Below are 50919 nucleotides of genomic sequence, written 5' to 3'. Positions count from 1 at the left end.
GCCAGGCGTGCAGGGCGTCCACGGCCTCCCGTACGACATCGGCGCACGCGTCGACGGCCAGCGCCTCCAGGTCGGGGTAGTGGACGTAGAACGTGGCCCGGCCGACCCCCGCCCGGCGGACCAACGCGGCGACGCCGATCTCCGCCAGCGGGTGTTCGGCGCACTCCGCGAGGAGAGCCTCGCGGAGTTTCGCCCGGGTGCGAGCGGCCCGCGGGTCCTCGGGCGCGCCGCGCGTCACCGCGCGACGAGGACGGCGGCCAGGGCGATGGCGCCGGGCAGCGCCTGGGCGAACAGGATGCGCCGGTTCGCCGTCGCGGCGCCGTAGACGCCCGCCACGATCACACAGGACAGGAAGAAGACCTGCGCCCGGAACCCGGTCGGATCGGCGGCGATCAGCCCCCAGACCAGGCCCGCCGCGAGGAACCCGTTGTAGAGCCCCTGGTTGGCGGCCATGGCGGCGGTCGCGCGGGACATCTCCGCGTCGAAGCCGTGGAACTTGCGTCCCGGCGGGCGCTGCCACAGGAACATCTCCATCACCAGGATGTACAGGTGCAGCGCGGCCACCAGACCGACCAGCACGTTCGCGACCGTCTCCATGCTCGGCAATCTCCTACGTCAGGCTCCCCGGAGCCACTTCTTGGACAGATGTCCATCATGGACAGGCGGCCAGCATACATGGACAGGTGTCCATCAAGTAAGCGGGGTTGTCAGAGCGTGCCGCTAGCGTGCCGGGCATGACTGATCACACGGCCCCTGACCCGACGATCACTGTCCGCCCCGCTCGCGCCGACGACCTGCCGGGACTCGTCGCCTCCAGCACCGGCCTCTTCGCCGAGGACGCCGGCACCCGTGATCCGGGCGTCGACGCGAACTGGCCGCGCGAGCACGCCGCCGCGTCGTTCGCGGCGGCGCTGGACGACCCGGCACGCCTGGTGCTGACCGCCGAGCACGCCGGCACGGTGGTCGGTCATCTGATGGGCTCGCTCACCGAACCCACGGCCATGCGCCCGGTGAAGGCCGCCACCCTGATGAGCGTGTACGTCCGTCCCGAGCACCGGGGTTCGGGAGCAGGGGCTCGCCTGGTGGAGGCATTCGTCCGCTGGGCGGCCGAGCAGGGCGCCGAGCACGCCGAGGTGAACGCCTACGCGGCCAACACGGCCGCGATACGTTTCTACGAGCGTGGCGGCTTCGCGCCCCAGTCGGTGAAACTGCGCCGGAGGCTGTGAGCGAGCCTCGGGACCGGTACTCAGGCAGCCCCCTCCGCCGCGTACACCCTCTCGCCCCCCACATAGGTGAGCGCCACCTTCGTCTCCGCGATCGCCTCCGGCGGGCCGGCGTACGGGTCGCGGTCGAGGATCGTCAGGTCGGCCAGCGCACCGACGCGCAGGCTGCCCGAGTCGTCCAGATGGTTGGCGTAGGCCGAACCCGCGGTGTACGCCGTGAGCGCGGCCGTCAGACCGATCCGCTCGGCCGGGAGGAACACCCGGGAGGACGGGCAACCCGGTGCCGCGCGATTGACGGCGACATGGATCGCCTGGAGCGGGTCGGGGCTGCTGACCGGCCAGTCGCTGCCCGCCGCCAGGGTCGCCCCGGAGCGCAGCAGCGCGCCGAACGGGTACTGCCAGGCGGCCCGTTCGGGCCCGAGGAAGGGGATCGTCAGGTCGTCCATCTGGGGTTCGTGCATCGCCCACAGGGCCTGGATGTTGGCGACCGCGCCGAGCCGGGCGAAACGCGGCACGTCGTCCGGGTGCACCACCTGGAGGTGGGCCAGATGCGGCCGGGTGTCGCTCGGCCCGTTCGCCGCGCGCGCGGCCTCTACGGCGTCCAGGGCGTCGCGTACCGCCCGGTCGCCCAGCGCGTGGAAGTGGCACTGGAAGCCGAGGGCATCCAACTGCGTGACGTACTTGGGCAGTTCGGCCGCGTCCACGAAGCTCGTGCCCCGGTTGGCCGTGGCGCAGCCGCACTTGTCGAGGTACGGGTCGAGCAGTGCGGCCGTGCCCGTCTCGGCGACCCCGTCCAGCATCAGCTTCACGCTGCCCGCCCGGAACCTGCCCTGGCTCAACGCGGCCCGCCGCTCCACGAGTTCGGGGATCTGCTCGGCCCCGCGCTCCCGGTCCCACCACAGCGCGCCGACCACCCGCGCGGTCAGCGAACCGTCCCGGACGGCGGCGAGGTAGGTCTCGGACGGGTCCTCCATACCGAGGAACGAGCCGACCAGCGCGTCCTGCCAGGCCGTGACGCCCAGCGAGTGCAGCCGGCGCTGCGCGGAGAGCAGGGCCGCCAGCCGCTCCGCCGCCGTGACCGGCGGGGTCAGCCGGCCCACGTACTCCATGGCCCCTTCCTGGAGCATGCCGGTCGGCTCGCCCGAGGCGTCCCGCTCGAAGCGGCCGTCCGCCGGGTCCGGGGTGTCCCGGGTGACCCCCGCGAGTTCGAGGGCACGGCTGTTCACCCACGCCCCGTGATGGTCCCGGTTGGGCAGGTACACCGGCCGGTCCGGGACCACCGCGTCCAGCAACTCCCGGGTGGGCGTGCCCCCTTCGAAGGCCTCCATGGACCAGCCGCCGCCCGTGATCCACTCCCGCCCGGGGTGCGCCACGGCGTACGCGCGGACGGCGGCCAGGGTGTCCTCGGCGGTCTTCAGGTCGGTCAGGTCGCACTGGGTGAGTTCGAGACCGGCCGGCAGCGGATGGACGTGGGCGTCCTGGAACCCGGGCAGGAGGAGCCGCCCGGCGAGATCGACCACCTCGGTCCCCGACCCGATCAGATCGTGCACCTCGTCCCGGCCGACGGCGGTGATCCGCCCGCCGGTGACCGCGACGGCCGTAGGGCTTCCGGGAGCGAAGACGGGGCCGCCGGTGAAGAGGAGGTCAGCGTGCATGTTCCGTTCCTTGCTGGTGTGGGGGAGGAGCGACTGCGCTGGGGCGGCGATTGCTACAGCACCGACTGCTGCTGTACGGCCAGCAGTTGGGGCGCGTCCGCGTCGGTGCCCCGGCCGGTGTCGAAGTACGGGCTCCTGCGTCCCCACTTCGCCCACGCGGCGGCCACGAAACCGGACGCGACCATCAGTGACGGTACGAGGAGCAGGAACCAGCCGTTGTCCGGGCTGAGTTCGAGATGGTCGGCGGAGGTGTAGAAGGACCAGCCGAGATAACCGCCGAGCCCCAGCAGCGTGGCCGCGCTCAGCGAGGGCAGCACCACCGCGCGTATGCCGTCCCGCCAGTTCTCGCGCAGCAGGCCCCGGAAGCGTACGGCGGCGGCGAGTGCGGTGAGCGCGTACGACAGCGCGACGACCATGCCGATCGCGTTGACCGCCGCCAGGATCATGTCGGCGAGACGCGGGATGACCAGGGCGAGCCCGGCGACCGCCGCCGCCAGCGCGCCGATCATCAGCGTGCCGGCCGCCGGGGTGCCGTACCGGGGGCTGACCTTGGCCCAGGCCGGGCCGAGCGTACGGTCGCGGCTCATCGCGAACATCGCGCGGGCCGTCGGGATGACCCCCGCCTGAAGTGAGGCCACCGCCGAGAACATCAGGGCGACGAGCGGCAGCGCGGCCAGCGGCTGGTCGGCGAGCCGGTTGCCGAAGAACGCCAGACCCTCGGCGCCGTGGCCCGCCAACTCGCTCTCCGACAGCACCCGTTGGAAGGCGATCGAACCCAGCAGGAACAGTCCGAGCATGGTCACGAGGGTGGTGATCCCGGCCCGCGACGCCTGTCTCGGGTCCCGCACCTCCTCGTTCACACTGAACGCCGCCTCGAAGCCCCAGTAGCAGAACACCGACAGCAGCATGCCCTGCGCGAGCGCCGACGCCGAGGGGATCTGGAAGGGGTCGAACCAGCTCAGGCTGAAGGGGTGCGGGCCGGCGACGATGCCGTAGCCGCAGAAGCCCAGCAGCACGACGTACTCGAAGATCAGCAGTCCGCCCTGGAGACGGGCGGCCGACCTGATGCCGGAGACCGCGGTGAGGGTGACGGCGAGCAGGACCACGATGCCGACGCCGGTCGTCTGCGCGGTCGACCCCGGGTCCAGGGTCAGCCCGGCCACCCGGTGCGCGCCCGCGTCGCCCGCCAGCTGGAGCACCGCCGAGCCGGTGACCGCCGTGGTGTACGCGAGGAACACCACCGCCGCCACGATGTTCACCCAGCCGACCATGAAGCCGAGCCACGGGCTGAGCGAACGCCCCACCCACACATAGCCGTTGCCCGCGTTGGGCTCCACCTTGTTCAGCCGGGAGAAGGCTCCCGCGATGCCCAGGATCGGCAGGAACGCCAGCAGCATGATGGCCGGCAGATGCAGTCCGACCACCCCGGCGGTCACTCCGAGACCGATGCCGATGGTGGTGGTCGCCGCCGTGCTGGACGCGGCGATGGCCACGCTGTCCAGCATGCCGAGGGACCTGCGCAGGGCGGGCGGCCCGGACGGCGCGGCAGACGCCGGTGGGGCGGCTCCGTAGCGCTGGGGATCGGTCATGGCGGTCTCCGCTCACACCTGGGGGCCTCGGACGACCCCGGTGAACGCACATGAAACTGCCCGAGGCCTTAACAGGTCAACGGTGTTGTCATAAGGTGCCCGCACCGGTCATCCGCAGGACCGTGCGACCGTGTCCGACCGCGCAGGAGGAAGCCCGTGAGCGAACGTGTCGTCCCGCCCGCCGCCCGGCGTCGCAGACGCCCCACCAAGCACGGCGTCGTCCTCTCCGAGGAACTGATCGTCGAGACCGCGATGCGGCTGCTCGGGGAACACGGCGCCGAAGCCCTCTCCGTGCGCCGCCTCGGCCGCGCCCTCGGCGCCGACCCGAGCGCCCTGTACCGCTATTTCCGGGACACCGACGAGCTGATGCTCGCCATCGCCGACGAGCTGATCGGCCGCACGCTGCGCACCTGGCGGCCCAGCGGCGACTGGCTCGCCGACCTGCGCGACCTCGGCCTGCGGATGCACGCCGGAGCGCTCGCGCAGCCGCAGGCGGCCGTGCTCAGCTCCTACCGGGTGACCGGACGGGTGTACGAGATCCAGGCCGTGGAGACCGTCCTCGGGGTGCTGCGCGGCGCCGGGTTCCCGGACGTCGAGGCGGTACGGATCTACCACGCCTTCGTCGACCAGTCGCTCGCCTTCGGAGCCCTCGACTCGGCGAACGCGGCCCTGCCCAAGGCGGCCCGTGAGGCGGAGACGGCCGTGTGGCGGGCGACCTACGCCCGGCTGCCCGCCGACACCCACCCGCACATCAACGCGACCGCCCGCCACCTCGTGATGGACATGCGCCACAGCTCCTACCCGGCGGCACTCGACCTCTTCCTGACGGCCGCGGCGGCCCGCCTCGCGCACCTCACCGCGCCCGACCCCCCACGGACTGTGTGATTTCGGCGTGCGGGGTATCCGAACCCGAAAGGGCAGCGGCGAACAGGGCCGCCCCGGATCCCCGTACGGAGGAAGCATGACCTTGGTGACAGCGGGTGTCGTGGTGCTGGACTGCGCCGAGCCGGAGAAACTCGCCGCCTTCTACAAGGAGCTCCTCGCGGCCGATGAGACGGAGGCGACCGCCAACCGCATCGAGATCCTCGGCGCCGAGGGGACCCGGATGGCGTTCCGCCGTGACGTCAACGCCACCCCGCCGAGCTGGCCGCGCCCCGAGAACTCCCTTCAGGTCCATCTCGACTTCCGGGTCGAGGACCTCGACGAGGTGGAACGCAAAGTGATCGGGCTCGGTGGACGCCCGCTGGAGACGAAGGACGCCGGCGGCCCGTACGAGGAACGCGGGTACTCCGACCCGGCCGGCCACTCCTTCACCCTCTTCAAGGTCGTACCGACGGCCCCAAAGCAGCATTGATGGCTCGCACAGACAGCATGGGCAGCACAGCCGGCAGGGCCGCGGACGGTACGGCGTCCGCGGACCGGCGGACGCGTGTGACCGTGCTGGTGGCGCTGGGTGCCAACCTGCTGATCGCCGTCGCCAAGGCGGTCGGCGGACTCCTCACCGGGTCGCCGGCCCTGCTGTCCGAGGCCGCGCACTCGGTGGCGGACAGTCTCAACGAGGTCTTCCTGCTCGCCGCCCTGCGCCGCAGCCGCCGCCCCGCCGACCGGCGGCACCCCTTCGGCTACGGCAAGGAACGGTTCTTCTGGTCGCTGCTCGCGGCCGTCGGCATCTTCGTCATGGGCGGCTGCTTCTCCTTCTTCCAGGGCGTGGAGGCGTTCACGAGTGACGCGGAGGAGTCCTTCGGCGGCTATGTGGCGGGCCTGGTCGTGCTCGGGGTGGCGCTGATCGCGGAGGGCGCCTCACTGGCGCGGGCGGTGCACCAGGCACGCGGGGAGAGCGCGAAGGGCACAGGCGCCGCGGGCGCGCTGCGGGATCCCGCCCTGCGTACGGTGATCGCCGAGGACGGCACCGCGGTGCTCGGTGTGACGCTCGCCATGGTGGGCATGGCCCTGCACATGGTCACCGGGCAGGTCGTGTGGGAGGCGTCGGCCTCGCTCGCCATCGGGGTGCTGCTCGTCTGCGTCGCGTTCTGGCTGGGGCGGGACGCCCGCGCCCAGCTCATCGGTGAGGCCGCCGACCCGGAGGTGAGCCGCGAGGTCCGCGACCTGCTGGCGGCCCAGCCGGAGATCGACAGCGTGGAGGCGCTGTTCACGATGAAGATGGGGCTCGACTCCACCCTGGTGGCCGCCCGGATCGACCTGGTCCCCGGGCTCGACAGCGAGCGGGTCGAGGAGGTCGCCGTACGTATCAAGCGCGCGGTCGTCCACGCGGTCCCCGAGGTCGGCGAGATCTTTCTCGACGTGACCGACGCGGCCGCGAAGGAGGCAGCGCAGAGCCCCGCCGCGACGGGGGAGCGCGGCGGGGCCTGAGGCTCGGGTGCCCGGAGGCGAGGAGTTCATTCCTCCGGGCACCGGACCGTTTCCGCGTCCGGTGCGGATCAGTTCCCGGCGGCCGGTTCGAGGACGAACACGGGAATCTCGCGGTCGGTCTTCGTCTGGTACTCGGCGTACGGGGGGTACGCGGCGACCGCCCGCTCCCACCAGGTGGACTTCTCCTCGCCGGTCACCTCACGGGCGACCATGTCCTGGCGCACCGGCCCGTCCTGGAGGTCGACATGCGGATCGGCGAGGACGTTGAAGTACCAGACCGGATGCTTGGGGGCGCCGCCCAGCGAGGCGACCACCGCGTACTCGCCGTCGTGTTCCACCCGCATCAGGGGTGTCCGGCGGATCTTGCCGCTGCGGGCGCCCCGCGTGGTGAGCAGGACGACCGGCATGCCGGTGTCGAGGAGAGTCGTCCCCTCGGTGCCGCCGGACTTCTCGTACAACTCCACCTGCTCACGCACCCATTGGGTCGGACTGGCTTCGTACTCGCCCTCAAGAGGCATGGAGTTCGTCCCATCGTCTCGTCGCGTATGACTGTTGCGTACGAAGGTCCAACACCGCGGCGGCCCGGATTCATCCGGCCACGGCGGCCGGACCGGTCCCAGGTGACCCCCCTCACGTCGGTGACACCACCATCCGCACCGCCAGCGCCATGATCACCGCACTGGACACGAGGGCCGTCACCAGCCGTCCGCGCCGACCCGTCAGCGCCCGGCCGAGCAACGCGCCGCCGGAGGCGATCAGCACCTGCCAGCTGGCCGAGGCGAGGAAGGCCGCGAGTACGAACACCCCCTGCTCCCAGGCGGACACGGCGTCCGAGGCCCGGCTGCCGAGCACCAGCGCGGCGAAGTAGATCACGGTCGTGGGGTTGAGCAGCGTGATGCCGACCAGCATGAGAAACGCCCGCGCCGGACTCGGCGGCGTGCTGTCGGCGCGAGTGGAAAGAACTCCGGCGCGGTACTGGCGCAGGGCGCCGAGCCCGCCCCTGACCGCGAGCGCGGCCAGCACCACGGCCGAGGCCCAGCGCAGCGGCACCAGCACCGGCTGCAGGGCACCGGCCAGCGCGGTACCCCCGATCGCGGCGAGCAGCGCGTAGAGGCCGTCGGCGGTGGCGACCCCGAGGGCCGCGCAGACACCGGTCCTGAGGGACGTACGGGCGGTGAGGGAGACGAGATAGGTCGTGACGGCTCCGACCGGGACGGCGATGCCGTACCCCGCGAGGAGCCCCGCGACGAGCGCGGCCGTCATGACCGGGGAAGCACGGGCCTCCAGGGGCGGCCGGGCTGCTGCTGGACCCGCACCGGACGAGCGGTGACGGGGGACAGCGGCCGGGGGGCTTCGATCGTAGACATGGCGTGATCCTGGGGGCCGGACCCTCCCACCGGCAACTCATTTAGTGTTTCCGGATGACCGAGACGCCCGCACAGGCCCAGAAGCCCTTCCTCTACGTCGTCGTCTGTGCCGCCGGGATCGCCTCCGACGTCAGCAAGCTGATCACCGCCGCCGAGGAACGGAACTGGCAGGTCGGGGTCATCGCGACGCCCCTCGCCATGGGTTTCTTCGACACCGACGCCGTCGAGACGCAGACCGGACGCCCGATCCGGTCCGCCTGGCGGAAGCCCGGTGACCCCCGGCCCTTTCCGGCGCCGGACGCCGTACTCGTGGCACCCGCCACCTTCAACACCGTCAACAAGTGGGCGGCCGGCATCGCCGACACCCTCGCCCTGGGCACCCTGTGCGAGGCGTACGGGCTGGGTGTGCCGATCGCCGTCGTGCCGTGCGTGGGCTACGCGCTGGCCGCCCATCCCGCGTACCGGGCGAGCGTGGAACGGCTGCGCGGGATGGGCGTGCGGTTCGCGGATCCGTACGCCGGAGAGGGGCCGGAGGACGGGGGACGGCTGGAGTTCGGCTGGGGGCGGGGGCTGGAGCTGCTCGGCACTCCGTGACGCGTCGCCGGAGGCCCGGCTACACGATCCGGGTCAGCGTGTCCTGCGGACGTAACCGGCGCTGCCGGGTGTCGACACATCGACATCCCTGCGTACGATGCTCAGCCGGTCGCCGAAGGCCCCCCGGGCCTTGCGCAGTCCGCTGTCGGTGTACTCGATCACGAGCACCCGGTCGTCGAACGCCTGCGCGTACTCCCCGCATTCGTCGTACTCGCCGCACTCCTCCGCTACCGCGAAGTCCAGGCCGGTCCGCTTCCTGAGCCCGGCCAGCTCCACGGTGTTCTTCTGGCCGACGGCCAGCCCACGGGTGTGCGCGTGCCGGGAGAGGAGCGTGATGAAGGCGGTGGCGTCACCGGCGGTGAGAAGGCCGTCGGAGCGGGTGTAGCTGTCGTAGTTGTCGGGCTCGACCGCGTCGAAGCCCTTGTCCGCGCAGCCGTCGGTCCACTTGTTCACCCGCGCCGCGATCCGGCTCCGCTTCGCCGCCGTGCCGATGTCGAGCAGCGCCTCGTCCCAGTCCTCGTCGACGACGACCTCACCGTTCGCGTCCCGCAGCAGCAGATCGGCGGGCCACGCCTTCTCCGCGCCGGGCTGCGCCTGGAAGGCGTTGACATAACAGACGTTGTACAGACCGGCCGCGGGAGCCGCCGTACGGTCGCGGCTGACGACGCGCACGCCCGCCGGAGGCGGGTAGGCGCCGCCGATCTGGTAGTCGAAGCCGGCGTTCGGCGGCGGCAGCCGCACCTCGGCCGAAGGGGTGGGAGAGGCCGTCGGGCCGGGCCCCGCCGCCTGGTCCGTCTCCGGCGACGCACCGCAGGCCGTCACACCCCACAGGGCCGCGCAGACGGTCGCCAGCACGACCGCGGCCGTCCCTGGACCTTTGACGCGGGGTGCACCCTCGACGGGCATGTCCGCTCCATCGGTCGCGGGTGCGGCCCCGCCTCGGACGCCGTGGCGTTCCTGGCGACTCGGGCCGGACTCGGACCATGTCCACTACCGGCTGGGCGCACCTCTGGGCGCCGGGCACGCGGCCCGGCACGGTCAGGATCAAAGCGTCCGGCCCGTCCGCAGTCAAACGGACTTCCGTGCCGGTACGCCGGACGCGGTCCCAGTCACTTGACAGAAGCCCACGGTCCCACCACCCGGCCATGCTCAGGACACGACCTCGCCCGCACGATCCCGCCGAGCCAAGGAAGGCACGTCATGCGCATCGGCATCATCGGCGCCGGAGCCCTCGGACAGGCCCTCGCGGCCCGCTTCGTGGCCGCCGGGGAGGAGGTCCTCCTCAGCGACAGCCGAGGCCCCCGGTCCCTGCGGGAGACCGCCGACTCGATCGGGCCGGGACTCACACCGGCGACCGTGGCGGCGGCGGCCGGCGAGGAGATCGTCGTACTCGCGGTGCCCTGGCGGGAGTTGACCGAGGCATTGGTGGCCGCCGAGGTGTCCGACTGGCAGGAACGGATCGTCATCGACGCCACCAACCCGCTGGGCCCGCCCGACTTCCGGGTCGTCGACCTCCAGGGACGCCCGTCCAGCGAGATCGTCGCCGGGCTGGTGCCGGGCGCCCGGCTGGTGAAGGCGTTCAACACCCTGGCGCCTGCGGTCCTCGGCGCCGATCCGCGTACACCCGCCGGACGCCGGGTGATATTTCTCTCCGGCGACCACCCGGGCGCCAACAACCGGGTCGCCCGGCTCGTCGAACACGCCGGCTGGGCGGCCGTCGACCTGGGCCAACTGGCTGACGGGGGACGCCTCCAGCAGTTCCCCGGCGGACCGCTGCCGACGCTCAGCCTGCTCCTTCAGCCCTGAACCGAGGACCGGCCCCGGAACTCTCCGGGGACGGAGGACGGCCAACTCACCGTTTATTGTCATGACATGATCGGAGACCGCAACCCGTCGGACTTACGCCCCTCGTCGGCCCCCGCCGGGACCGCCGCATGAGCCCCTCCCGCTTCGGCGCGGAGTGGATCGTCGGCCGTGACCGCGAACTGGCCCTGCTGACCGACCTGGTGAACGAGACGGCGGCCGAACCCGGCGACCTCCCGGGCACTCCGCCGGGCGTCCTGGTCGTGACCGGCCCACCGGGCGCGGGCAAGAGCGTGCTGCTCGACGCCGTCGGCCGTACAGCTCTGCGGGCCGGACTGCGCGTCCTGCGCTGCCGAGGCTGTGAAGGCGAGTCCGGGCTGCCGTTCGCCGGACTGCACCAACTGCTGCGACCCGTACTGGACCTCGCCGGTGAGCTGCCCGTCCGTCAACGGGCGGCGCTGCTCGGTGTGTTCGGGCTCGACCCCGAGCAGTCCGAGGACGCCGCCCCCGACCCGCTGCTCACCTCGCTCGGCGCCCTCACCCTGCTCTCCGACGCGGCGAGCCGGGGGCCGCTGCTGCTCGTCGTCGACGACGCCCACTGGCTCGACGTGGGCACCCTCGACGTCCTCGCCTTCGTCGCCCGGCGCCTCGAAGGAGAGCCGGTCGCGATGGTGCTCGCCACCCGGGACAACGCCGTACCCCCGCAGTTCGCCCGCGAAAGACGGCAGTTGACCGTCGAGCCGCTGCCCCCGGCCGCCGCCGGACGCCTCCTCGACCTCCAGCCCGAACCGCCCGTCGGACGCGCCCGCTCCCGGATCCTCGACCAGGCGGCCGGTGTCCCCCTCGCCCTCGTCGAACTCGCCCGGGCGGTCAGCCGCGACCCCGCCGCAGGACAGGACGGCGCCACCGACGCGCTGCCCCTCACCGACCGGCTGGAGGCGATCTTCGCCGCGGACCTGCCCGAACTCCCCGAGCCCACCCGCCGGTTGCTGCTCCTCGCGGCAGCCGCCGAGACGGCCGAACTGCCCGTCATCCTCTCCGCCGCAGGGCACACCGCGGACCCCGCCGACTGGCGGCCCGCCGAACGGGCGGGCCTCGTCCGCATCGACGGCGGCCGGCTCCACTTCCGGCACCCGCTGATCCGCTCCGCCGTCTACCAGTCCGCGAGCTACGCGGAACGCCACGCCGCCCACACCGCCCTGGCCGACGTCCTCGCCGGTGACCCGGACCGGCGCGCCTGGCACCGGGCCGCCGCCGTCCTCGGCGTCGACGAGCAGGCCGCCCAGGGCCTGGAGGACAGCGCGGGCCGCGCACAACGCCGAGGCGGATACGCGGCAGCCGCCGCCGCCCTCGAACGGGCGGCCCGGCTCAGCCCCGACCCCGACACCCGCTCCAGGCGTCTGGTCCGGGCCGCGACCATGGCCATGCACGCAGGCCACCCGCGCTGGGTGAGCGAGCTGGCCACCCATGTCCTCACCCTCACCGACGACCCGGCCGTGCTCGCCGAGGCCTCGCTCCGGGCCGGCTGGGCACTCGCCGTGACCACCCGTTTCGAGGACTCGCTCGGCTTCCTGCTGCCGGTCGCCAAGGCCGCCGTCGACACCGATCCGGGCCTCACCCTCGACGCCCTCGCCACGGCCACCACCCCCGCCTACCACTCCGGGGACCCCACGTTCCGCGAGCGCATCCAGCGCATCACCGAACGCGTTCCGCCCCAGGACGACGAGAGCGGCCGGATGTGGGCGCTGGCCGGCTGCGACCCCGCACGCCACCGCGAGCAGGCACTCGCGCTGCTCAGGAGCACCGACTGGACCGAGCCGCTGCCCGGGCACTCCGAGGCGACCGCACCGGACCGCAGACTGTCCCGGCTGATCGTCGTCGGCGCCGCCGCCTGGGTCCTCGACGAGACCGCCGAGGCCGTCCGCCTGCTCGGCGCCGCCCTCGACCATCTGCGGCGTTCACCGACGGCCGGCGCCAACGCGACCGTCGCCAACGCCCTCGCCCTCGCCCTGTACGAGAACGGCTCCTGGACCCGGGCCCGCACGGTCTTCGACGAGTCGTACCGGACGGCCGCCGAGGCCGGCCTGGAGATCGTGGCGGCCGGCTCGCCCGTCGTCGGCGCCACCATCCTCGCCCTGCGCGGCGACACCGAGGCGGCCCGCACGGCCGTGCAGCGTGCCGTCCACGGCGTCGACCTGCCCAACTCCCGCAGCCTGCAGGTACGGAGGCACTACGCCCTCGGCGCCGCCGCCCTCGCCGAAGGTGACCACGCCGGCGCCTACACCCGCTTCCGGGCCGTCTACACCCAGGACGCCGAGCCCGAGCCTGTGCACTACCACGCCTCCCACTACTACCTGGCCGACCTCACGGCAGCGGCCGTACGCACCGGTCGCGCCGACGAGGCACGCCTGATCGTCGACGCGACCCGGCGCCGCCTCGCGGCCGGCGGGATCTCCGCCCGGCTGGCCGCCGTACTGCACCGGGCGGACGCCCTGCTGAGCGAAGGGGACGAGGCGGAGGAGCACTTCACGGCCGCGCTCGCCGACCCGGCCGGTGAACAGTGGCTGTTCGAGCGGGCGTCGGTCCGACTCGACTACGCGGAGTGGCTGCGCCGCAGACGCCGCTCGGTGGAGGCCCGCCCCCAGCTCACCGCCGCACTCGTCGCCTTCGAACGGGTCGGCGCCCGCCCCTGGACCGAGCGCGCCCGCGCCGAACTGCGGGCCGCCGGCGTCACCCCCACCAGCACCACGCCGCGTGACGTCCTCGCCGAACTCACCCCGCAGCAGCTCCAGATCGCCCGGCTGGCCGCAGCAGGCCTCACCAACCGGGAGATCGGTGAACGCATCTTCCTCTCGCCCCGCACGGTCGGTTTCCACCTCTACCGCGTCTTCCCCAAGCTCGGCATCACGGGCCGCGCCCAACTCCGCGACGCGCTGCCGGAGTCGCCGGAGCAACTGGACGGAACGCCGGGGCCGTGATCGGACGACGGCGTCGCCGTCAGTGCGGTGCGGACGCCGGCCCGAACTCCGTACCGCACGGCCCCGCGTGCTCGCTCTCGCGCAGCCGGACCCGGTCGCCGTTCATGGAGACCGTCCGGTAGAAGTGGCCGATGCGCTCCGTCGAGCGGCCCACGTAATGACCGATGAAGGAGCGCCGGAACCGGTCGGCGCTGCGGTTGGGCTGCGAGCCGTGCACCAGGCTGCCGTTGAAGAACAGGACGTCACCCGGGGCCATGTCGACCGGCACCGGGGTGAGTCCGGGCGGCGGCGGCACGTACTCCCGGGCGAAGGACACTCCGGCGTCCGCCTCCTGCGGACAGAACAGGTCCATGCGGTGCGTGCCCGGCACGACCTCCAGGCCGCCGTTCTCCCGGTCGATCGTCTCGCAGGCGATCCAGGCGGCGACACACGTGCCCGGTTCGACCCGCAGAAAGAAGTTGTCCTGGTGCAGCGCCTGGCCGCGCGCACCCGGCGGCTTGTAATAGAACATGCTCTGCGCGGCCAGCACCTCCTCGCCGAGCAGTACTTCGAGGACGGCCCGCAGCCGGGGATCCAGCAGCCAGCCGAGCGACGGCTCGTGGAACTCGTGCGGCTGCATCACCCGCGGATACGCGTCCAGCGGGTCGGCCGGGCGCCCGTCCTGCCCGGGCGGACGGGGCTCGAAGTGCCCCGGCACCGGACCGGCCGCGTGCAGCGCCGCGAACTCGGCGCGGAGTGCGGCGATCTCGTCGTACCCGAACAGGCCCCGCACGACGGTGAATCCGTCCTCCTCGAACCGTCGGCGCTCCGCCTCCGGCAGGATGTGAGCGTCGGCGGCATCGATGCCTGTGACTGTCATCGTCCACTCCTTCGGTCCGCTGTCACCAGCCGTCAGGCTAGGGTTTGCCGCCCCTGGTAAGGATGCCCATGAACGCTGACCGATTGCCCGAGACCGCTGTCTCCGCACCGCCACCCGGTCTGGTGACCGTCGGGCGCTACGACCAGGGGCCCGGTTACGCCGTCAACAGGCCGCAGGGCGCCGACAGTTGGCTGTTCACCTGGACGACGGACGGCCACGGCCTGCTGACCCAGGGCGCGGCCGGGGCGCGGGCCGGCGCCGGGGACCTGGTCGTCCTCGGCCCCGGTGTGCCCCACCGCTACCAGATCCGGCCGGGTGCCCGGCACTGGCGGTTCTGGTGGGCGCACTGCCAGGCCCGCCCCTCCTGGACGTCCTGGCTGAGCCCGTACGCGGTCGGCGACGGCATGTACGTCGTCGCCCCGGTCCCGGGCGCCCTGCACGACCGGATGGCGACGGCGTTCGCCCGCATGCTGTCGGACGCCCGCTGGCCGGGCAGCGCGGAGCGGCCGCCCGGTTCCGCTTCCCCCGCCACGCCGGACGGCCCGACAGCCGTCGCCCACGGCACCGCCGCCCGGGAGCTCGCCTTGTGTTCCCTGGAGGAAATCGTCCTGCTGGCCTCGGCAGCGGCCCGCCCCCTTCCGAACCGGCCGGGAGTCGACGCGCGGGTAACCCGGGCGGAGGCACTCATCACAGCCGACCCCGCCGCCCCGCACACCGTCCGATCGCTCGCCGACGAGGTCGCGCTCTCCCCCTCACGGTTCGCGCACCTGTTCACCGAGCAGCTCGGCCGGTCCCCGATGCGGGCGCTGCGCGAGGCCCGGCTGAGCCATGCGGCCCGGTTGCTGGAGGCCACCGACCTGCCGGTGGAACGCGTCGCCGCCGCTTCCGGTTTCGCCAGCCCCTTCCACTTCAACCGGGTGTTCCGGGAGCGTCACGGGACGCCGCCGGGCGCGTACCGGGCGCTGTGCAGACGGGGTTCGGCCGAAACCGCGCCCGCTATTGGTTCCGGGACGGCTGTGGGCGGGAGATGTGAAGGAACCGGTCAACCGACGTGACGACGCCACCCGTTGCGACGGCCGTCGCACGCCAGGAACCATGAGCTGCGAAAACACGCAAGGGGCGCGGACAGGACACCATGGGTGGGCGGTTTTACGCCATCCGCGGGGGACCGGACTCAATGGTTGCGAAACGTCCCTGAGTGAAGTGAATACCGTTTGCAATGAGGATGTTGATACAGTGGCAATCCCTAAAGGTGCATCCCATTGACACGCCGTCAACCGCTTTAGGTCACAGAGCAATGCGGAAAACGGCGTGATCTCTTGTTACGGCTCGATGAGCTGTGCAAAGGTGTGCACGTCGGCGTGCGGGCGATCTTTTCTGCCTCTGCACGTACGCGACGCCCCCGCTGACTCCCCGCTCCAAAAGAGCTGTCTGCCGCGGGTGTTCGCGATACCGATTCCCTGTTTGGTCGGATCCTGTCGTTTCGTCGGCAGGGTCGCATACCCCTGGGTATGGACTAAAACCCGCGTTGTCCGTGGAGGAATACAGACGTGAAAGACGCAGGCCTGTCGAATTCCCCAACCCCGGCTCCCGCGTCCGACGCCTCGGATGTCGAACTGAGCGCGGAGCTGAAGAAGTGGACGGGGACGACGCCCGCGCTCCATCCCGTGGGTGAACTGCTCGACAGGCACTGGGAAGCGGCCTTCGCCTATGCCCGTCTGTGCACCAGCGGTCCGCGTCCCGCCGGAATGCTCACCACGGCCGCGTTCACCCGCCTCTTCGGGGAATCCCTGCGGCAGAGCGGCCCCACCTCCGCGTGGCGGCCCCACCTCCTGGTCACCGTGCGCCGACTGGCGGCGGAGTGGGAGGGCGACCACCGGCACGAGATGCTCCACCCCGAACTGCGCTCCACGGCCGGTGGCGGAAACCGTGTCGCCGCCCGGCTGCTGCCCGCCCCCGACCGGCGGCTGCTCTCCAGGGCGTTCCAGAACCTCCCACAGTCCGCGCGCTGCCTGCTGTGGCACGCGGAGGTCGAGGCCGAACCGCTGGAGATACCCGCCGGCCTGCTGGGCCTGAGCGTGACGGACGCCGCCGTGGAACTCGGCCGGGCCCGCGGACGTCTGCGCGAGGAGTGCCTGCACGTCCACCGCGAGGTCGTGCAGCAGGAGGAGTGCCGCCGCTACATCCGGCTGATCGACGTCACCTGCCGACGCCGCAGCTTCGACATCGACCCCGACCTCGCCAAGCACCTCGCCGACTGCAAGCCCTGCCGGTACGCGGCCGACCAGCTGAACCAGTTCAACGGCGACCTCGCCCTCGCGCTGGCCGAGGGAGTCCTCGGCTGGGGTGCGCGCGCCTATCTGGAGTCCCGCCCGGGCCGCGCCGCGGAGAGCGCCATCGTGGAGGTCGACCAGGCCCCGGTCATCGAGATGGCCACGGTCGAGAGCGTGCTCCCGGTCCCGCGTGTCCTGGCGCAGGCCCCGCCCATGCCGGCGAACCCGCCTGTCACCACCGAGCTGGCTGTCCGCCCCGGCTCGCACCGCTCCGCGCACAAGGCGGCCCGGCGCGCGGTCCGCCGCCGCAACCGGGTCCTGGCCGCGGCGACCGTGAGCGCGCTGGTCCTCGTGCCGCTGGTCCTGTGGTCCGTCCTGGGGTCGGACGACGACGAGGGCCAGACCGCCGGGACCAGCCCCTCGGACACCGCCACCAACGGCTCCGGCGCGTCCGACAGCGACCCCTCGTGGGTCGGCTCGGGGGAGACCACGAAGGGCGCCCTGCGCGGCCGACTGCACAACGTCGAGTCCAAACTGTGCATAGGCGTCGTCGGCGGCAAGGCCGTCAAGGGCGCGGAGACCGAGCTGACCACCTGCTCGGCGGCGACCGGCCAGGAGTGGACGTACGAGACCGACGGCCTGCTGCGCAACGCCGCCGCGCCGGACCTCTGCCTCGACTCCCACCTCGGCTACTCGGTCCAGCTCGCCCCGTGCACGGGCGTCTCCCAGCCCGGCACCAAGAACGTGCGCTACGACTTCACCCTCCAGGGCACCCTCGTCCCGCGCTGGGACCAGGAGCTGGCGCTGACGCCCGCCACCGCCAGGGGCGAGGCGCCGCTGGTCCTGAAGCCGCGCGAGGAGGCCGCCGACCAGCACTGGGTCTTCGACTCCTCGGCGCCCTCGCTCCAGATGGAGGCCGTCAACTGGGACGCGGCCACTGAGTCGAGACCGCCGGTCGTCAAGAACAGCCCCGAGCCGTCGACCACCCCGGCGCCGAGCCCCACCTCCACACCGGCCCAGCCGACCCCGACCCCGTCGGCGGCCGCGACGACCCCCTCGGCCTCGAACCCGCCGAACGTGCCCTGCTACTACTACGGGAACTACAACTGCGGGACCAACCCGTACGGGAACAACCCGTACGGAAACACCGGCGGCAACCCCTACCCCTACGGCTACGGCGGCGCGTACGGGGGCTGGGGACCCCGCTGACGACCGGGACCCGGCCGCCGCTCAGCCCCCGAGGACGACCAGCGAGCCCCACAACGCCACCACGGCCGGGATCAGCGCGGCCGGCACGGAGATCAGTCCGAGCCGGGTGAACTCCCCGATCCCGACGTCGTGTTCGTGCTGGTGCACGATGCGCCGCCACAGCAGGGTCGCCAGCGATCCGGCGTACGTCAGGTTCGGACCGATGTTCACCCCGAGCAGCACGGCGAGCACCGCACCGGGACCGGCCGTGGCGGTCAGCGGCAGCAGCACGAGCACCGCGGGCAGGTTGTTGATCAGATTGGCGAGTACGGCGGCCAGCGCGGCGATACCGAGCAGCGCGAGCAGTCCCGTTCCCTCGGGCAGCACCCGGCCGAGGGCGTCCGCGAGCCCGTTGTCGACGACCGCCCGGACGACGACGCCCAGCGCCAGCACGAACGCGAGGAACCCGGGCGCCGTGGCCCGCAGCACTGTCACCGGGGTGGCCTGCCGTCGTACCAGCGCACGTCCGGCGAGTACGAGCGCCCCGGCGAGCGCGGCCCAAGCGGGATCGATGCCCAGCGCGGAGGCCACGACGAACCCGGCCAGCGTGCAGGCCACGGTGACGAGGGCGAACAGCGGAAGCGCGGGCGCGTCCCCCGTCTCCGACTCTGTGCCCGTGCCCGTCTCCGTGTCCGAGGGTGACGGGTCCGGCGTCGGCCCGGCCAGGTCGGCGGCGAAGAAGCGCCGGAACACCAGGTACTCGGCGCCGATCGCGACCAGCCAGGGCAGCGTCATCAGCGCGGCGAACCGGGTGAAACTCAGGCCGCTCGCGCTGAACGCCAGCAGGTTGGTGAGGTTGGAGACCGGCAGCAGCAGTGACGCCGTGTTCGACAGATGCGCGCAGGCGTAGGTGTGCGGCTTGGGCCTGACCCCCGTCCGGGCGGCCGTGGCGAACACCACCGGCGTCAGCAGCACGATGGTCGCGTCCAGGCTCAGTACGGCCGTGATCGCCGAGGCGAGCACGAACACCGAGGTCAGCAGCCGCCCGGGCCGGTTCCTCGCCCAACGGGCCATCCACACGCCGCAGGCGCGGAAGAGTCCCTCGACATCACAGAAGTGGGCCAGCACCAGCACCGCCGCGAGGAAGCCGACCACCGGCCCGAGCCGCTCGGCCTCCTCCCACGCGTGTTCCGGCGAGATCGCGCCGGTGAGGACCACGAGCCCGGCGGCGGGCACCGCCACGACCGCCTCCGGCAGCCCGAACGGTCGGACGACGGCGCAGGCGAGGACGGCGATGAGCAGGACGACGGACAGTGCCTCGGCGGACGGGGCGTTCAGGGTTCGGTCCTCCGGGACAGGGGTGACGGTACCCGTCCATGTAAACAGACCTCACCGGGCGGCCCACCGACCGGGTCAGGGTCCGGTGCCGGGACCGAAGACCGTCAGGAACATCGCGGCCTCGTCGCCGCCGACCGGTACCGCACCCTTCTCCCAGGTCACCTTCAGCTGGTCCCGCTCGTCCGGCGGGGTCACCAGCAGCTCCGCCGGAGTCGCCGTCTCGGCCCCGCTGAGTTCCGGGTCGGCGAAGCTCAGACCCGCCCAGGCACTCTCGCCGGTCGCCAGACGGACCGTCGTCAGCCGGGTGGCGGCGGAGGGTTTCGGGTCGGGGCCCAGCTGTTCGCCGGCCGCGTCCACGAAGGCGGCGCCCGGGTAGCCGCGCAGGGTGCAGGTGCGGGTGGAGTCGTTGGTGAGGACGACGGGGAAGTTCCGCTGCCCGGCGCCCGCATCGGGGCGCCCGACCGAGGCACTGAGCTCGTGGGCGAGGCAGCGGGTGTCGCCCGTGGGCGCGGCGGTCACGGTGGGGAGGGCCGTCCCGCGGACGGTCGGGCCGCCCTTGTTCGCGCCGCCGCTGGCGCAGGCCCCGAGCAGGACCGGTAACGCGATCGCGCTCGCGAGCAGCGCGGCCCGGTGTGCCGGCCGGGTGGTACGGAAGGTCGACATGTCCACACTCCTGGGGGTCGCTGCGCGTACGGCGTCTCGTGCACCGTCACGAGTGTCCGGGGCGACCGGAATCCAAAACTCCCGCGTGGCACCGGATCGAGCCGTCCTCAGCGACCGCCGGGACTCATATGTCGCCCGTCAGGGACAACTCGGCCCAGATGGTCTTCCCGTCGGGCGTGTGGCGGCTGCCCCACCGCTCGGTGAGCTGAGCGACCAGCAGCAGACCGCGGCCACCCTCGTCGAAGGTCCTTGCGCGCCGCAGATGCGGGGCGGTGTGGCTGCTGTCGGAGACCTCGCAGATCAGGGTGGCCGCGTCATGGATGAGCCGCAGCCGGATGGGGTGCGAGCCGTAGCGGATGGCGTTGGTGACCAGCTCGCTCACCACCAGCTCGGTGGTGAACGAGGCCTCGCTCAGGTCCCACACGTCGAGCTGCTCGCCGACCTGCTTGCGGATCGGCCCGACGAGCGCCGGGTCGGCCGGAATGTCCCAGGTCGTGACACGGGAGGCGGGCAGGCCCTGGGTGCGGGCCAGCAGCAGTGCCACGTCGTCGGCCGCGCCGCCCGGGGGAAGCAGGGTGTGCAGGATGCGGTCGCACGTCTCGTCGAGCGAGTCCGCGTACGCCGCCAGCGCGTCGCACAGCATCCGGTGGCCGGTGTCGATGTCCCGCTCGCGGCTCTCGATCAGCCCGTCGGTGTAGAAGGCGAGGACCGTGCCCTCGGCGAGATCCAGTTCCGTGGACTCGAACGGCAGGCCGCCCAGCCCCAGCGGCGGTCCGGCGGGCAGCCGCACCTGCCGGGGAGTGCCGCCCGGGGTGAGGACGACCGGCGGAGGATGCCCGGCGCGGGCCAGGGTGCAGCGACGTGACACCGGGTCGTACACCGCGTACAGACAGGTAGCCCCAACCTCGCCCGGGTTGCCGTCGCCGCCGGCCTCGGCGGACAGCCGTACGACGAGATCGTCGAGGTGGGTGAGCAACTCGTCCGGGGCGAGGTCGATGTCGGCGAGGGTGCGCACGGCGGTACGCAGCCGGCCCATCGTGGCCGAGGCCTGGATGCCGTGGCCGACCACGTCTCCGACGACCATCGCGACGCGCATCCCCGACAGCGGGATCACGTCGAACCAGTCGCCGCCCACCCCGGCCCGCGCGGCCGGAAGGTAACGCGAGGCGGCTTCGAGGGCGGCGGTGCGCGGCAGCGTCCGGGGGAGCAGGCTGCGCTGCAGGGCGAGAGCGGTCTCCCGCTCGCGGGAGAACCGGCGGGCGTTGTCGATACAGACGGCGGCCCGGGCGGTCACCTCCTCGGCGAGCAGCGCGTCGTCGGCAGTGAACGGGTCGGGCCGCCGGTAGCGGGTCAGGACGGCGACACCGAGGGTCGTACCGCGCGCGGTGATCGGCACGGACATCGTGGAGTGGATGCCGAGTTCCCTGACCCGGTCGAAGCGGGCCTTGTCCCAGGCCAGCCATTGTTCGACGTCGGCGGAGGGGAGGGTCGCCACGATGGTGCGGGCCGCGAGAAGGGAGTCGGCCTGGGGCGAGGAGACGGGGTAGCGGTCGAGCTGGCCGACCTTGGTCACCGCTTCGGGGCTGCCTGGCATGATCGAGCGGTGGGCGGCCCGGCGCAGGCTGAGCGGCGCCGTCAGTTCATCCACGCGGTGGTCACCGCCGTGCTGCGGCGGGTCCAGCAGATCGACGCTGACGAAGTCGGCGAGCGCCGGGACGCAGACGTCCGCCAGCTCCTGCGCGGTCCGGGTGACATCGAGAGTGGTGCCGATGCGTACGCTCGCCTCGTTGACCAGCTGGAGCCGCTCCCGGGCGAGGTACTGCTCGGTGAAGTCGTGGGCCGCGAGACAGACCCCCCGCACCCGCCCCTCGGTGTCCGTGAGAGGCGCGATCCTGGCCAGCCAGGCGTGGGCGTGGTCCTCGCCGCCGGTGCGCAGATAGGTCTGGACGTCCTTCGCCCGGCCGCTGGTCAGCACGTCGAGCATGTGCAGTTCCAGCTCCGAGCTGCGCTCCCGGCCCCCTATCTCGGCGATCCTGAGCCCCCGGATGCGGGCCGGAGGCAGCCCGATGACAGCGGCCATCGCGTCGTTGACGCAGTGCAGCCGCAGTTGGTCGTCGTAGACGGCCGTCGCACAGGGCGCCTGGGCGAGCGCGGCCCGCATCAGCGGGTCCTCGGTGGGCCGGGCACCGTTCCCCAGGGGGGTGACGACGAGCCAGTCGCCCCCGCCGCCGTCCGGGGCCGGCCGGTGGTGGGCGAGGAGCCAGGCGGACACCGTCCGGCCGTCGCGGTGACGCAGCGCGAGAGTGCCGTGCCAGGGATCCTCGGCCGGCCGGCCGGGCCCGTCCGAGCCGTCGGCGACCAGGAGGGAGGCGGCGGGACGGCCCAGCATCTCGGCCGCCGACCAGCCCAGCAGCTGTCGAGCCCCCTCGTTCCAGCCGGTCAGTGCGCCCCGCGCGTCGACGACGGCGCGCGCCGTGGCGGCATCGTCGAACGGGTACACCGGACTCATCGCCGCCACTCCATCGTGAACACACACAGTGAGCAAGGGACGTCACTGGTGTTCCACCCTAATGCGTCCCGCCTCCGTACGGGCTGGAACACCCCTGTCCCCGGAGCCCCGCGCGGACCGCCGCACAGGGCGGGAATTCAGGCCGTTGTGACGGGTGAGACCGAAGTACGCCCCCGAGGTCTTGACGGGTGCATGCTCCAAGCCGTCAGAATCTGTTTGTTAACGATCAGTTGTGAGTACTTCTGGGTCCTGGTGAGGGAGAACCGCATGACGGTCACGCGCAGATCGGTGCTGGTCGCCGGTACGTCCGCCCCCGCGGCCGGAGCCCTGCTGGGCACCGCGGCCGACGCGCGGGCCGCCGCGGGCCGGGCCGGCCGCCGAACCGTGCCGCTGCGGGACGGCTGGCGCTTCGCGCTGGTCGACCCGGGCGGGCTCACCGACCCCACGGGCGCCTACGCCGACGCCCCCGACCCCGCCTACGACGACTCGACGTGGCGGACGGTCGCCGTGCCGCACGACTGGAGCATCGAACTCGCCCCCACCACCGACCACGGCACCACCAGCGGCACCGGGTTCTTCCCCGGCGGCCTCGGCTGGTACCGCCTCGCCTTCACCCTCCCGCCCGCGCTCGCCGGCAAGCGGATCTCGGTCGAGTTCGACGGCGTCTACATGGACTCGTACGTCTACTGCAACGGCACGGAGCTGGGCCGCCACCCGTACGGCTACACCGGATTCACCATCGACCTCACCGATGTCCTGCACACCGACGGCACCACCGAGAACGTGCTCGCGGTCAAGGTGCAGAACCGCCTGCCCAGCAGCCGCTGGTACTCGGGCAGCGGCATCTACCGCGAGGCCCGCCTGGTCGTCACCGAACCCGTGCACGTGGAGCGCTGGGGGACGTACGTCACCACGCCGGAGATCACGGAGGACCGGGCGGTCGTCCAGGTGCGGACCTCGGTCCTGAACGCGTCGGGGGCCGCCGCCGATGTCGAGGTCGTCTCCCGGATCATCGACCCCCGCGGCCGTACCGTCGCCCGTACGTCCTCCACGGTCACCGTCACCGACCGGTCGAGCGAGACCCATGAACTCACGGTTCCCGAACCGAAGCTGTGGGACGTCGCGGCCCCGCACCGCTACACCCTGAAGACCGACCTGCGCGTCGGCGGCGCCACCGTGGACACCCACCGCACGACCTTCGGCATCCGGAGCTTCCGTTTCGACCCGGACGAGGGTTTCCAGCTCAACGGCACCCATCACAAGATCAAGGGAGTCGACCTCCACCACGACCTGGGCGCCCTCGGGGCCGCCGTCAGCATCGACGCGATCCGCCGGCAGATGACCGTCATGAAGTCGATGGGCGTCAACGCCTTCCGCACCTCCCACAACCCGCCCTCGCCGGAGATGATCCAGGTCTGCGAGGAACTGGGCATCGTGATGATGGTGGAGGCCTTCGACTGCTGGCGCAGCCCCAAGACGCGCTACGACTACGGCCGCTTCTTCGACGAGTGGGCGGACAAGGACATCACCGAGATGGTGCGGGCCGCCCGCAACTCGCCCGCCGTCATCATGTGGTCCATCGGCAACGAGATCTCCGAGTTCACCTCCACCGCCGGCCTCACCATCGCGGACCGGCTCATCGCCGCCGTCAAGGCGTCCGACGACACCCGCCCGATCGTCATCGGCTCCCACCGCCACCGCAGCGTGCCGGCCCCCGGCACCCCCGGCGACCTGATCCTCGCCAAGCTCGACGGCCTGGGCCTCAACTACAACACCGCGGCCTCCGTGGACGCCCTCCACGCCCGCTATCCGCACCTGTTCCTCTTCGAGTCGGAGTCCTCCTCGGAGACCTCCACCCGCGGCGCCTACCAGGAGCCGGAACGCCTCAACACCGGCGAGAACCACACCCCGGGCAGGCGCGCCGTCTCGTCGTACGACAACAACCTCGCCTCCTGGACGATGAGCGGCGAGTACGGCCTGAAGAAGGACCGCGACCGGAAGTGGTTCGCGGGCGAGTTCCTGTGGTCGGGCATCGACTACATCGGCGAGCCGACGCCGTACGACGTGTTCCCGGTCAAGGCGTCCTTCTTCGGCGCGGTCGACACCGCCGGTTTCCCCAAGGACATGTACCACCTGTTCCGCAGCCAGTGGACGAGCGAGCCCATGGTCCATCTGCTGCCGATGACCTGGAACCACGAACCGGGTGACACGGTGGAGGTCTGGGCCTACGCGAACGTCGACACGGTGGAACTGTTCCTCAACGGAAAGTCCCACGGCACAAGGCGGTTCGACACGAAGAAGACGGCCGACGGCCGTCCCTACCTGGAGACCACCGAGGCGACCGGTGACGACAAGACCGTCACAGCCGGCGCCTGGCCCGGCAGCTACACCAGCCCGACCGGCAGCGCGGGCAAACTCCATCTGACCTGGCATGTGCCGTACGAGCCGGGCGAGTTGAAGGCGGTGGCCCGGCGGGGCGGCCGGGTCGTGGCGACGGACGTCCTGCGGACAGCGGGGCCGGCGCACGCGATACGCCTCACCGCGGACCGCAAGTCCCTTGCGGCCGACGGCCGTTCGCTGTGCTTCGTCACCGCCGACGTGGTCGACGCCCGGGGTGTGGTCGTGCCCGGCGCCGAGCACCTGCTCGCCTTCGAGGTCGACGGCGGCTCGCTGGCCGGACTCGACAACGGACGTGAGGAGAGTGCCGAGCGCTATCAGGCGAGCACCCGAACCGCCTTCCACGGCAAGGCACTTGCGATGGTCCGGGCGGGCACGGCGGCCGGGCGGCTGAAGATCACTGCTCGTGCGGCCGGGCTGCGCACGGGAACGCTCACCGTCCGTACGACGCCGGCGCACGACGAGGCGCTGACTCCGGCCACCCTCTTCGCACCCGACCCGGGCCCGGCGGCCCCCACCTACCCCCTGGCGGACGCCAGTTACTCCGGCCGCCCGGACAGTCTGCCCGCCGCGATGCTGGACGGCGCGCCGTCCACCGGCTGGTCCAACGCGTTCTACAAGGCACCGACCGCGCTGCTGCCCGCGTTCAGCGGGGCCCGCGCCGAGGACTGGATCAGCGTCGACTGGGGACGGGCCCGCGACTTCACGCGCGTCGAGGTCTCCTTCACGGTGGACGCGACGCACGCGCTGCCCGCGTCGGTCGCCGTGTCGGTGTGGGACGGCGACCGGTTTGTGCCGGTGCCGGACGCGTCTGTCCATTGGTCCGACACCTCCGACACGCCTTCAGCGATCACCTTCGCGGCGGTACGAGGCGCCAGGCTCCGCCTGGACCTGACGAGCCGTTACCCGGGAGAGGAACGGGGCGCGGTGCGGATCAGCAGGGTGGAGGCGTACTGGAGGAGCCCGTCCGGCGTCTGAGGACGAGGCCTCTTCAGGGCCTAAGCGGGGGTCTGGGGGCGCAGCCCCCAGGGATGGGACGGGTAGGGGCGGCGGGGAAGAAACCCGTACGTGAGCCATTCGCGTCCGGACCGTTGACGAAGGCGAGGCGCCTCGCACAGCATGGGCCACGTCCGCCTCTGGGAGCGCTCCCACAGCACAGCGCCGCTCTTCTCGCACCCGCGCCCCCACCCTCACCCGAGGAGCCCAGACGTGAAACGACGCAGAACCACCCTGCTTTCGGTGACCGCCCTGCTCGCGGCGGCACTGACCGCGCTGCCCGCCGGTCCAGCCGGTGCCGAGGAGATCGAGCAGGTCAAGAACGGCACCTTCGACACCACCACCGCCCCCTGGTGGACGACCAGCAACGTCACCGCGGGCCTGGCCGGCGGCGGCCTCTGCGCGGACGTCCCCGGCGGCACCACCAACCGCTGGGACGCCGCCGTCGGCCAGAACGACATCACCCTCGTCAAAGGCCAGTCGTACCGGTTCGCCTTCAAGGCGACCGGCACACCCGCCGGACACGTCGTCCGGGCGATCGTCGGCCTGTCGGTGTCCCCGTACGACACCTACTTCGAGGTGAGCCCGCAGCTGAGCGTGTCCGGCGACGCCTACACGTACACGTTCACCGCCTCCGCCGACACCACCCAGGGCCAGGTCGGTTTCCAGCTCGGCGGCAGCGCCGACCCCTTCCGGTTCTGCATGGACGACGTGTCGCTGGTGGGCGGGGTCCCGCCCGAGGTGTACGAACCCGACACCGGCCCCCGGGTACGGGTCAACCAGGTCGCCTATCTGCCCGCCGGCCCGAAGAACGCCACGCTGGTCACCGGCTCCACGCAGCCGCTGCCCTGGCAGCTGAGGAAGGCCGACGGGAAGACGGTGGCCCACGGCAGTACCGTGCCGCGCGGCACGGACGCCTCGTCCGGGCAGAACGTCCACTCGATCGACTTCGGCTCCTACCGCAAGCGCGGCACCGGCCTCACCCTGGTCGCCGACGGGGAGACGAGCCGTCCCTTCGACATCGACGCGAGCGCCTACGACCGGCTGCGGCTGGACTCGCTGAAGTACTACTACACGCAGCGCAGCGGCATCGCGATCCGCGACGATCTGCGCCCGGGCTACGCCCGCCCCGCCGGCCATGTCGACGTGGCGCCCAACCAGGGCGACTCCAAGGTGCCGTGCCAGCCTGGCGTGTGCGACTACACCCTCGACGTCACCGGCGGCTGGTACGACGCGGGCGACCACGGCAAGTACGTCGTCAACGGCGGCATCTCCACCTGGGAGCTGCTGAGCACGTACGAGCGAGCCCTGCACGCCCGCACCGGGCAGCGGGACAAGCTCGCCGACGGCACGCTCGCCATCCCGGAGAGCGGCAACAAGGTGCCGGACGTCCTGGACGAGGCGCGCTGGGAGCTGGAGTTCCTGCTGAAGATGCAGGTGCCCGCCGGGCAGCCGCTGGCCGGTATGGCCCACCACAAGATCCACGACGAACAGTGGACCGGGCTGCCGCTGCTGCCGAGCGACGACCCGCAGAAACGCCAACTGCACCCGCCGACCACCGAAGCCACCCTCAACCTGGCGGCCACGGCGGCGCAGGCGGCCCGGCTGTACCGGCCCTACGACCGGGCGTTCGCCGCACGGGCCCTCGCGGTGGCGCGCAAGGCATGGACGGCGGCCCTGGCCCACCCCGATCTCCACGCCGACCCGAACGACGCGACCGGTGGCGGTGCCTACAACGACACCGACGCGCGGGACGAGTTCTACTGGGCCGCCGCCGAGCTGTATCTCACCACCGGTGAGAAGCCGTTCGAGCAGTACGTCCTGACCTCGCCGGTCCACACGGCCGACATCTTCGTCCCCCTCGGCTTCGACTGGGCCAGGACCGCCGCGGCCGGCCGCCTCGACCTGGCGACCGTCCCGAGCAGACTCCCCGGCCGTGACAAGGTCCGCCAGTCCGTCCTCAAGGGCGCCGACCGTTATCTGACGACGCTGGCGGCACAGCCGTACGGCATGCCCTACGCCCCCGACGCCAACGTGTACGACTGGGGCTCCAACGCGCAGATCCTCAACAACGCCGTCGTCGTCGCCACCGCGTACGACATCAGCGGCGCCTCGAAGTACCGGGACGGCGCGCTCCAGAGCATGGACTACCTCCTGGGCCGCAACGCGCTGAACATGTCGTACGTGACGGGATACGGCGAGGTCAACTCCCACCAGCAGCACAGCCGTTGGTACGCCCACCAGCTCGACCCGAAGCTGCCGAGCCCGCCGGACGGGACGCTTGCCGGAGGCCCCAACTCGAGCATTCAGGACCCCTACGCACAGAGTAAACTGCAGGGCTGCGTCGGCCAGTTCTGCTACATCGACGACATCCAGTCCTGGTCGACGAACGAGCACACGGTCAACTGGAACGCGGCCCTGGCCAGGATGGCGTCCTTCGTGGCCGACCAGGGGTAGCAGCCGGTTCACGCCCCCTCGGTACCACCGTCTCACCGGTCTGACCTGGCCATATTTACGGGTAAGTACCGGCGCGGTACCGTGGGGGCATGCCAGCTCTCAACGTGGAGTTCAGTGACCGCGAGCTAGAGGACCTGCGGCAGATAGCCAAGGAGCGCGGTACGTCCATGAAGGCCCTCGTGCGGGAGGCGGCGGCGGCCGACATCGCCCGGCACCGCGCCCTGCAGGAGGGTGCCGAGGAATTCCGGCGGTTCTTCGCGGCCCACGCCGACGAGTTCGCCGCCGCGTTCCCCGAGGACGAACCGGTCGCGTCGGGTCGTCAGGGACGGGTCGCCTGACCGATGGCTCCCGTCATCCACATCGATGTGCCGTGGCTGCTCCAGCGCCACGAAGAGGTCCTGCCGGACCAGCCCACGGTGAACGACTTCTCCGCGCTGGTGGCCGCCGTGGCCCGCCACCGGGTCGACCCGCCGCGCCTCGGCGTGGACTCCGACCCGGCCTGGCGGGCCGCCGCGCTGCTGCACACCCTCGCGCTGCTCAAGCCGCTGCCGTCGGCCAACGCCCGCTTCGCCTGTGCCACCGCCGTGGCGTACATGTTCGTCAGCGACGTCGGCATCGACCCGCCGTACGGCGCTCTCGTCGACCTGGCCCGCGACCTGATCTCGGGCAAGGCCGACGTCTACGGCGCGGCCGACCGGCTCCGCTCCTGGCAGATCTGATCGCTTCGTAGCTTCGTAGCTTCGTGGCTTTGTCGATTCTCGGTTCTTGGACTCCCGGGTTCTTGGATTTCTCGGGGTACTTCCGAATAGTGCGGTCGGCCGCCCTCGGGGCCGCCGACCGAGGGCGGGAGGAACGGGGTCGGCGGCCGTCGCGCGGGAGAGCCGCCATTTCGCGCGAGGCCTCCGAGAAGGGCCGGTTCCAGTGGACTGCACCCTTGCACGCGCCGGGAGCGTGCGTGGCGCACCGGCGGGTGTGCGCGGTTCACACGGGGCGCGGGAAAAGCATCGAAAGGCGGTACGAGCGTCGAAAGTTGCTCCTGTTGCTGACTTTGCTTCAATGAATGGATGTTACCCAAGCGCCTTGTTGGCCAGGAGTAACTTGTGCAAGGGTGAACTACTTGTGCAGGGGGGATGGCCGGGCACGCATCGCCGGTGGTGGTTCGGTGGCGGTCCAGCGCCACAGTCGGGGCCGGGGGCGGGGGGACACAATGCCGTCGGCGTCGGCGCGGACTCGTCCGGGCGGCTTTCCCGGAACCTCTGCGAGTCACTCGCGCGTGGGAAGGAAACCGCTCAGTGCCCCACCCCCACCCCGCTCGTCCGCCTTACCCCCCGTACTCCGGCGGGGTTCCGGGGGAATCGGACGAGAGTCTTGCCGCCCAGCTCAGAGGCAGACCGGAGGGCGAGACCGGCCCGGCCGTCGCCCTGCTGACGGCGCGGCACTGGCAGGCGACCCACGAGTACGCGGTCATCTGCCTCGCCACGTCGGCCCCGACCTCGTCCATGGTCACCGCCGCCGCCTTCCATCAGGTCCTGGAGCGGGTGATGCGGGCCGAGTCGGCCGTCGCACTGCGTCCCCGCTTCCTCGTGGCCGTGCGTGACATCGTCAAGGACTGGTCCGCGGACGACCGCATAACCGATGTGCTGCCGGATCTGACGAAACCGGCGGGCGGTCGCGGTATGCGCGCCGCGAAGTCCATGACGCCGGAAAACCGGAAGCTCGCGGAGCGGGCGTTCCAGGCGCTTCCCGGTCTGGCCCAGTGTCTGCTGTGGCACACCGAGGTGGAGGCCGATCCGGCGAATGTCCCGGCCGAGCTTCTTGGCATGGACACGAATATGGCGGCGGCGTCGCTGGAACAGGCCCGTGAACAATTCCGCGAGGGCTGTGTACGCGCCCATCGGGAATTCGCGCCGTCGAAGGAATGCCGGTTCTACAACCGTCTCCTCGATGTCCCCATCCGGCGTGGCGGGGCGCTGCTGCCCGATGTCCAGCAGCATCTGGCGGAGTGCCACTACTGCCGTTACGCCGCAGAGCAGTTGAGCCAGGTCGAGAGCGGCCTCGGCACGTTGCTCGCCGAGGCGGTGCTCGGCTGGGGTGCCCGGCGCTATCTCGACTCGCGGCCCGGGCGCGGCCAGAGCGGGACGCGGGCGCGGGGCCATGGCCGACACGGCGGCAGTGGCAGGGGCGCGAGTCGAGACAGCGCCGGTGGCCGGGGGGCCGGCCGGGGGCGCCCTAATCTGCTGTCACGGATGTCTTCCCCGCGTCGTCCGGTGCGCGGCGGGACCCGGAACAGGAAAACCCTGTTCACCAGCGTGGGCCTGGCCTCGGTCGTCGTCCTCGCGGTGGTCCTGGGCAGCGGGCTGTGGCCGAAGGACGGCAGTGGCGCCGACCCGACCGCCTCCTCCAGCGCGACCGGCGGACGCGCCCCGGTGCCCGGCGCCTCGCCGACCCCGCCCGCGGTGTCCTCCTCGCCGCCCGCGACGGACGGCAACCCCACCGCCACCCGGCACACCCGGCTGCGCAATGTCACCGCCGACCTGTGCCTGGACATCCGGGGCGGCAAGGCCACGGCCGGCGCCGCCACCAGGCTGGCGCCCTGCTCGACCGCGTGGACCCAGATGTGGACGTACGAGGACGACGGTCTGTTGCGCAGTGTCGCCAACCCCGGACTGTGCCTGGACTCGCACGCCGACGCCGGTGTCGTCATCCTCGGACGCTGTGCCGCCGCGTCCGCCGGGCGAGGTGACGACGTCCGTTACGACCTCACCGTGCGGGGCGAGCTGCTGCCCCGCTGGGAGGAGGGCCTCGCCGTCGCCCCCGCGTCCGACGACCCGAACACGGACGTGGTCGTCAAGGTCCGCGACGGCTCCGCGGAACAACGCTGGCTGACGGACCCGGTCACCGCCAGTCCCGAGTCCCTGTCGATAGGGGGGCCACGGGGGAAGGCGGCGCAGGTCGGCGCGGATTCGAGGTAGCGGGGGTCCCGCGGCTGGGCCTGTCCAGCACAGGCCCATACCCCCCGCCCGTCCGGCGTCTGAGGACGAGGCCCGTCCAGGGCCGTAAGCGGGGGTCCGGGGGCGCAGCCCCCGGGCTGGGACGGGTAGGGGCGGCGGGGGCGGAACACTCCGTCAGTGCGCTTGGTCAGCCTTCGGTCGCCGCCCGGTGCAGCGCGGCGGCCAGTTCGCGCGGGCGGGAGAACATCGGCCAGTGCCCGGTGTCCAGTTCGACCAGCTCCCACCGGTCGCTCTTGAGCAGCTCGACCACGTCCTCGGACGGCTCCGGATCGTCGAGCAGGCATTTGACGTACGTCGCGGGGAGGTCGGACATCGAGCCCGCGAGGACGGCCGGCTCGGTGAGGGTGGCCCCGGGGTGGGGCGTCGAGTCGTTCACGATGCGCGTGACCTGCTCGTCGGTGAGCCCCTGGCCCGCGAAGTGGCCCGCCCCCGGGGTCGGCCAGAAACCGTCGTTCTCGGCGATCGACGCCTCCACCCCGGCGCTGTCCCAGCCCCACAGGAACGACTTTCCGGCGGCCGGGACACTCGCGTCGACGAACACGACCCGCCTCAGCCGCTCACCGATCCGTTCGGCGGCCTGCCCGACGGGTATCCCCGCGTAACTGTGCCCGACGAGCACGACGTCCCGCAGATCGAGACGCTCCACCTCCTCGACGATGTCCCGCACATGCGTCTGCTGCCCGGCCGGCTCGCCCCGCCGCTCCGCCACCCCCGACAACGTCACCGGGTGCACCCCGTGCCCGGCGGCACGCAGTTCGACCACAACTTCGTCCCAGGCCCACGCCCCGAGCCGTACCCCCGCGACCAACACGAATTCGCTCATGCCGCACAACGTAGCGCGCGCCTCCGACAGCGTCCCGACCGCCGGTGGAGGGGCGTGCCAGGTGGCTCGGGGATCAAGGCTTCATGAACGAACGAGGTCGTCCGGGAGACCGTGCGGAGCGGAATCGGAATGTTTCAGGCCGATTAAAAAAGCAGGTGGATCCAGCCACTCGGTCGCCCCGGACGATCAACAACCGCTCAGTTGCGGGCTCCGCGTGTTCGAACAACGTAACTTCGCGCCACTGATTCAATACGCAAGGTTACTGAAACGCATGGGGTCGAGATGAGTTTCGGCGCCGGACTCGGCAGACTCACGCTCGCCGATCCGGCCCGACCGGCTGGGATCGAGCACTCGTGCGGACCGATGACCTTCGATTCGCATCTACGAACTGAGCGGAAGGATGCACACAATGCCGAACACCGCGCGCTGGGCAGCGACTCTGACCCTGACGGCCACCGCCGTCTGCGCCCCCCTGACCGGGGCCGCCGTCGCCGCCCCGGGCCCCGCCGCCTCCGGGCTCTACGCACCCTCGGCCCTGGTGTTCACCATGGGGCACGGTGACACCGCGGCCACCGTCACGCCCGAGCGGGCCGTCACCCTGACCTGCGCCCCGACGGCCTCGGGCACGCACCCGGCGGCGGCCAAGGCCTGTGCCGAACTCCGGGCCGTGGGCGGGGACTTCGACATGCTGGCGGCGTCGCGTGACGTGAAGTGCACCAAGCAGTACGAACCCGTGGTCGTCACCGTCGAGGGCGTGTGGCGGGGCCAGCGGGTCGCCTACGAGCGGACTTTCGCGAACGAGTGCGTGAAGAGCACCTTCGGGGAGGCCGTCTTCACGTTCTAGAGACCGGGGTCGCGCGCTTCCGTGAGCCTCGCAGGGCGTATGCGGATGGGGAGTGCGAACCCTGTGTCGCGGGGTGCCGCGCGATCTCGCAGCAGGGCCGGTCGGTGGTGTGGGGCCACCGGCCGGCCCATTGCGCTTGCACGGGAAAGTGAGGCCGGCCGTCCCCGCTACTCCGTCTCGGACTCCGGCTCCGGGATGTGGGCGAGGAGCGGGAAGCGGTGAAGCAGGGCCGCGGCGCGCATCAGACGGTGGAGGCGGGGCGCGTCCGAGACCAGCCGCAGCCGCCCGCCGCGCTCGCGGGCCCGATGGTCGGCCCGGCACAGTTCGCGCAGGCCCGAGCAGTCGAAGAAGCCGACGTGACGGAGGTCGACCAGCACGTCGGGGCCGGGGCGCGAGGTCGCGGCGTCCAGATGCTCGGCGAGGAAGCCGGCGGTCGCCAGATCGATCTCACCCAGGACCTCGACAACGGTGAACGGCCCGTGCGTATACGTACGGGCATACGGGTTGGCCGTCGGCGTCATGGCTGCTCCACCTCGGCGGGGGCGGATTAGATCTCGGTAGCTACCCCGGCTGGGTCCGGACCATCCCTGACACGCCGCCCGCAAGATCTAGTTCACTCGACAAGGTGAATTGCTGCTGTATTCATTGACATTTCGTGCACTGTGCACTCACCTGCGGACGTGCCGGGACAGGCGGAAGGGCCGCCGTCTCCCTACGGACGGCGGCCCCTGCGGCCTCGGCGACCCGGGTGGGTCACATGTGGACGACCGGTGCGGCGCTCTCGTCCTGGACCGGAACGCCCGGGCGGTACAGCAGGAAGGTGATCAGAGCGCCCGCGGCGAAGAAGCCGGCCGACCACCAGAAGGCGGTGGTGTAGCTCTCGATCGTCGACTGGGCCTGGACCAGCTTGTCGGCCGCGTTCCGGCCGGACAGGTAGCTGGTCGCGGCGCTCGCGGCGAGCGTGCTCAGCAGCGCGGTGCCGATCGAACCGCCCACCTGCTGCATGGTGTTGACCGTCGCGGAGGCCACTCCCGCGTCCTCGGCGCCGATTCCGCTGGTGGCCAGCTGCATCGCGGGCGGCATGATCGTGCCCATACCCACGCCGATCACCACCAGTTGCGGGAGCACGGCGGTGCTGAAGGACGAGCCGACGCCGATGTCCGTCAGCCAGGCCATACCGGCCGCGCCGAGGGTGAAGCCCAGCGGGATGATCAGCTTGGGTCCGAAGCGGGGCACCAGCATCGTGGTGGACACCTGGGCCGCGACCATCAGCGCCGCCATCATCGGCATGAAGGCCAGGCCGGTCTTGGTGGGGCTGAAGCCGAGGTTCAGCTGCAGGTAGTAGGTGAGGAAGAGGAAGACGCCGAACATCGCCGCGCCGGAGATCAGCACCGTGAGGAACGAGGCGGCACGGTCACGGTCCAGCAGGACGCGCATCGGCAGCAGCGGGTGCTTGGCGCGGGTCTGCCACTGGGTGAACGCGGCGAGGAGCAGTACACCGGCGGCCAGGAAGCCCCAGGTCTGCGGCGAACTCCAGTCGTGCGACTCGGCGTTGGAGAAGCCGTAGACGACGGAGAAGAGACCGGCGGAGACCAGGAGTGTGCCCGGGACGTCGATCTTGGAGTTGGCGGCGTCACGGTGGTTGCTCAGCAGCATCCAGCCGCCCACCAGCGCGACGACGGCGAAGATCAGGTTCACGTACAGCGTCCAGCGCCAGTCGAGCGCGTCGGTCAGCAGGCCGCCGAGCAGCAGGCCCACCGCGCCGCCGGCCCCGGCGATCGCGCCGTACACGCTGAACGCGCGGGCACGTTCACGCGCGTCGGTGAAGGTCGTGTTGAGGAGCGACAGGGCGGCGGGCGCGAGGAGCGCACCGAAGACACCCTGGAGGGCCCGGGCGATGACGAGCATCTCGAAGCCGTTCGCGGCACCGCCGAGCACGGAGGCGCCGGCGAATCCGGCGACGCCGATGAGGAAGGCGGGCTTGCGGCCGAAGAGGTCGGCGATCCGGCCGCCGAGCAGCAGCAGCGAGGCGAAGGCCAGCGCGTACGCGGTGACGATCCACTGCCGGTTGCCGTCGGAGAAGCCGAGGTCGGCCTGTGCGGAGGGGAGCGCGATGTTCACGATGGTGGCGTCCAGGACGACCATCAGCTGCGCGATACCGATGATCGCGAGGATCCACCAGCGCTTCGGGTTCGGCGCGGCGGACCCCTTGTCCGTGTCGTCGGTGACGCCCTTCGGGGCGCCTTCGGTGAGGGACTGGGACATCTGAGCACACTCCAGGGAAGGTCGCTCGTGGAGCCGGAGCGACGAGTGGTGACGGAAGGCGAAGAGGACCAGAGGTTACGAGTATGTAAACGAAACGGTTTCGTACTCCTGCCCTCTGAGGTTAGACCACTTTCATCGAAACGGCAAAGTATCGATACGGGAAAGTATCGCTAGGGAGGATGTGCGGACGTGCGCAGCGGCAGACTCACGGTCGACGGAGCGGAGCTGTACCACGAGGTGCGCGGGGCCGGCCCGGCCCTGCTGATGATCAGCGGCGCCGGGGGAGACGCCGGCTACTACTCCGGGATCGCCGAGGGTCTCGCCGACGCCTTCACCGTGATCACCTACGACCGGCGCGGCAACTCCCGCAGCACAGGCGACGGTGGCGCGCCCATGTCGCTGTCGCGGCAGGCCGCCGACGCCCACGCGCTGGTCGCCGAACTCGCGGACGGCCGGGCCCTGGTCTTCGGCAACAGCGGCGGCGCGATCATCGGCCTCACCCTGGCCGCACGTCACCCGGAGTGCCTCGTGGGCCTCATCGCCCACGAACCGCCCGCCGTGAACGTCCTCCCCGACGACGACCCCGGGCGCGGCTTCTTCGCCGAACTGGCCGCCCGGTACGCGGCGGGCGGCGCCCCGGCCGCGGGCCGCCGCTTCGCCGGGACGATTCGCGGTGAGGGCTCCTACCGCTGGCCCGCCGACCTGTGGGAACGGTTCCTCGGCAACACCGACCACCTCTTCCGCAGCGAATGGCCAGGCTTCGCCGCCTTCCACCCCGACGAGGGGGCGCTGCGGGCCGCCCCGTTCCCCATCGTCCTGGGCGCCGGCGCGGACGACCGGGGCACGTACTACGCCCGGCCGTCGGTCGAGATCGCCCGCCGGATCGGCGTGCCGTGGGTGGAGTTCCCCGGCATCCACATGGAGTTCCTGCGCCACCCCTCCCTCTTCGCGGCGGCCCTACGCGTACTGGCGACCCAGATGTACGCCACCGACGGCCGGGTCCCGGACCTGTGGCGGGGCCTCCCGGAGACACCTTGACGATTCCCGGCGAGCCGCGAGCGGGGGCTCGCCGGGAATCGTCAGGCGCCGACTCGTGCGGAGCGCGCCGTCTCACGGGCGGGACCGGCGGTTCCTGTCCGCCACGTCGAGACCCCGACGTCTCCCTGCCGGCCCCGGTGTCGCGTCCCTGCTGGTCCTGGGCGTCGCGTCAGGACCCGGCGCTTTCCTGCCGGCCCTGTGTGTCACGCCGGGACCCCGACTGACACCCGCCGGGCCCGGGGTCACGCCCGAACCACGGCACCGCCCCGCCGACGCCGGTGTCACGCCGAGACCCCGGCGGCTCCCTTTCGGGCTCGGCGGGCCTTCGGCGCCCTCGTCGGCGTTCCGGAGGGGCTTCGCGCCTACGCCAGCTGCCGGCGCACCAGTTCGTGCAGCCGGCCGCCCGTGTCCGCCAGCAGTTGGGCCGGGGGGCCCTGCTGGGCGACCTTGCCGTCCTCCATGACGATCACCCGGTCCGCGTCCAGCACCGTCGACAGACGGTGCGCGATCACGACCCGGGTGGCGTTCAGCGCGCGGGTGCTCTCGATGACCGTGCGCTGGGTCTCGTTGTCCAGTGCGCTGGTCGCCTCGTCGAAGAAGAGGATGCGCGGCCTGCGGATCAGCGCCTGCGCGATCATCAGCCGCTGTCGCTGGCCGCCGGAGATCGCGCCGCTGCCCTGGACGATGGTGTGCAGCCCCATCGGCATCCGCTTGATGTCCTCGGCGAGGCCCGCCATCTCGGCGGCGGCCATCGCCTCCTCCGGTGTGTACGGTTCGGTGCCGCAGATGACGTCCAGGATCGAACCCGTCATCGGCTGGGCGTGCTGGAGCACCACACCGCACTGGCGGCGTACGGCGGACTGGTCGAGCGCGCCCAGATCCTGACCGTCGTACAGCACACTGCCGGAGACCGGTTTGTCGAAGCCGATCAGCAGGCGCAGCAGCGTCGACTTGCCGCAGCCGCTGGGGCCGACGATCGCCACGAACTCGCCGGCCCGCATCTGGAAGGACACGTCGTCCAGGACGAGGGGGCCGTCGTCCGCGTAGCGGAAGGAGAGCCGGCGGGCCTCGATCGCCCCGGTCAGCACGCCCGGCCGGGTGCTGGCTACCCGGACCTCCGGGGTCGCCTCCAGCACCGGCTTGATCTCCTCGTACAGCGGAAGCGCGGCCACGCCGGAGACGAAGGCGCCGGTCAGCTGGGTGACCGACGTCAGGAGCATCGTCACCGAGGTGTTGAAGGTGAGGAAGGCCGCCGCCGACATCTCACCGCGCGCCGGACCCGCGAGCAGCATGAACATCAGCAGCGTGCAGACCGGCAGATACACCGCGCCCAGCACGGTCGTGAGGTTCTTGATGCGGCCGACCTTCTGCTGCAGTTCCCGGCTGCGCGCGAACTCGCCCGCCCAGGCCGCGTAGGCGTAGTTCTCGGCTGCCGCCACCCGCAGCTTGGGCAAACCGCGCAGGGTCTGGAAGGCCTGGTTGTTCAGTTTGTTGGAGAGGACGAGCAGCCGCCGCTGCCAGCGCACCTGCCACAGTCCGAGCCCGAGGAACACGGCGGCGATCACCACGAGCATGCCGACCGCCGCCAGCGCCATCGGGACGCTGTAATAGAGGAGCAGGCCCAGGTTCATCGCCGCGATCGTCACCGACTGGGTGACGACGGGGGCAACTCCCGCCAGCAGCTTGCGAATCGCGCTGATGCCCATCGCCGCACTCGCCAGCTCACCGGTCGAGCGCTCGGTGAAGAACTTCGTCGGCAGCCGCAACAGCCGGTCCCAGACGGCCGGTTGGAGCGTCGCCTCGATCCGGCCCTCCATCCGGAGCAGGGTGAGGTTCTGCAGCAGGGTGAAGGCCGCCGCCACCACACTGCTGATCATCACGGCGAGACAGAACTGCACGATCAGCGTGGTCTGCGCCTTCGGCACGAACTCGCCGAGCACCTTGCCCGTCGCGACCGGTACCAGCGCCCCGATCGCGATGGTCACCAGGCTGCTCAGCAGCAGGTTCACCACATCACCCCGGCTGCCGCCCATGCTGAACCGGAGCAGCCGCAGCGGGGTCATCCCGCGTTCGGGCAGCGGACGGTAGAACATCACCGCCCGCTCCTCGAACTCCGCCGCGTTCGCCTTCTCCACCGGCGTCTCGCGTCCCGACGACGGCTGCAGGGCCACGTAGCCGCCGCGTCGCCACAGCAGTGCGACCGGTGCGCCGGACAGACTGCGGTGGCCGATCAGCGGGCCGACGTTGTCGTGCCACCAGCGCCCGTCGAGCCGGACGGCCCGGGTGCGGACACGGGAGGCGAGCGCGATCCGTTCGACCGGGTCCAGCCGGTCGCTCTCGGTGCCGCTCTGCGCGGGCTCGGCGAGCGTGATCCCGGCCGCCCCGGCGACCAGCTTGCAGGCCGCGTACGTGGCGTCGGCGTCGGCGGCGGTCGTGCGCCTTGCCGACGGCTTGCCGATCGACGCCAACAGGGTCCGGTCTGCCTGGGCACGGACGGCTTCGCCCGCCTTGATGCCGGCCGCCGTACGGGTCTCGTGGCTGCGTTCGAGCTGCTCGATCCACCGGTCGAGGGTGGCGAGCAGCCGGTACTGCTGGTCGACCATGCCCTGCCAGACCCCGGGGTCCATCAGCAGATCCGCGGCGGCCTCCGCCCCGTAGAGCGACCCGTACTGCACGCTGCCCGGCGGGACCTGCATCCAGAACACGTCGTCGTCGGTCGGCGCGGCGGCCCGCTCCGAGGCCATCGGCGCCTGGAAGAGGACCGACAGCCCGCGTCCGACGCCCAGGGCGAGGGCGTACTCCAGCGGGCTGGTCGCCGGAGGCACGTACTGGGCGTTGCCGTACTCGTCGTACGACCAGGTCTCCGTGCCCGGCGACCGGTACAGCTCGCGCAGGCCGACGCGGTGCACCACGCAGTCGCGCACCGGGCGGGCCACCAAGGTGTGGTCCGGTCCGGTGACCGGGCCGAGCAGCAGGGCGCCCGCCTCCAGTCGGCCGATGTGGTGCCACTGGCCCTGCTCCACCGCGTCCACCGCGAACAGGTCGAGCGCGCCGGACGCGACCAGCCACAGCACCTGCGGGCCCTCCAGATCGAGGCGGCCCTGCCCGGTCAGGTCGAAACGCGTCCCCATCTGCCCGAGCGCGGTGAGGACGACATCGACGTCGCCTCCGTGAACCGTCGTCATCTCAGCGCTCCCTGACCAGCTCGGCGTACGCCCCACCGGCCGCCACCAGGGCGTCGTGCCGCCCGCGTTCCACGATCGTGCCGTGCTGGAGTACGACGATCTCGTCGCTGTCGCGCACGGTGGAGAGCCGGTGCGCGATCACCACACAGGCGCAGCCGCGCTTGCGCAGATTGTCGATCACGGTCCGCTCGGTCTCCGCGTCCAGCGCGCTGGTCACCTCGTCGAGGACGAGGATGCTGGGGTTGCGCACCAACGCCCGCGCTATCTCCAGGCGTTGACGCTGTCCGCCGGAGAAGTTCCGCCCGTCCTGCTCGACCCGGCTGTGGATCCCACCCGGCCGACGCGTGATGACGTCGTACAGCGCGGCGTCCTCAAGCGCCGCCACCACCGACTCGTCCGGGATCGACGGGTCCCACAGCGCCACGTTGTCGCGGACGCTGCCCTCGAAGAGGAACACGTCCTGGTCGACGAAGGAGACCGAGGCCGCCAGCGCGCCGCGCGGAATGTCCTCAAGTCGCTGGCCGTCGATCCGGATGACGCCCTCCCAGGGCGCGTACAGGCCCGAAATCAGCCTGGAGACAGTTGACTTGCCGCTACCGGAGCCACCGACCAGCGCCACCTGCTGACCCGGTCCGACGGTCAGGTCGAAGCCGGTCAGCAGGGGCTTGTCGAGCGGGCTGTAGCCGAAGGTGATGTTCTGGAGCTCGACATGACCGTGCAGGCGGCGTGTCGAATCGCCGCCCCCGGGGCGGGCGTACAGCGGATCCGCCCGGAAGTTCTCGACGTCCTTGAGCCGGGCCACGTCCGCCGCGAAGTCCTGGATCCGGCCCGCCACCCCGTTGAGCCGGGTGAGGGGAGCGGTGAACCGCACGACCAGGGACTGGAAGGCCACCAGCAGCCCCACGGACAGATGGCCCTCGACGGCCCGCATCCCGCCGATCCACAGGATCAGCGCGCTGTTCAGCGTCGCGAGCGTCGGTGCGACCACGCCGAGCCAGGCACTCGGCACCCCGAGCCGCTGCTGCTCCTCCAGGGTGGTCGCGTGCTGCCCGGCCCACTTGCGGAAGTAGCCCTCCTCGCCGCCGGTCGCCTTCATCGTCTCGATCAACTGGAGACCGGAATAGGCGGTGTTGGTCAACCGGGCGTTGTCCGCGCGCAGTTTGGCCGTACGGGTCGCACGCAGCCGGATCACCACCCGCATGGCCACGATGTTGAGCAGCGCGACCCCGATGCCGACGGCCGTCAGCTGCGGGTCGTACGTATAGAGGAGCACGGCGTACAGCACGACGACGATCGCGTCGACGCCCGCCGCCGCGAGGTCGCGGGCAAGCGTCTCGGAGACCGCGTCGTTCGACTGGAGGCGCTGGACCAGGTCGGCCGGGCTGCGCTGGGAGAAGAAGGTGACCGGGAGGCGCAGCAGATGGCGCAGGAAGCGGGCGCTGCTCAGGGTCGAGGAGATGACGCGGCCGTGCAGCAGGTTCGCCTGCTGCAGCCAGGTCAGCACGAGGGTCAGTGCCACGCACGAACCCATCGACGCGAACAGCACCTCCAGCATCGAGGTCTGGCCGCCGATCAGGAACGTGTCGATGTAGGTGCGGCTCAGCGCGGGCATCGCGGCGCCCACCGCCACCAGCAGCAGACTCGCCAGGATCGCGGCGGGCATCGTGCCCGACGTACCGCGCAGCCGGGCCGGCATGGCACCCAAAACACCCGGCTTGCGCCCGCCGCGCTCGAAGTCGGGGCCGGGCTCCATGACGAGGACGACACCGGTGAAACTGGAGTCGAAGTCCTCCATCGGCACGAACCGGCGGCCCTTGCCGGGGTCGTTGATGTGCACCCCGCGCCGGCCGAAGCGGCGCCCCATGCCGTCGAGAACGACATAGTGGTTGAACTCCCAGAACAGGATCGCGGGCGCGTTCACCTCGGCGAGCGCGGCCGTGTCCATCTGCATGCCCTTGGCAGTCAGACCGTAACTCCGGGCCGCCTTCAGGAGGTTGCTGGCGCGTGAGCCGTCCCGCGAGACACCGCAGGCGATACGCAGCTCTTCGAGGGGGATGTGCCGCCCGTAGTGCGCGAGGACCATGGCGAGTGAGGCCGCGCCGCACTCCACGGCCTCCATCTGGAGAACCGTCGGGGTGCGCACGGACTTGCCGCTGCCCTTGGGGACCGTCCGCGCAGGCGGGGCCGAGCGGCGTTTGGCCCGGGAGTTCTGTGCGGCACTCACGGCAGCAGCCAATCGACGGGACGCTGGTCCGCCAGCCGGATCGAGCCCGAGGCCAGGGTCATGGAGGTGAGCTGGAAGGGCGGTCCCTCGGCGGAGGACCAGCGGTAACCGCTCTTCGTGGACGACGATTTGTCCAGTTTCACCAGGACGGCGACCGGCCGGCCCTTCTTCGTGAACTGCTCACCGAGCTGGCTGTCACCGAGAAACGTGCCGATCTGCGCCTGCGTCTGAGGAGCCCGGTCCACCGATTTCACCTGGCCGCGCAGCACCCCGTACTGCTGGGTGGGCGCGGTCTGGACACTCAGGTCGACGGCCGCGTTCTCCGGAATCGCGGCGGCGCTCTCGGCCGGGACGTACACCGTCGCGTACAGCGGGTCGCTCGTGCGGGCGACCTTCTCGATGGCCGCGATGTTCGTGCCCGTGCCGATGATCTGGCCGATCGTGGCGGCGAGCGCGGTGAGCCGGCCCGCGGCGACCGAGCGGACGACCGACTCGCCCGCGGCCGTACGGACCTTCAGCACAGGGGAGTTGGCGGGCAGCCGCCCGCCCTCCTTGGCGAGGACCGCGGTGATCTGGCCGGAGACGGGGCTCTGCAGGACGTAACTGCCCTCCCCGTGCGTGAGGATGGCGGGCGCGGTGACGGTGGAGGAGACGGACCCCGTGACCGCCCACACGGACGCGGCGGCCATGACGACCACCGTGACGGCGAGCACCAGCCAGCCCTGCGGCCGTGCGAAACGCACCGGAAGATCCAGCTCTTCGGCCGACTGGAGCTTGGCGAGGGCCTGTTGGCGGAACTGCACGGGCTTTCCTCACCTGGTGAACCGCGTAAGAAGACTTGCCTGGGCCGGGCCCATGACTTTGTGGAACCCGAGAGTCCCGGAACCGGGAAACGGTTCCGGGACTCAGCGGCGCGAGGCGACGATCAGAGACCGGCGACCGTGTTGGTGACCGCACCGGTGTTCAGGCCGGTGAGGCCCTCGACGGTGCCGACGACCGTGCCGACCAGCGGGAGCGCGCCGGGGGCAACGCTGTCCACCAGGTTCGTGACGGTGCCGACGGCGTTCAGGGACAGACCGCCGGAGACGGCGTCGAGAGCGGCGTCCGACAGCTCGGCGGTCTCAACCTGGGGGGTGGAGTTCATGGGGGAACTTCCCTTCATAGGGGGATTTCACAAGGGGGGAGCGGCCCCCTCTGGGGACAGATGACGGCCGCGACCGCAGGGCTGCCCAGGCTCGTTTCCGGAACCTCAGCGGCCCCTGCGATGCGATGGATCAAAGCACGCCCGTGCAGCGCGCTTCCAATCAACCAACCGCCCCACCAGGGCACTTGTGTCCCACGAGCGCCAAACCGTGAGGGCGCGCGCACGTCTTGTCGGCCACTTCTCCACATGCCGCACGACTTCGGTGCACACCGCCCCTTGCGGCCGGGTGCGCACATGGCCCGGGGGAGCGGGGCGGAATCGGACAGTCCGCCACCAAAGGCGTGGCGTGTAACGAGCGGATGTGCGGAACCGTCGCATGCGGTGACCTGACTGCGCATTCGCTGTGCAGATTCCCTGGAGCCGGGATTCGGAGCGGTTCGGCCGACACAGAGACACCCGGTGGCTACGGAAAGTGTCTTCCTGTGGCCTTTCATGTGCCGGGTCAGCCCAGGAGGGCGTACACCGTGCTCGCTCGGGCCGCGAGTCCACCGGATCCGGCGTCGGTCAGCGTGATGTCCGCGAACGCCGTCCGGCGGCCGAGCTTCGTGAGGACCGCCTCGATCAGGACGTCGGATCCGGTCACCGCGCGCTGAAATGTCGTGGACTGCTGGACCGTCGTCATGGGGACGAAGGCACCGCGGGCCGCCGACACCGCGATCACGGTCGAGGTGTCCGCGGCGGCCATCAGTGCCTGCCCCGACAGTGCGCCGCCCTCGCGTGCCAACCGGGTTGACCAGGGCAGTCGCAGCAGCGCGCGGCGCTCGTCCAGTTCCTCGACCGACAGGCCGAGATCGAGGACCCAGGGGGCGAAGTTGGCGGAAAGGATCTTGTCTGCTTCGGCGGGCGTCATCGTCATATGGGTGATTGTTCCGGGCGGCCCTCGGTCAGGCCATGGCAATGGCCGATTCGCTGTTTCGCAAAGGGAGTTGGCAAATAATTTGAACGCCCCACGCAACGCGTCCGTACCTACAGCCATCCAGGCGCCCCAGTTGGTCGCCGATGAACGATCGGCGGCTAAGACCCCGCCCCGCAGGAGGTCAAGAAGTTGAGTCACAAGCGAGTTCCGAAGCGTAAGGCCGCGATAGCGGTGGGCAGTGTCGCGGCACTCGGTGCGGCGGCCCTGCTGCTGCCCAACGCCATGGCGTCCCAGACCGACGCCGCGGCCGGCGCGGCTCCGAAGACCCTGAAGGCGACGGACGCCTCGGATCTGGCCTCGCAGCTGCAGCAGTTGCTCGGAGACGCCTTCGCGGGCTCCTACTACGACACCGACAAGCAGCAGCTGGTCGTCAACGTCGTCGAGGGTGACAACAACGTCATCATCCAGGCCAAGAAGGCCGGCGCCGCAGTTCGCGAGGTCGAGAACACCATCGGCGAGCTGAAGGCCGGCGCGCAGACACTCAAGGCGAAGGCGACGATCCCGGGCACGGCCTGGGCCCTGGACCCCCGGACCAACAAGATCCAGGTGACCGCCGACAGCACGGTCACGGGCGCCGGCTGGGACACGATCGAGTCGACCGTCAAGAGCCTCGGCTCGGGCATGGCGACCATCAAGAAGACGGCGGGCACCTTCAAGCCGCTGGTGGAGGGCGGCGACGCCATCTTCGGCGGCGGCGCCCGCTGCTCCCTCGGCTTCAACGTGGTGACCGGGGACGGGACGCCCGGCTTCCTGACTGCCGGTCACTGCGGCGTCGCCGCGGCCGAGTGGTCCGACGCGGAGAACGGCGAACCCATCGCCACGGTCGAGGCGGCCACCTTCCCGGGCGACGGGGACTTCGCACTCGTGAAGTACAACGACCCGGCGACCGTCGCTGCCAGCACCGTCGACGTCGGCAACGGCCAGACCGTCGACATCGCGCAGGCGGCCGAGGCCGCGGTCGGCCAGCAGGTCTTCCGCATGGGCTCCACGACGGGCCTCAACGACGGCGAGGTCACCGGCCTCGACGCCACCGTGAACTACGCCGAGGGCACGGTCACCGGCCTCATCCAGACGAACGTCTGCGCGGAGGCCGGCGACAGCGGCGGCTCGCTGTTCACCCAGGACGGCAGCGCGATCGGCCTGACCTCCGGCGGCAGCGGCGACTGCACGGTCGGCGGCGAGACCTTCTTCCAGCCGGTCACCACGGCCCTGGCGGCCGTCGGCGCGACCATCGGCGCGGGCGACGCGGGCGCGGGCGCCGGCGCTGGTGCCGGTGAAGAGGCCGGTGCCGGTGAGGAAGCCGGCGCGGGCCAGGACGCCGGTGCCGGTGAAGAGGCCGGCGCTGGTCAGGAGGCCGGCGCTGGTGAAGAGGCCGGTGCGGGCCAGGAGGCCGGCGCTGGTGAGGAAGCCGGTGCGGGCCAGGACGCGGGCCTCGGTGAAGAGGTCGGCGGCGACGAGCTCGGCGGGGTCGACGACCAGAACGGCAACGCCAACAACAACGGCAACGCCAACAACAACGGCAACGCCAACAACAACGGCGCCGACGACGGCACCGGCCTGGGGAACAACGAGAACCACTGACCGGCCACACCAGTAGTACCGGCCGACACTGACGCGGTCCGGCCCTCCGGCGGGAGGGCCGGACCGTTCTGCGTGCGCGGGGCTGCCCGCAGACCAGGCCGAGGGTCACGCGTCGCCAACGGGCCTGCACCGGCCCAGTGGTCCCCGCTGCGGGCCCCGCCTGCCGGGCCGTTCACGGCGATGGCGCTTCCCCTTGTCCTGGCCGCCCGTCAGCGCATGCGTGCGTGCCGCGCCAGGTGTCTTCGGGGCGATCCGTCGCGGGCCCTGGGCCACCGGCGCGGGCGCCCTCCTGTCCGGCGTCCGTCAGCTCTCCGTCCGTGCCCTCAGCAGAAGCAGCGCGATGTCGTCCACCCGGTCCGTGACCCCCGCGCCGAACTCGACCAGCTCGTCGGCCAGTTCGTCCAATGGCCGGTCCCCGGTCTCCGCGAGCCGTCGGGCGAGGGCGGCCAGCGTCTCGTCGATGTCGACGCCCGGCGACTCGATCAGCCCGTCGGTGTACAGGGCCAGGACGCAGCCGGGCGACAGCTCGACCTCGGTCGCCCGGTACTCGGCCGCAGCGTCGATCCCCAGCAGGGGACCCCCGGCCAGGTCGAGCACCCGCACCTGCCCGTCCGGATACCTCAGCAGCGGCTGCGGATGCCCCGCACGGGCCATCACCGCGCGGCCGGTCCCCGGATCGAGCCGCAGATACAGACAGCTCGCGAACAGCTCGGTGCCGAGGTCGATCAGCAGCCGGTTGGTGCTGCTCATCACCTCCTGCGGCGCCTGACCGACAGTCGTGTACGCCCGTACGGCGGTACGGATCTGCCCCATCAGTCCGGCCGCCGTCACGTTGTGCCCCTGGACGTCCCCGATCACCGCCGAGGCCCACCCGTGCGAGCACACCAGGTCGTAGAAGTCACCGCCGATTTCCATGCCCTGGGTGGCGGGCAGATAGCGCCCGGCGGCCTCGAAGCCGGGCAGCGACGGCAGGGAGCTCGGCAGCAGGGCGGCCTGGAGGCCGTGCGCGACCCGGTGCTTGGCGTCGTACAGCACGGCCCGCTCCAGAGCCTGGGCGATCAGGCCGCCGAGACTGGTCAGGACGGCGCGCTCGTCGGCGGGGAACGTGTGCCGTTCCGCGTAGCCCAGTACACAGGTACCCACCGGACGTCCGGACGCGATGAGCGGGAGAAACGCCCAGGCCGCCATCGGACCGGGCACCTGCCGCACCGACGGATACGCCCGCTCCAATGCGCCCCTCGACTCGAAGAAGGCGGGCACACCCGTGGTGAGGACCTGCATCCCCGGGGTCCGCTCCGTCAGCGGCAGCCCGTCGAACCGCTCCACCAGCTGCGCGTCGGCGTACCCGCGATGTCCCAGCACGCGCATCCGCCCACCCCCCGAGCCCAGCATCACCAGGGTCTGACAGCCCACCGCCGGCATGATCTCGTCCGCGACCAGCTGGATGACGTCCTCGACACCCGCCGCCTCCGTGAGGGCCCCCGCCAGGGACAGCACCTGCGAGATCGTGACCAGACTGGACGGCCCGCCCGTTCTGCGTCCCGCCCGGTCCAGTTCGGCCACCGCCCGCGCCCGGGTGATCCGGACACTCAGCCCGGTCGCGCTCGGATACAGCCGGAACGACAGCCAGTCGCCCGGCGGGCGCAGCGCCACGAACGAGGTGACGTGCAGGCTGAGCAGCGCGGCGCGGTAGCGGTCCTCGTACACCGGATCGTCGAGCCAGGGCACCGACACCCACAACTGGGAGCCCAGCAGCGCTCCCGCCGGGACCCCCAGCAGCTCCGGGACCGCCGTGTTGACGAAGCAGACCCGCCCGTGCAGATCGAGGGAGCACAGCCCGTACGGCAGCCGTGACACCATCCGTGCCGCCTCGACCGTGCCGAGGGTGTCGGTGGTCGGAGCCTCGGGCGAGATGGCCAGCAGATCCGTCTCGGGCCGCAGCGGACGGCGCTCGGCGGCGGCCCGTTCCAGACGCAGCGCCAACCGGTCGCAGGCCGCGCCGAGCTGCCGCCGGTCCCGGTCCGACAACTCCGGCGGATGCGAACCGGGCCAGGTCACGAAGACCGACCCGTACACCGTCGAGGCGGTCGCCACCGGGACGGCGGCCAGCGCGAAGGGGTAGGGCAGTACGACGGCGACCCGTGGATACCGCCGGGCCATCTCCTCCTCGCCGCCCACCCACACGAACCGCCGCTCGCGGGCCGCCTCGGCGACGGGAACCGGCGCGCCGAGCCCGACCCGTTCCCAGGGCGCCGCGAACGCCCGGGGCAGTCCCGCCATGACGGCCATCTCCAGAACCGACCCGCCGGGCTCCAGCAGATACACCGCGCCCGAGAGTGCCTGGACCTCTTCCATCATCCCGGCGAGCGCCAGCGACAGCAGCGGCTTCCCGAACGAGATCGAACGGACGTCCGACCTCGGTCGTCGGCGTGCGGAGGTCCCTCGATGAGCCACCGGGACCACCTCCTCGCACGGCCGGGTGCTTCCGAGTCAAGGCTCTGTCCACTCGGCCCGTCGCGCACGGCGAGAGGGGGGGCGGACACGGTGAGAGGGGGGCGGACACGGCGAGAAGGCCGGACCCGCCCCGGGCCCGAGCGCCTAGCCAGGCAGGAACCGCGCCCTCCGTTTCCATCCGCGCCGGCTCGTACCCCCGCGCGGAAGCGCGAGTCCGGTGTGCAAGCCCCGTGAGTGCGCCCCCGCGCACCCTGTTGGCCTGTTCTGCACGTCTGGGAGCCGCAGTGGGAGGTGAGAGTCGAAAAGGGGGCACACGCGACAGCGGACGACCCGGGGCGAGGCGAGTGAAGGAGCTGCAGTGATCCGAGTGCTTCTGGTGCATGACGCGTGTCTGGTGAGATCGGTGCTGGCCGAGTGGCTGGACAAGGAGTCGGACCTGGGGGTGTACGACGCCTCCTGGCGCGGCGCGGCGAGCCGGCTCAGGGCGGTGCGGCCCGATGTCTGCGCTGCCGACCTGGAGAGTTCGGACTCCTACGGCCTGCCTCCGCTGGGCGAGTTACGAGGCCGCGGGGCGGGCGCGTCCGCCCCGCGGCTGCTGGTGCTGGCCAGCGCGGGCAGACCCGGCCTGCTGAAGCGGGCGGCGGAGGCGGGCGCGCTGGGCTATGTCGACAAGGAGCGGGAGGGGGCACCGGAGCGACTGGTGTCCGCCATTCGAAAGGTCGCGGCGGGGAAACGTTTCGTCGACGACTCGCTCGGCTTCGGTTTCCTCCGGGCGACGCAGATTCCGCTCACCCGGCGGGAGCTGAGCGTCCTGTCACTCGCCGCGGAGGGGGCGTCCGTCGCGGAGATCGCCGGCAGCCTTCACCTGTCCCACGGAACCGTGCGCAACTACATGGCGGCCATCACCCGCAAGACCGGGGCCCGCAACCGCGTCGACGCCATCCGTATCTCGCAGGGCGAGGGCTGGCTGTGACTCCCGGGACGGGATCGCCGACCAGTTGCCCACCAGATCGCGGTAGAGGCGGGAGCGCTCCAGCAGTTCGTCGTGCGTCCCGTACGCGCAGTGCCGGCCGTCCATGACGAGGACGCGGTCGGCGCGGCGAGCGGAGGCGATCCGGTGCGCGACCACGACCAGGGTGGTGCCGGGCCGGGAGGCGAAGGCCCGCTCGGCGCGTTCCTCGGCCTCCGGGTCCAAATGGCAGGTCGCCTCGTCGAGAAGGGCCACACAGGCGTACGAGAGCCAGGCCCGCGTCAGTGCGATCAGCTGCCGTTCGCCGGCCGACAGCGCTGCCGGGTCCAGCCGGCCCGAGGGCCCGCCGTGCCGGGCGAGGAGCGGGGCGAGCCCGACCGCCTCCGCGGCGGCCAGCAGCTCGGACTCGGGCACGGGGTCCTGCCGCAGAGCGCCCAGGTTCTCGGCGAACGTCCCGCTGAACACGTACGCCTCCTGGGGGATGACGACCCGGTGGGCGTGGGCGGCGCTGCCGGACACCGGATGCCCGCAGAGCCGGATCGCGCCGTGCTGGGGTTCGAGGAGACCGGCGGCCAGGGAGACGAGGGTGGACTTGCCGATGCCGCTGGGGCCGACCACGGCGAGCCGCGCGCCCGGGGGCAGGCTGAAGGTGAGGCCGTCGAGCACGGGCGCGCAGGTGGGGCCGTAGGCGAAGGTGAGGCCGGAGACTGTGAGGGCGGGCGCGCTCGTCGGGCTGTGGGCGGGGCGTGCGTCCGGACCGCCCCCCGTGTCCGCCGCCTCGCCGGCCGGCACCAGGCGGCGCAGGACGACGGCGAGCCGGGAGCCGCTGGTGCCCATGCCGTGGACGAGGTTCTGCAGGGCGGGCAGCAGGGACTGGGTGACGTAGGCGAGCGCGCCGACCAGCGCGCCGGGTGTGACACCGCCGCGCAGCAGCCAGGGGGCGGCCAGCAGCAGAAGGACGATGGGGAGCTGTCCGCCGACGGCGATCGACGCCACGCGCGGTACTCCCCAGCGGGCCAGTGAGCGGGCCGCCCGCAGCTCGGCCTCGACCCGTTCGCCGACGTCGGCGGCGACCTGCTCCTCCGCGCCGCCCGCCGTCACGTCCCGGAGTCCGGCGCAGACGTCGCCGAACCGGTCGGCGAGCCGTTCGTCGGCGACGAGGAACGCCTCCTGGCGGTGGGCCAGGGGGCGCATGCTCGCCGCGAACAGGCCCACGCCGACGACCAGTGGGGGCACGACCACGAGCAGCAGCGGCGGCGCCAGCGAGCCCAGCCCGATCACCGCGCCCGCGGCCGTGAAGACGAAGGAGCGGGACACCATCACGACACCGGCGAAGGTGTCCCGGGCGATCTCCACCTGCTGGGTCAGCGCGGACAGGGCCCCGCCGTCCGCCTCCCGCACCCCGCGCGCCACCACCCGCTCCACGAGCCGGTCCCGCAGCGGTTCGACGAGCGCGGCGACCGCCCCGTAGACGCGTCCGGTGCCGTACGCCCCCACGGCGACCGCGAGCACGGCGACCCCGAGCCAGCCGAGCCCGACGTCCGCCCGGCCGCGCAGGAACCCCTCGTCGAGGGCACGGGCGAGGGCGTACCCCATGAGGAAGGTCTGCGCGGTCTCCAGTACGGACCACAGCACCAGCCGGACCACGACACGCCGCTGCCGCCGCAGAAACCTCAGTCCGCGCGCGCGGAGGCCGTCCTTTCCGGTCGGGCGTGCCCTGGAGTGCTCACTCCTCGGCATCCGCGAACACCTCCCGGTAGCCCTTCTCCCGCCACAGTCGCGCGTGTGTTCCCACCGCCCGCACCCGCCCTCCGTCCAGCCAGGCCACCGTGTCCGCGCGGGCCGCGCTGGAGACCCGGTGGGCGACGATCACCCGGGTGCCGCCCGGGGAGTGATGCAGCAGGGCGTCGACGACCTGGTGCTCGGTGACCGTGTCGAGGCTGGACAGCGCGTCGTCGAGGATGAGCAGCCTGCTGTCGCGGGCCAGCACCCGGGCGAGGCCGAGGCGCTGCCGCTCGCCCCCGGAGAGGGGAGCGGCCCGGCACGGGGTGGCGTAGCCGTCGGGCAGCCGGCGGACGAACGTGTCGGCGCGGGCGGCGGCGGCGCCGGCCCTGATCCGGTCGGGCGGGGCCGGCCGGACGCCGA

At 71.8% G+C, this 50919-nt stretch carries 39 protein-coding genes and 1 pseudogene; 18 read left to right on the top strand and 22 right to left on the bottom strand.

Annotated features, from left to right (window positions below; all coding sequences use genetic code 11):
• Together STRTUCAR8_RS21960 and STRTUCAR8_RS21955 are read right to left on the bottom strand one after the other, a co-directional pair.
• Positions 1-238: TetR/AcrR family transcriptional regulator (locus STRTUCAR8_RS21960; protein WP_044472638.1), on the bottom strand; the 238-nt coding region annotated here is incomplete at its 3' end.
• Complete coding sequence (locus tag STRTUCAR8_RS21955) at positions 235-597, bottom strand: DUF1304 domain-containing protein (RefSeq protein WP_006378097.1); 363 nt, start codon at positions 595-597, stop codon at positions 235-237. The genes STRTUCAR8_RS21960 and STRTUCAR8_RS21955, both read right to left, overlap by 4 nt.
• A gap of 137 nt (positions 598-734) precedes the next feature.
• On the opposite strand from STRTUCAR8_RS21955, the gene STRTUCAR8_RS21950 reads away from it, so the two are divergent.
• Positions 735-1226: a GNAT family N-acetyltransferase gene (locus tag STRTUCAR8_RS21950; RefSeq protein ID WP_044472637.1), complete on the top strand. Its 492-nt coding sequence runs from the start codon at positions 735-737 to the stop codon at positions 1224-1226.
• 20 nt (positions 1227-1246) lie between these two features.
• Here STRTUCAR8_RS21950 and STRTUCAR8_RS21945 read toward each other — a convergent pair whose 3' ends face one another.
• A complete protein-coding gene (locus tag STRTUCAR8_RS21945; protein WP_006378071.1) occupies positions 1247-2878 on the bottom strand; it encodes an amidohydrolase in 1632 nt (543 codons plus the stop codon).
• A 53-nt stretch (positions 2879-2931) separates the two neighbouring features.
• Positions 2932-4467 carry an APC family permease gene (locus STRTUCAR8_RS21940; protein ID WP_006378087.1) on the bottom strand — a complete coding sequence of 512 codons (1536 nt, stop codon included), beginning with the start codon at positions 4465-4467 and terminating at the stop codon, positions 2932-2934.
• A gap of 156 nt (positions 4468-4623) precedes the next feature.
• Here STRTUCAR8_RS21940 and STRTUCAR8_RS21935 point away from each other — a divergent pair, with 156 nt between their 5' ends.
• The 3 genes from STRTUCAR8_RS21935 to STRTUCAR8_RS21925 all read left to right on the top strand — a co-directional run bounded on the left by STRTUCAR8_RS21935 (position 4624) and on the right by STRTUCAR8_RS21925 (position 6837).
• Positions 4624-5352, top strand: a complete 729-nt coding sequence (locus STRTUCAR8_RS21935) for a helix-turn-helix domain-containing protein (RefSeq protein WP_006378100.1) — start codon at positions 4624-4626, stop codon at positions 5350-5352.
• 76 nt (positions 5353-5428) lie between these two features.
• The gene (locus STRTUCAR8_RS21930) at positions 5429-5821 is read left to right on the top strand and encodes a VOC family protein (protein ID WP_044472636.1); all 393 of its coding nucleotides are present in this window, start codon (positions 5429-5431) and stop codon (positions 5819-5821) included.
• Entirely contained in the window at positions 5821-6837 is a 1017-nt protein-coding gene (locus tag STRTUCAR8_RS21925; protein ID WP_044472635.1) for a cation diffusion facilitator family transporter, read from the top strand. Before STRTUCAR8_RS21930 ends, STRTUCAR8_RS21925 begins: the two co-directional genes overlap by 1 nt.
• Before the next feature lie 68 nt (positions 6838-6905).
• Here the strand turns inward: STRTUCAR8_RS21925 and STRTUCAR8_RS21920 are convergent, their stop codons facing one another.
• A complete protein-coding gene (locus STRTUCAR8_RS21920; RefSeq protein WP_006378072.1) occupies positions 6906-7355 on the bottom strand; it encodes a nitroreductase family deazaflavin-dependent oxidoreductase in 450 nt (149 codons plus the stop codon).
• 112 nt (positions 7356-7467) lie between these two features.
• Positions 7468-8100: a LysE/ArgO family amino acid transporter gene (locus tag STRTUCAR8_RS21915; RefSeq protein ID WP_006378094.1), complete on the bottom strand. Its 633-nt coding sequence runs from the start codon at positions 8098-8100 to the stop codon at positions 7468-7470.
• A gap of 158 nt (positions 8101-8258) precedes the next feature.
• Between STRTUCAR8_RS21915 and STRTUCAR8_RS21910 the strand changes: the two genes are divergently transcribed.
• Positions 8259-8798: a flavoprotein gene (locus STRTUCAR8_RS21910; protein WP_006378074.1), complete on the top strand. Its 540-nt coding sequence runs from the start codon at positions 8259-8261 to the stop codon at positions 8796-8798.
• Positions 8799-8831: 33 nt separating this feature from the next.
• Here STRTUCAR8_RS21910 and STRTUCAR8_RS21905 read toward each other — a convergent pair whose 3' ends face one another.
• A complete protein-coding gene (locus STRTUCAR8_RS21905; protein ID WP_044472634.1) occupies positions 8832-9704 on the bottom strand; it encodes an endo alpha-1,4 polygalactosaminidase in 873 nt (290 codons plus the stop codon).
• A 294-nt stretch (positions 9705-9998) separates the two neighbouring features.
• On the opposite strand from STRTUCAR8_RS21905, the gene STRTUCAR8_RS21900 reads away from it, so the two are divergent.
• A complete protein-coding gene (locus STRTUCAR8_RS21900) occupies positions 9999-10604 on the top strand; it encodes an NADPH-dependent F420 reductase (RefSeq protein WP_006378096.1) in 606 nt (201 codons plus the stop codon).
• A 128-nt stretch (positions 10605-10732) separates the two neighbouring features.
• The gene (locus STRTUCAR8_RS21895) at positions 10733-13579 is read left to right on the top strand and encodes a helix-turn-helix transcriptional regulator (RefSeq protein ID WP_006378076.1); all 2847 of its coding nucleotides are present in this window, start codon (positions 10733-10735) and stop codon (positions 13577-13579) included.
• A gap of 19 nt (positions 13580-13598) precedes the next feature.
• Here STRTUCAR8_RS21895 and STRTUCAR8_RS21890 read toward each other — a convergent pair whose 3' ends face one another.
• Entirely contained in the window at positions 13599-14438 is an 840-nt protein-coding gene (locus tag STRTUCAR8_RS21890) for a phytanoyl-CoA dioxygenase family protein (protein WP_006378078.1), read from the bottom strand.
• Between the two features lie 68 nt (positions 14439-14506).
• Here STRTUCAR8_RS21890 and STRTUCAR8_RS21885 point away from each other — a divergent pair, with 68 nt between their 5' ends.
• Together STRTUCAR8_RS21885 and STRTUCAR8_RS21880 are read left to right on the top strand one after the other, a co-directional pair.
• A complete protein-coding gene (locus tag STRTUCAR8_RS21885) occupies positions 14507-15493 on the top strand; it encodes a helix-turn-helix domain-containing protein (protein WP_044472633.1) in 987 nt (328 codons plus the stop codon).
• 495 nt (positions 15494-15988) lie between these two features.
• On the top strand, positions 15989-17920 hold the full coding sequence (locus STRTUCAR8_RS21880) for a ricin-type beta-trefoil lectin domain protein (protein ID WP_044472632.1): 1932 nt from the start codon (positions 15989-15991) through the stop codon (positions 17918-17920).
• A gap of 21 nt (positions 17921-17941) precedes the next feature.
• On the opposite strand, the gene STRTUCAR8_RS21875 is transcribed toward STRTUCAR8_RS21880, so the two are convergent.
• From STRTUCAR8_RS21875 to STRTUCAR8_RS21865, 3 genes are all read right to left on the bottom strand, one after another.
• On the bottom strand, positions 17942-19237 hold the full coding sequence (locus tag STRTUCAR8_RS21875; RefSeq protein WP_086025790.1) for an arsenic transporter: 1296 nt from the start codon (positions 19235-19237) through the stop codon (positions 17942-17944).
• Between the two features lie 75 nt (positions 19238-19312).
• Positions 19313-19900, bottom strand: a complete 588-nt coding sequence (locus STRTUCAR8_RS21870) for a DUF4232 domain-containing protein (RefSeq protein ID WP_006378081.1) — start codon at positions 19898-19900, stop codon at positions 19313-19315.
• A 124-nt stretch (positions 19901-20024) separates the two neighbouring features.
• Positions 20025-22409 carry a SpoIIE family protein phosphatase gene (locus STRTUCAR8_RS21865; RefSeq protein WP_044472630.1) on the bottom strand — a complete coding sequence of 795 codons (2385 nt, stop codon included), beginning with the start codon at positions 22407-22409 and terminating at the stop codon, positions 20025-20027.
• Between the two features lie 267 nt (positions 22410-22676).
• On the opposite strand from STRTUCAR8_RS21865, the gene STRTUCAR8_RS21860 reads away from it, so the two are divergent.
• From STRTUCAR8_RS21860 to STRTUCAR8_RS21840, 5 genes are all read left to right on the top strand, one after another.
• Positions 22677-25784, top strand: a complete 3108-nt coding sequence (locus tag STRTUCAR8_RS21860) for a glycoside hydrolase family 2 TIM barrel-domain containing protein (protein WP_006378056.1) — start codon at positions 22677-22679, stop codon at positions 25782-25784.
• A gap of 231 nt (positions 25785-26015) precedes the next feature.
• Entirely contained in the window at positions 26016-28259 is a 2244-nt protein-coding gene (locus STRTUCAR8_RS21855) for a glycoside hydrolase family 9 protein (protein WP_006378077.1), read from the top strand.
• 89 nt (positions 28260-28348) lie between these two features.
• Positions 28349-28597 (top strand): hypothetical protein, encoded by a 249-nt coding sequence (locus tag STRTUCAR8_RS21850; protein ID WP_044472629.1) that lies wholly within the window; start codon positions 28349-28351, stop codon positions 28595-28597.
• A 3-nt stretch (positions 28598-28600) separates the two neighbouring features.
• The gene (locus STRTUCAR8_RS21845; protein WP_006378057.1) at positions 28601-28978 is read left to right on the top strand and encodes a hypothetical protein; all 378 of its coding nucleotides are present in this window, start codon (positions 28601-28603) and stop codon (positions 28976-28978) included.
• A gap of 573 nt (positions 28979-29551) precedes the next feature.
• Entirely contained in the window at positions 29552-31231 is a 1680-nt protein-coding gene (locus tag STRTUCAR8_RS21840) for an RICIN domain-containing protein (protein ID WP_006378079.1), read from the top strand.
• 166 nt (positions 31232-31397) lie between these two features.
• Here the strand turns inward: STRTUCAR8_RS21840 and STRTUCAR8_RS21835 are convergent, their stop codons facing one another.
• Positions 31398-32093: an alpha/beta fold hydrolase gene (locus tag STRTUCAR8_RS21835; protein WP_044472628.1), complete on the bottom strand. Its 696-nt coding sequence runs from the start codon at positions 32091-32093 to the stop codon at positions 31398-31400.
• 409 nt (positions 32094-32502) lie between these two features.
• On the opposite strand from STRTUCAR8_RS21835, the gene STRTUCAR8_RS21830 reads away from it, so the two are divergent.
• Positions 32503-32937: a protease inhibitor gene (locus tag STRTUCAR8_RS21830; protein ID WP_006378090.1), complete on the top strand. Its 435-nt coding sequence runs from the start codon at positions 32503-32505 to the stop codon at positions 32935-32937.
• A gap of 167 nt (positions 32938-33104) precedes the next feature.
• On the opposite strand, the gene STRTUCAR8_RS21825 is transcribed toward STRTUCAR8_RS21830, so the two are convergent.
• Together STRTUCAR8_RS21825 and STRTUCAR8_RS21820 are read right to left on the bottom strand one after the other, a co-directional pair.
• Positions 33105-33458 (bottom strand): STAS domain-containing protein, encoded by a 354-nt coding sequence (locus STRTUCAR8_RS21825; protein WP_006378059.1) that lies wholly within the window; start codon positions 33456-33458, stop codon positions 33105-33107.
• Positions 33459-33690: 232 nt separating this feature from the next.
• The gene (locus STRTUCAR8_RS21820; protein WP_006378082.1) at positions 33691-35202 is read right to left on the bottom strand and encodes an MFS transporter; all 1512 of its coding nucleotides are present in this window, start codon (positions 35200-35202) and stop codon (positions 33691-33693) included.
• 189 nt (positions 35203-35391) lie between these two features.
• On the opposite strand from STRTUCAR8_RS21820, the gene STRTUCAR8_RS21815 reads away from it, so the two are divergent.
• The gene (locus tag STRTUCAR8_RS21815; protein WP_006378080.1) at positions 35392-36240 is read left to right on the top strand and encodes an alpha/beta fold hydrolase; all 849 of its coding nucleotides are present in this window, start codon (positions 35392-35394) and stop codon (positions 36238-36240) included.
• 362 nt (positions 36241-36602) lie between these two features.
• Here STRTUCAR8_RS21815 and STRTUCAR8_RS21810 read toward each other — a convergent pair whose 3' ends face one another.
• From STRTUCAR8_RS21810 to STRTUCAR8_RS21790, 5 genes are all read right to left on the bottom strand, one after another.
• Positions 36603-39425, bottom strand: a complete 2823-nt coding sequence (locus STRTUCAR8_RS21810; protein WP_006378101.1) for an NHLP bacteriocin export ABC transporter permease/ATPase subunit — start codon at positions 39423-39425, stop codon at positions 36603-36605.
• Position 39426: 1 nt separating this feature from the next.
• Complete coding sequence (locus STRTUCAR8_RS21805) at positions 39427-41649, bottom strand: NHLP family bacteriocin export ABC transporter peptidase/permease/ATPase subunit (RefSeq protein ID WP_044472627.1); 2223 nt, start codon at positions 41647-41649, stop codon at positions 39427-39429.
• Complete coding sequence (locus tag STRTUCAR8_RS21800) at positions 41646-42452, bottom strand: HlyD family efflux transporter periplasmic adaptor subunit (protein ID WP_006378086.1); 807 nt, start codon at positions 42450-42452, stop codon at positions 41646-41648. The genes STRTUCAR8_RS21805 and STRTUCAR8_RS21800 overlap by 4 nt, the downstream gene beginning before the upstream one ends.
• Positions 42453-42574: 122 nt before the next feature.
• Entirely contained in the window at positions 42575-42793 is a 219-nt protein-coding gene (locus tag STRTUCAR8_RS21795; RefSeq protein ID WP_006378091.1) for a hypothetical protein, read from the bottom strand.
• A gap of 502 nt (positions 42794-43295) precedes the next feature.
• The gene (locus STRTUCAR8_RS21790; RefSeq protein WP_006378070.1) at positions 43296-43709 is read right to left on the bottom strand and encodes a PaaI family thioesterase; all 414 of its coding nucleotides are present in this window, start codon (positions 43707-43709) and stop codon (positions 43296-43298) included.
• 189 nt (positions 43710-43898) lie between these two features.
• On the opposite strand from STRTUCAR8_RS21790, the gene STRTUCAR8_RS21785 reads away from it, so the two are divergent.
• Positions 43899-45350 carry a S1 family peptidase gene (locus STRTUCAR8_RS21785; protein WP_048818801.1) on the top strand — a complete coding sequence of 484 codons (1452 nt, stop codon included), beginning with the start codon at positions 43899-43901 and terminating at the stop codon, positions 45348-45350.
• 303 nt (positions 45351-45653) lie between these two features.
• Here STRTUCAR8_RS21785 and STRTUCAR8_RS21780 read toward each other — a convergent pair whose 3' ends face one another.
• The gene (locus STRTUCAR8_RS21780; protein ID WP_044472639.1) at positions 45654-47750 is read right to left on the bottom strand and encodes a SpoIIE family protein phosphatase; all 2097 of its coding nucleotides are present in this window, start codon (positions 47748-47750) and stop codon (positions 45654-45656) included.
• Between the two features lie 412 nt (positions 47751-48162).
• On the opposite strand from STRTUCAR8_RS21780, the pseudogene STRTUCAR8_RS51770 reads away from it, so the two are divergent.
• A pseudogene (locus tag STRTUCAR8_RS51770) lies at positions 48163-48693 on the top strand (LuxR C-terminal-related transcriptional regulator); the annotation flags it as partial.
• On the opposite strand, the gene STRTUCAR8_RS55690 reads toward STRTUCAR8_RS51770, so the two are convergent.
• Positions 48619-50514 (bottom strand): ATP-binding cassette domain-containing protein, encoded by a 1896-nt coding sequence (locus tag STRTUCAR8_RS55690; RefSeq protein WP_044472626.1) that lies wholly within the window; start codon positions 50512-50514, stop codon positions 48619-48621. The pseudogene STRTUCAR8_RS51770 and the gene STRTUCAR8_RS55690 sit on opposite strands and share 75 nt — an antisense overlap.
• The coding region (locus STRTUCAR8_RS21770; RefSeq protein ID WP_006378085.1) for an ATP-binding cassette domain-containing protein at positions 50501-50919 on the bottom strand (419 nt) is incomplete at its 5' end. The genes STRTUCAR8_RS21770 and STRTUCAR8_RS55690, both read right to left, overlap by 14 nt.

Source organism: Streptomyces turgidiscabies Car8, from assembly GCF_000331005.1.
GTDB classification, from domain to species: Bacteria; Actinomycetota; Actinomycetes; order Streptomycetales; family Streptomycetaceae; genus Streptomyces; species Streptomyces turgidiscabies.
The sequence above is the reverse complement of the archived record's forward strand: the minus strand, read 5'-3'. Positions and strand labels throughout refer to the sequence as shown.

Bases quoted from the DNA above. Each gene is read 5' to 3' on its own strand.
- STRTUCAR8_RS21955 (WP_006378097.1), bottom strand. From the start codon at position 597: ATGGAGACGGTCGCGAACGTGCTGGTCGGTCTGGTGGCCGCGCTGCAC.
- STRTUCAR8_RS21950 (WP_044472637.1), top strand. From the start codon at position 735: ATGACTGATCACACGGCCCCTGACCCGACGATCACTGTCCGCCCCGCT.
- STRTUCAR8_RS21945 (WP_006378071.1), bottom strand. From the start codon at position 2,878: ATGCACGCTGACCTCCTCTTCACCGGCGGCCCCGTCTTCGCTCCCGGA.
- STRTUCAR8_RS21940 (WP_006378087.1), bottom strand. From the start codon at position 4,467: ATGACCGATCCCCAGCGCTACGGAGCCGCCCCACCGGCGTCTGCCGCG.
- STRTUCAR8_RS21930 (WP_044472636.1), top strand. From the start codon at position 5,429: ATGACCTTGGTGACAGCGGGTGTCGTGGTGCTGGACTGCGCCGAGCCG.
- STRTUCAR8_RS21925 (WP_044472635.1), top strand. From the start codon at position 5,821: ATGGCTCGCACAGACAGCATGGGCAGCACAGCCGGCAGGGCCGCGGAC.
- STRTUCAR8_RS21920 (WP_006378072.1), bottom strand. From the start codon at position 7,355: ATGCCTCTTGAGGGCGAGTACGAAGCCAGTCCGACCCAATGGGTGCGT.
- STRTUCAR8_RS21915 (WP_006378094.1), bottom strand. From the start codon at position 8,100: ATGACGGCCGCGCTCGTCGCGGGGCTCCTCGCGGGGTACGGCATCGCC.
- STRTUCAR8_RS21910 (WP_006378074.1), top strand. From the start codon at position 8,259: ATGACCGAGACGCCCGCACAGGCCCAGAAGCCCTTCCTCTACGTCGTC.
- STRTUCAR8_RS21905 (WP_044472634.1), bottom strand. From the start codon at position 9,704: ATGCCCGTCGAGGGTGCACCCCGCGTCAAAGGTCCAGGGACGGCCGCG.
- STRTUCAR8_RS21900 (WP_006378096.1), top strand. From the start codon at position 9,999: ATGCGCATCGGCATCATCGGCGCCGGAGCCCTCGGACAGGCCCTCGCG.
- STRTUCAR8_RS21895 (WP_006378076.1), top strand. From the start codon at position 10,733: ATGAGCCCCTCCCGCTTCGGCGCGGAGTGGATCGTCGGCCGTGACCGC.
- STRTUCAR8_RS21890 (WP_006378078.1), bottom strand. From the start codon at position 14,438: ATGACAGTCACAGGCATCGATGCCGCCGACGCTCACATCCTGCCGGAG.
- STRTUCAR8_RS21885 (WP_044472633.1), top strand. From the start codon at position 14,507: ATGAACGCTGACCGATTGCCCGAGACCGCTGTCTCCGCACCGCCACCC.
- STRTUCAR8_RS21870 (WP_006378081.1), bottom strand. From the start codon at position 19,900: ATGTCGACCTTCCGTACCACCCGGCCGGCACACCGGGCCGCGCTGCTC.
- STRTUCAR8_RS21865 (WP_044472630.1), bottom strand. From the start codon at position 22,409: ATGAGTCCGGTGTACCCGTTCGACGATGCCGCCACGGCGCGCGCCGTC.
- STRTUCAR8_RS21860 (WP_006378056.1), top strand. From the start codon at position 22,677: ATGACGGTCACGCGCAGATCGGTGCTGGTCGCCGGTACGTCCGCCCCC.
- STRTUCAR8_RS21850 (WP_044472629.1), top strand. From the start codon at position 28,349: ATGCCAGCTCTCAACGTGGAGTTCAGTGACCGCGAGCTAGAGGACCTG.
- STRTUCAR8_RS21845 (WP_006378057.1), top strand. From the start codon at position 28,601: ATGGCTCCCGTCATCCACATCGATGTGCCGTGGCTGCTCCAGCGCCAC.
- STRTUCAR8_RS21835 (WP_044472628.1), bottom strand. From the start codon at position 32,093: ATGAGCGAATTCGTGTTGGTCGCGGGGGTACGGCTCGGGGCGTGGGCC.
- STRTUCAR8_RS21830 (WP_006378090.1), top strand. From the start codon at position 32,503: ATGCCGAACACCGCGCGCTGGGCAGCGACTCTGACCCTGACGGCCACC.
- STRTUCAR8_RS21825 (WP_006378059.1), bottom strand. From the start codon at position 33,458: ATGACGCCGACGGCCAACCCGTATGCCCGTACGTATACGCACGGGCCG.
- STRTUCAR8_RS21820 (WP_006378082.1), bottom strand. From the start codon at position 35,202: ATGTCCCAGTCCCTCACCGAAGGCGCCCCGAAGGGCGTCACCGACGAC.
- STRTUCAR8_RS21810 (WP_006378101.1), bottom strand. From the start codon at position 39,425: ATGACGACGGTTCACGGAGGCGACGTCGATGTCGTCCTCACCGCGCTC.
- STRTUCAR8_RS21795 (WP_006378091.1), bottom strand. From the start codon at position 42,793: ATGAACTCCACCCCCCAGGTTGAGACCGCCGAGCTGTCGGACGCCGCT.
- STRTUCAR8_RS21790 (WP_006378070.1), bottom strand. From the start codon at position 43,709: ATGACGATGACGCCCGCCGAAGCAGACAAGATCCTTTCCGCCAACTTC.
- STRTUCAR8_RS55690 (WP_044472626.1), bottom strand. From the start codon at position 50,514: ATGCCGAGGAGTGAGCACTCCAGGGCACGCCCGACCGGAAAGGACGGC.